This is a genomic window from Sphaerisporangium fuscum (assembly GCF_018531465.1).
Taxonomy (GTDB): Bacteria; Actinomycetota; Actinomycetes; order Streptosporangiales; family Streptosporangiaceae; genus Sphaerisporangium; species Sphaerisporangium fuscum.
In genome coordinates, this window is record NZ_JAHDTF010000033.1 from 1 (window position 1) to 56,136 (window position 56,136).

At 68.3% G+C, this 56,136-nt stretch carries 55 protein-coding genes (1 of these 55 only partly in view); 31 read left to right on the forward strand and 24 right to left on the reverse strand.

Annotated features, from left to right (window positions below; genetic code table 11):
- The 7 genes from KIK05_RS35615 to KIK05_RS47495 form a co-directional block, all read left to right on the forward strand.
- Positions 1–245 (forward strand): alpha/beta fold hydrolase (locus KIK05_RS35615; protein WP_214415256.1); only part of this gene is annotated, 245 nt, incomplete at its 5' end.
- A 10-nt stretch (positions 246–255) separates the two neighbouring features.
- Complete coding sequence (locus KIK05_RS35620; protein WP_214415257.1) at positions 256–774, forward strand: cupin domain-containing protein; 519 nt, start codon at positions 256–258, stop codon at positions 772–774.
- Positions 775–1,026: 252 nt separating this feature from the next.
- Entirely contained in the window at positions 1,027–2,379 is a 1,353-nt protein-coding gene (locus tag KIK05_RS35625) for a flavin monoamine oxidase family protein (RefSeq protein WP_214415258.1), read from the forward strand.
- Positions 2,376–3,188, forward strand: a complete 813-nt coding sequence (locus tag KIK05_RS35630) for an SDR family oxidoreductase (protein WP_214415259.1) — start codon at positions 2,376–2,378, stop codon at positions 3,186–3,188. The genes KIK05_RS35625 and KIK05_RS35630 overlap by 4 nt, the downstream gene beginning before the upstream one ends.
- Positions 3,185–3,682 (forward strand): flavin reductase family protein, encoded by a 498-nt coding sequence (locus KIK05_RS35635; RefSeq protein WP_214415260.1) that lies wholly within the window; start codon positions 3,185–3,187, stop codon positions 3,680–3,682. The genes KIK05_RS35630 and KIK05_RS35635 overlap by 4 nt, the downstream gene beginning before the upstream one ends.
- Positions 3,679–4,884: an acyl-CoA dehydrogenase family protein gene (locus tag KIK05_RS35640; RefSeq protein WP_214415261.1), complete on the forward strand. Its 1,206-nt coding sequence runs from the start codon at positions 3,679–3,681 to the stop codon at positions 4,882–4,884. The genes KIK05_RS35635 and KIK05_RS35640 overlap by 4 nt, the downstream gene beginning before the upstream one ends.
- A gap of 49 nt (positions 4,885–4,933) precedes the next feature.
- Entirely contained in the window at positions 4,934–6,097 is a 1,164-nt protein-coding gene (locus KIK05_RS47495; RefSeq protein ID WP_250564021.1) for an RsbRD N-terminal domain-containing protein, read from the forward strand.
- Positions 6,098–6,101: 4 nt separating this feature from the next.
- On the opposite strand, the gene KIK05_RS35650 is transcribed toward KIK05_RS47495, so the two are convergent.
- Both KIK05_RS35650 and KIK05_RS35655 read right to left on the reverse strand, forming a co-directional pair.
- Positions 6,102–7,517, reverse strand: a complete 1,416-nt coding sequence (locus KIK05_RS35650; RefSeq protein ID WP_214415262.1) for a flavin monoamine oxidase family protein — start codon at positions 7,515–7,517, stop codon at positions 6,102–6,104.
- Entirely contained in the window at positions 7,514–8,623 is a 1,110-nt protein-coding gene (locus KIK05_RS35655; RefSeq protein WP_214415263.1) for a histone deacetylase-like amidohydrolase, read from the reverse strand. The genes KIK05_RS35650 and KIK05_RS35655 overlap by 4 nt, the downstream gene beginning before the upstream one ends.
- A 421-nt stretch (positions 8,624–9,044) precedes the next feature.
- Between KIK05_RS35655 and KIK05_RS35660 the strand changes: the two genes are divergently transcribed.
- Positions 9,045–10,178 (forward strand): threonine aldolase family protein, encoded by a 1,134-nt coding sequence (locus tag KIK05_RS35660; protein ID WP_214415264.1) that lies wholly within the window; start codon positions 9,045–9,047, stop codon positions 10,176–10,178.
- A gap of 246 nt (positions 10,179–10,424) precedes the next feature.
- On the forward strand, positions 10,425–11,468 hold the full coding sequence (locus KIK05_RS35665) for an NAD(P)-dependent alcohol dehydrogenase (RefSeq protein ID WP_214415265.1): 1,044 nt from the start codon (positions 10,425–10,427) through the stop codon (positions 11,466–11,468).
- Positions 11,469–11,475: 7 nt separating this feature from the next.
- On the opposite strand, the gene KIK05_RS35670 is transcribed toward KIK05_RS35665, so the two are convergent.
- On the reverse strand, positions 11,476–12,456 hold the full coding sequence (locus KIK05_RS35670; protein WP_308250242.1) for an SDR family NAD(P)-dependent oxidoreductase: 981 nt from the start codon (positions 12,454–12,456) through the stop codon (positions 11,476–11,478).
- On the reverse strand, positions 12,453–12,683 hold the full coding sequence (locus KIK05_RS35675) for a putative antibiotic biosynthesis monooxygenase (protein WP_214415267.1): 231 nt from the start codon (positions 12,681–12,683) through the stop codon (positions 12,453–12,455). Before KIK05_RS35675 ends, KIK05_RS35670 begins: the two co-directional genes overlap by 4 nt.
- 313 nt (positions 12,684–12,996) lie before the next feature.
- On the opposite strand from KIK05_RS35675, the gene KIK05_RS35680 reads away from it, so the two are divergent.
- Both KIK05_RS35680 and KIK05_RS35685 read left to right on the forward strand, forming a co-directional pair.
- Positions 12,997–13,878 (forward strand): NAD(P)H-binding protein, encoded by an 882-nt coding sequence (locus KIK05_RS35680; protein ID WP_214415268.1) that lies wholly within the window; start codon positions 12,997–12,999, stop codon positions 13,876–13,878.
- Between the two features lie 183 nt (positions 13,879–14,061).
- Positions 14,062–14,943 carry a helix-turn-helix transcriptional regulator gene (locus tag KIK05_RS35685; protein WP_214415269.1) on the forward strand — a complete coding sequence of 294 codons (882 nt, stop codon included), beginning with the start codon at positions 14,062–14,064 and terminating at the stop codon, positions 14,941–14,943.
- A gap of 112 nt (positions 14,944–15,055) precedes the next feature.
- On the opposite strand, the gene KIK05_RS35690 is transcribed toward KIK05_RS35685, so the two are convergent.
- Entirely contained in the window at positions 15,056–15,769 is a 714-nt protein-coding gene (locus KIK05_RS35690) for an NPP1 family protein (protein WP_308250243.1), read from the reverse strand.
- 582 nt (positions 15,770–16,351) lie between these two features.
- Here KIK05_RS35690 and KIK05_RS35695 point away from each other — a divergent pair.
- Positions 16,352–16,912 (forward strand): DUF4240 domain-containing protein, encoded by a 561-nt coding sequence (locus KIK05_RS35695; protein WP_214415271.1) that lies wholly within the window; start codon positions 16,352–16,354, stop codon positions 16,910–16,912.
- A gap of 202 nt (positions 16,913–17,114) precedes the next feature.
- Here the strand turns inward: KIK05_RS35695 and KIK05_RS35700 are convergent, their stop codons facing one another.
- Positions 17,115–17,753, reverse strand: a complete 639-nt coding sequence (locus KIK05_RS35700) for a hypothetical protein (protein ID WP_214415272.1) — start codon at positions 17,751–17,753, stop codon at positions 17,115–17,117.
- A 147-nt stretch (positions 17,754–17,900) separates the two neighbouring features.
- Positions 17,901–18,590: a KpnI family restriction enzyme N-terminal domain-containing protein gene (locus tag KIK05_RS35705; RefSeq protein WP_250564012.1), complete on the reverse strand. Its 690-nt coding sequence runs from the start codon at positions 18,588–18,590 to the stop codon at positions 17,901–17,903.
- Positions 18,591–18,765: 175 nt separating this feature from the next.
- Here KIK05_RS35705 and KIK05_RS35710 point away from each other — a divergent pair, with 175 nt between their 5' ends.
- The 3 genes from KIK05_RS35710 (at position 18,766) to KIK05_RS35720 (ending at position 22,788) form a co-directional block, all read left to right on the forward strand.
- Entirely contained in the window at positions 18,766–20,127 is a 1,362-nt protein-coding gene (locus KIK05_RS35710) for a ParB N-terminal domain-containing protein (RefSeq protein ID WP_214415273.1), read from the forward strand.
- Positions 20,127–21,959, forward strand: a complete 1,833-nt coding sequence (locus tag KIK05_RS35715) for a DEAD/DEAH box helicase (RefSeq protein WP_250564013.1) — start codon at positions 20,127–20,129, stop codon at positions 21,957–21,959. Before KIK05_RS35710 ends, KIK05_RS35715 begins: the two co-directional genes overlap by 1 nt.
- 211 nt (positions 21,960–22,170) lie before the next feature.
- On the forward strand, positions 22,171–22,788 hold the full coding sequence (locus tag KIK05_RS35720) for a protein NO VEIN domain-containing protein (RefSeq protein ID WP_214415274.1): 618 nt from the start codon (positions 22,171–22,173) through the stop codon (positions 22,786–22,788).
- Positions 22,789–22,857: 69 nt separating this feature from the next.
- Here KIK05_RS35720 and KIK05_RS35725 read toward each other — a convergent pair whose 3' ends face one another.
- A complete protein-coding gene (locus KIK05_RS35725) occupies positions 22,858–24,129 on the reverse strand; it encodes a DNA cytosine methyltransferase (protein ID WP_308250244.1) in 1,272 nt (423 codons plus the stop codon).
- Between the two features lie 95 nt (positions 24,130–24,224).
- Between KIK05_RS35725 and KIK05_RS35730 the strand changes: the two genes are divergently transcribed.
- Positions 24,225–24,713: a very short patch repair endonuclease gene (locus KIK05_RS35730; RefSeq protein WP_308250245.1), complete on the forward strand. Its 489-nt coding sequence runs from the start codon at positions 24,225–24,227 to the stop codon at positions 24,711–24,713.
- A 111-nt stretch (positions 24,714–24,824) separates the two neighbouring features.
- Here KIK05_RS35730 and KIK05_RS35735 read toward each other — a convergent pair whose 3' ends face one another.
- The 3 genes from KIK05_RS35735 to KIK05_RS35745 all read right to left on the reverse strand — a co-directional run bounded on the left by KIK05_RS35735 (position 24,825) and on the right by KIK05_RS35745 (position 27,006).
- Positions 24,825–25,760, reverse strand: a complete 936-nt coding sequence (locus tag KIK05_RS35735; RefSeq protein ID WP_308250246.1) for a NaeI family type II restriction endonuclease — start codon at positions 25,758–25,760, stop codon at positions 24,825–24,827.
- Positions 25,761–25,906: 146 nt separating this feature from the next.
- Positions 25,907–26,140 (reverse strand): DUF397 domain-containing protein, encoded by a 234-nt coding sequence (locus KIK05_RS35740; RefSeq protein WP_308250247.1) that lies wholly within the window; start codon positions 26,138–26,140, stop codon positions 25,907–25,909.
- Positions 26,137–27,006, reverse strand: a complete 870-nt coding sequence (locus KIK05_RS35745) for a helix-turn-helix domain-containing protein (protein WP_214415275.1) — start codon at positions 27,004–27,006, stop codon at positions 26,137–26,139. The genes KIK05_RS35740 and KIK05_RS35745 overlap by 4 nt, the downstream gene beginning before the upstream one ends.
- 198 nt (positions 27,007–27,204) lie before the next feature.
- Here KIK05_RS35745 and KIK05_RS35750 point away from each other — a divergent pair, with 198 nt between their 5' ends.
- From KIK05_RS35750 to KIK05_RS35760, 3 genes are all read left to right on the forward strand, one after another.
- Positions 27,205–27,669, forward strand: coding sequence for an ATP-binding protein (locus KIK05_RS35750; RefSeq protein ID WP_214415276.1), 465 nt, complete (start codon positions 27,205–27,207; stop codon positions 27,667–27,669).
- A gap of 283 nt (positions 27,670–27,952) precedes the next feature.
- The gene (locus tag KIK05_RS35755; protein WP_214415277.1) at positions 27,953–28,222 is read left to right on the forward strand and encodes a hypothetical protein; all 270 of its coding nucleotides are present in this window, start codon (positions 27,953–27,955) and stop codon (positions 28,220–28,222) included.
- Positions 28,215–28,835: a DUF6879 family protein gene (locus KIK05_RS35760; RefSeq protein ID WP_214415278.1), complete on the forward strand. Its 621-nt coding sequence runs from the start codon at positions 28,215–28,217 to the stop codon at positions 28,833–28,835. The genes KIK05_RS35755 and KIK05_RS35760 overlap by 8 nt, the downstream gene beginning before the upstream one ends.
- Before the next feature lie 251 nt (positions 28,836–29,086).
- On the opposite strand, the gene KIK05_RS35765 is transcribed toward KIK05_RS35760, so the two are convergent.
- From KIK05_RS35765 to KIK05_RS35770, 3 genes are read right to left on the reverse strand one after another with little or no spacing between them, the layout of a single operon-like run.
- Complete coding sequence (locus KIK05_RS35765) at positions 29,087–29,461, reverse strand: ASCH domain-containing protein (RefSeq protein WP_214415279.1); 375 nt, start codon at positions 29,459–29,461, stop codon at positions 29,087–29,089.
- Entirely contained in the window at positions 29,458–29,592 is a 135-nt protein-coding gene (locus KIK05_RS48420) for a hypothetical protein (protein WP_284681530.1), read from the reverse strand. The genes KIK05_RS35765 and KIK05_RS48420 overlap by 4 nt, the downstream gene beginning before the upstream one ends.
- 24 nt (positions 29,593–29,616) lie before the next feature.
- On the reverse strand, positions 29,617–30,087 hold the full coding sequence (locus KIK05_RS35770) for an Lrp/AsnC family transcriptional regulator (RefSeq protein ID WP_214415280.1): 471 nt from the start codon (positions 30,085–30,087) through the stop codon (positions 29,617–29,619).
- A gap of 97 nt (positions 30,088–30,184) precedes the next feature.
- Between KIK05_RS35770 and KIK05_RS35775 the strand changes: the two genes are divergently transcribed.
- Positions 30,185–31,114, forward strand: coding sequence for an SMP-30/gluconolactonase/LRE family protein (locus KIK05_RS35775; protein WP_214415281.1), 930 nt, complete (start codon positions 30,185–30,187; stop codon positions 31,112–31,114).
- A 209-nt stretch (positions 31,115–31,323) separates the two neighbouring features.
- Entirely contained in the window at positions 31,324–33,561 is a 2,238-nt protein-coding gene (locus KIK05_RS35780; RefSeq protein WP_250564014.1) for an Orn/Lys/Arg family decarboxylase, read from the forward strand.
- A 107-nt stretch (positions 33,562–33,668) separates the two neighbouring features.
- Here the strand turns inward: KIK05_RS35780 and KIK05_RS35785 are convergent, their stop codons facing one another.
- The gene (locus KIK05_RS35785) at positions 33,669–36,836 is read right to left on the reverse strand and encodes an NACHT and WD40 repeat domain-containing protein (protein ID WP_214415282.1); all 3,168 of its coding nucleotides are present in this window, start codon (positions 36,834–36,836) and stop codon (positions 33,669–33,671) included.
- Positions 36,837–37,036: 200 nt separating this feature from the next.
- On the opposite strand from KIK05_RS35785, the gene KIK05_RS35790 reads away from it, so the two are divergent.
- Positions 37,037–37,948, forward strand: coding sequence for a TAXI family TRAP transporter solute-binding subunit (locus KIK05_RS35790; protein ID WP_250564015.1), 912 nt, complete (start codon positions 37,037–37,039; stop codon positions 37,946–37,948).
- Here KIK05_RS35790 and KIK05_RS35795 read toward each other — a convergent pair.
- The 4 genes from KIK05_RS35795 to KIK05_RS35810 all read right to left on the reverse strand — a co-directional run bounded on the left by KIK05_RS35795 (position 37,927) and on the right by KIK05_RS35810 (position 44,080).
- Positions 37,927–39,288: a sensor histidine kinase gene (locus tag KIK05_RS35795; RefSeq protein ID WP_214415283.1), complete on the reverse strand. Its 1,362-nt coding sequence runs from the start codon at positions 39,286–39,288 to the stop codon at positions 37,927–37,929. The two genes, KIK05_RS35790 and KIK05_RS35795, sit on opposite strands and share 22 nt — an antisense overlap.
- Positions 39,289–39,313: 25 nt before the next feature.
- The gene (locus KIK05_RS35800) at positions 39,314–39,976 is read right to left on the reverse strand and encodes a response regulator transcription factor (RefSeq protein WP_214415284.1); all 663 of its coding nucleotides are present in this window, start codon (positions 39,974–39,976) and stop codon (positions 39,314–39,316) included.
- A gap of 93 nt (positions 39,977–40,069) precedes the next feature.
- On the reverse strand, positions 40,070–41,383 hold the full coding sequence (locus KIK05_RS35805; protein WP_308250248.1) for an MFS transporter: 1,314 nt from the start codon (positions 41,381–41,383) through the stop codon (positions 40,070–40,072).
- A gap of 90 nt (positions 41,384–41,473) precedes the next feature.
- The gene (locus KIK05_RS35810; protein ID WP_214415286.1) at positions 41,474–44,080 is read right to left on the reverse strand and encodes a YfhO family protein; all 2,607 of its coding nucleotides are present in this window, start codon (positions 44,078–44,080) and stop codon (positions 41,474–41,476) included.
- Between the two features lie 136 nt (positions 44,081–44,216).
- Here KIK05_RS35810 and KIK05_RS35815 point away from each other — a divergent pair, with 136 nt between their 5' ends.
- The 6 genes from KIK05_RS35815 (at position 44,217) to KIK05_RS35840 (ending at position 49,234) form a co-directional block, all read left to right on the forward strand.
- A complete protein-coding gene (locus tag KIK05_RS35815) occupies positions 44,217–45,068 on the forward strand; it encodes a polysaccharide deacetylase family protein (protein WP_214415287.1) in 852 nt (283 codons plus the stop codon).
- A 183-nt stretch (positions 45,069–45,251) separates the two neighbouring features.
- Positions 45,252–45,854: a DUF6230 family protein gene (locus KIK05_RS35820; RefSeq protein WP_214415288.1), complete on the forward strand. Its 603-nt coding sequence runs from the start codon at positions 45,252–45,254 to the stop codon at positions 45,852–45,854.
- On the forward strand, positions 45,841–46,227 hold the full coding sequence (locus KIK05_RS35825) for a DUF6114 domain-containing protein (protein ID WP_214415289.1): 387 nt from the start codon (positions 45,841–45,843) through the stop codon (positions 46,225–46,227). Before KIK05_RS35820 ends, KIK05_RS35825 begins: the two co-directional genes overlap by 14 nt.
- Before the next feature lie 41 nt (positions 46,228–46,268).
- A complete protein-coding gene (locus KIK05_RS35830) occupies positions 46,269–47,273 on the forward strand; it encodes a DNA polymerase ligase N-terminal domain-containing protein (protein ID WP_214415290.1) in 1,005 nt (334 codons plus the stop codon).
- A 233-nt stretch (positions 47,274–47,506) separates the two neighbouring features.
- Entirely contained in the window at positions 47,507–48,466 is a 960-nt protein-coding gene (locus KIK05_RS35835) for an ATP-binding cassette domain-containing protein (protein WP_214415291.1), read from the forward strand.
- A 12-nt stretch (positions 48,467–48,478) separates the two neighbouring features.
- A complete protein-coding gene (locus KIK05_RS35840; RefSeq protein ID WP_214415292.1) occupies positions 48,479–49,234 on the forward strand; it encodes an ABC transporter permease in 756 nt (251 codons plus the stop codon).
- Between the two features lie 9 nt (positions 49,235–49,243).
- Here the strand turns inward: KIK05_RS35840 and KIK05_RS35845 are convergent, their stop codons facing one another.
- A complete protein-coding gene (locus tag KIK05_RS35845; RefSeq protein ID WP_214415293.1) occupies positions 49,244–50,080 on the reverse strand; it encodes an NAD(P)H-binding protein in 837 nt (278 codons plus the stop codon).
- 282 nt (positions 50,081–50,362) lie between these two features.
- On the opposite strand from KIK05_RS35845, the gene glnII reads away from it, so the two are divergent.
- Entirely contained in the window at positions 50,363–51,376 is a 1,014-nt protein-coding gene (gene glnII / locus KIK05_RS35850; protein WP_214415294.1) for a glutamine synthetase, read from the forward strand.
- Positions 51,377–51,427: 51 nt separating this feature from the next.
- Here glnII and KIK05_RS35855 read toward each other — a convergent pair whose 3' ends face one another.
- From KIK05_RS35855 to KIK05_RS35870, 4 genes are all read right to left on the reverse strand, one after another.
- Complete coding sequence (locus tag KIK05_RS35855; protein WP_214415369.1) at positions 51,428–52,078, reverse strand: ATP-dependent Clp protease proteolytic subunit; 651 nt, start codon at positions 52,076–52,078, stop codon at positions 51,428–51,430.
- 37 nt (positions 52,079–52,115) lie between these two features.
- Entirely contained in the window at positions 52,116–52,658 is a 543-nt protein-coding gene (locus KIK05_RS35860) for an ATP-dependent Clp protease proteolytic subunit (protein WP_250564024.1), read from the reverse strand.
- Positions 52,659–52,982: 324 nt separating this feature from the next.
- A complete protein-coding gene (locus tag KIK05_RS35865; protein ID WP_214415296.1) occupies positions 52,983–53,639 on the reverse strand; it encodes a response regulator transcription factor in 657 nt (218 codons plus the stop codon).
- A gap of 34 nt (positions 53,640–53,673) precedes the next feature.
- Complete coding sequence (locus KIK05_RS35870) at positions 53,674–54,798, reverse strand: sensor histidine kinase (RefSeq protein WP_214415297.1); 1,125 nt, start codon at positions 54,796–54,798, stop codon at positions 53,674–53,676.
- Positions 54,799–54,941: 143 nt separating this feature from the next.
- Here KIK05_RS35870 and KIK05_RS35875 point away from each other — a divergent pair, with 143 nt between their 5' ends.
- Together KIK05_RS35875 and KIK05_RS35880 are read left to right on the forward strand one after the other, a co-directional pair.
- Complete coding sequence (locus KIK05_RS35875) at positions 54,942–55,508, forward strand: RNA polymerase sigma factor (RefSeq protein ID WP_214415298.1); 567 nt, start codon at positions 54,942–54,944, stop codon at positions 55,506–55,508.
- Positions 55,501–56,136 carry the 5' portion of a CU044_5270 family protein gene (locus KIK05_RS35880; protein WP_214415299.1) on the forward strand. 432 nt of this gene lie beyond the right edge of the window, so 636 of the gene's 1,068 nt are visible here — the first part of the coding sequence; it begins with the start codon at positions 55,501–55,503; the stop codon falls past the right edge of the window. Before KIK05_RS35875 ends, KIK05_RS35880 begins: the two co-directional genes overlap by 8 nt.

A 56,136-nucleotide genomic window follows, 5' to 3' on the forward strand; every position in this document is an offset into this window, starting at 1 on the left:
GCGTGGACAAGCAGATCGAGGTCTGCCTGCAGATGGACCTGCGCGACCAGCTGCACCGCATCACCGCCCCCACCCTGGTGGTGGGCTTCACCGCCGACGAGATGGTGCCCATCGACGGCTCCCGCCAACTGCACGCCGGCATCAAGGACAGCCACCTGATCGAGATCCCCGATGAGGGGCACATGGACTGGTTCGTCGACCCCAGCCAGATCATCCGGCTCACCACCGACTTCATCACCGCCTAGGAGCCTCCCCATGACCTACCCCAGCCCCCGCTACTTCGGCGAGACCGGCGAAATCAACGCGACCTTCCGGCCCGCGAACTCCACGCCCGAACTGATCACCGGCGGCGGCGCCTACCACTACCTGGCCACCAACACCTCCACCGACGGAGAGTTCGGCCTGTACCGGGTGGACATGAACGGCGCCCCCGGCGGGCCGAGCCTCCACTTCCACAAAACGATCTCCGAGTCGTTCTTCATACTGTCGGGCCGGATGAACCTGTTCGACGGCGAACGCTGGATCGAGGCCACCGAAGGAGACTTCCTCTACGTTCCCGTCGGCGGCCTGCACGCCTTCCGCAACGACTCCGGCGAACCGGCCTCCATGCTCATGCTGTTCGCCCCCGGCGCATCGCGGGAGGGCTACTTCGAGGGCATCACCGAACTGGCCGGCCTCAGCGACGAGGAGCGCACCAGGTTCTTCATCGAGCACGACAGCTACTTCACCGACATGCGCAAAGGCCCACAGGGAGGCTTCATCCGCAGAGCCTGACCAGTAGCAAGCGCCTCGGGGGCGTGGATCTCACGATCCACGCCCCCGAGGCGCTTCGCGGGCCAGGTCCCCCGCGGCTGGAACGCTCGCCCAGCGCCGACCGCACTTCGGGGGTCATGACACCGGCGGTGCCCGCATGACCTCCAGCGCCAGTTTCGTTACCTGGAGGGTTCTCGAAGCCGCAATGTTCGCTGCGCGTATGCGCGAGGTTCGTACAGCGCGAACGCGCGGCGTCAGGCGATCGTGGCAGGCATGGACGCGGACGTCGTTGTGGTGGGCGCCGGATTCGCCGGGTTGGCGGCAGCGCAAAAGCTGCGCGAGGCAGGCGTGTCGGTATGCGTGGTCGAGGCCAGGGACCGGGTGGGTGGGCGAGTCTTCGACGAGGTCATCGAGGGTGATCTGCTGATCGAGCGCGGCGGGCAATGGCTCGGCGGCGGGCAGCATCGGATGCACGCGCTCGCCAGGAGATACGGGGTCCGCCAGTACCCGACGTACGGCGAGGGCAGCAACGTCTGCGAACTCGGGGACGGGCCACCCAGCCGGTACCGGGGGCTGGTGCCGAAGGCGAGCCCGGTCGTGCTGGCAGACTTCCGCCAGTCGCAGGCTCGGCTGGAACGGATGATCTCCAAGGTGCCGCTGGAGGCGCCGTGGGCCGCCGCCCGCGCGATGCTGTGGGATGGCGAGACCGTCGCCTCGTGGGCCCGGCGGGCCTGCCTCACCCTCGGCGCACGCCGCTTATGGCAGCTGTACTGCGAGGCGGTCTTCTCGGTGCAGGCGAGCGACCTGTCGCTGCTGCACCTGTTGTTCTACGCCCGCTCCGGCGGAGGTCTGGAAGCGCTCGTGACCACCGAGAACGGTGTGAACGAGACCCGCTCGGTGGGAGGGTTGCAGCAGATCGCGAAGGCCATGGCGACGGAGCTGGGCGACGACGTCATGCTGTCCGCCCCGGTACGCGAGATCCGCCACAGCGGCTCGGGCGTGGTGGTCGGCGGCGACTCGGGCAGGGTCGTGAGCGCGGCGCATTGCGTCATATCGCTGCCGCCGACGCTCGCCGGGCGGCTGGTCTTCCGGCCGGCGCTGCCGGGGTTCCGTGACCAGCTCACCCAGCGGGTACCAATGGGCACGGTGATCAAATGTTTCGCCGTTTACGACGAGCCGTTCTGGCGCCGTGATGGCCTGACCGGGCAGGCGACCAGCGCGATCGGACCGGTCAAGGTCACCTTCGACAACTCCCCGCCCACGGGAAGCCCCGGCGTTCTGCTCGCCTTCTTGGAGGGCGGCCAAGGGCGCGCGCTCGGGCGGGCCGACGTGGCCAGGCGCCGCCACCAGGTCCTTCGCTGCCTGGTGCGGTTCTTCGGGCCGCGGGCGGCCAAACCAGAACGGTACATCGAGCAGAGCTGGGCCGAGGAGGAGTACAGCCGTGGTTGCTACTCCGGGCACTTCCCGCCGGGGGTGTGGACCGCCTACGGCCCCGCGCTGCGCGCGCCGATCGGCAGACTGCACTGGGCCGGCACGGAGACGGCGACCGAGTACACGGGATTCATCGAAGGCGCCGTCCGCTCAGGAGAGCGAGCGGCGGCAGAGGTGCTGGAGGCACGTGGATGAGATCAGTGCTGGTGACCGGGAGCTCCCGTGGATTCGGTCGGCTGATCGCGGTCGCACTAGCGTGCCGTGGCCGGCGGGTGTTCGCCACGATGCGCGACCCGGCGGCGGGGCGGGACCTGCTTCAGCAGGGAGTCCGCGTGCTGCGTCTGGACGTCGACGACCCGGACTCGGTGACGGAGGCCGTCGGCGAGGTGCTCGCCGAGACGGACGGGCGGCTGTCCGCGGCGGTGCTCAACGCGGGCATCGCTTCCGGAGGTGCCTTCGAGGACGTGCCCGACGACGAGTTCGAACGCGTGCTGCGCACCAACTTCTTCGGCACGCTGCGGGTCGCCCGGGCGGTGCTGCCGGCGCTGCGGGCGCACGGCGACGGGCGCCTTCTGGTCATGTCGAGCGACTCCGGCATGTACGGCACGCCCGGCCTGTCGGCGTACACGGCGTCGAAGTTCGCGGTCGAGGGCTGGGCCGAGTCGATCGCGCTGGAGGTTGCCGGCTTCGGGGTGCACGTCACGATCCTGGAACCAGGCAACTTCAAGACCGACATCTGGGATACCCAGCCGATTCGCGTCGAGGGCAGCCCTTACGCCCGGCTCACCGGCAGGCTGACCACCATGGCCGGCAAGATCGCTGAGAGTGCGGGCGATCCGGCGCTGGTGGCCCAGGTCACCGTGAAGGCACTCGAAGCCGATCGGCCACGGCTGCGCTACCGGATCGGCGCTGACGCCAGGCTGATGCACGCGGCCAGGAGACTGCTGCCCGACCGCGCCCGCCTCGGCCTGATCCGCCGTTACGCGAAGCTGGACGCCCGATGAGCGCCATCGACTCCCGCCGCTTCCGCGACGTCCTCGGCCACTTTCCGACCGGGATCGTGGTCGTGACCGCCTCACGGAACGGACGGCCGGTCGGCATGGCCGTCAACTCGTTCACCTCGGTCTCGCTCGACCCGCCCCTCGTGCTGTTCTGCCCGGCCCGTAGCTCTTCGACCTGGCCGGACATCGCCGCCGCCGGCCGGTTCTGCGTCAACCTGCTGCGCCGCGAGCAGGCCTGGGTGGCGCGCCGCTTCGCCGCCCGCGACATCGACCGGTTCGACGGCATTGTCTGGGGGCCGTCACCGGGCGGCGCACCACTGTTGGCCGGCACGGTCGGCTGGCTCGACTGCCGCATCGAACTGCGGATGGAGGCCGGTGACCACATCATCGTGCTCGGACACGTCGAGGCCCTCGACGTGTCCGAGGGCGCGGCGCCGCTGCTGTTCTTCCGCGGCGGTCACGAACTCCCGCAAAGAGAACCAGGAGGATGTACATGACAGTTGCCGAGTCCGTACCGGTGGTGCCGAGCCGGGACGAGCTGGTCAACCGCGCCGCCGAGTTGATGACGAAGCTGGCCGGACGGCAGGCCGAGGTGGACGCCACCCGGCGCATCCCACAGGAGTCCCTCGACGAACTCCGGGAGGCCGGCATGTTCCGGCTGTCGGTGCCCCGCGACTACGGCGGGTACGCGCTGGATCTGCCAGCGTACGTCGACGTGATGGCGGAACTGTCGAAGGGCTGTCCGTCGACGGCATGGGTCGTCTCGATCCACAACTCGGCGGCCGGCGAGGCCGGGATCTTCTCCCGGCAAGCACAGGACGAGGTTTTCGGCGCGAACCCGGACGCCCGGCTGGCCAGCGTTCCGCAGGCCAAGGTCGCCTCGGCGCGGCCGGTCGAGGGCGGCCTGCACATCGAGCACGCCAAGTGGTTCTTCAACTCCGGCGTGACGATCGCCGACTGGGCGGTCAACGGCGTACCGGTGACCGACGACGACGGCAATCTCCTTGACCTGGTGATGTGCCTCATCCCGGCGGCGGAGCTGACGCTCAACGACGACTGGCACACCATCGGCATGCGCGGCACCCAGAGCGTCAGCAGCGAGGCGCGCGACCTGTTCGTACCCGCGCACCGCACCGTGTCGTCGCTGGCGGTGCTGACGCGCGAGCACTGCTCGCCGCACGGCCTCGACCAGCGGCTGTACCACGGCGCACAGGTGCCCACACTCGCGCTGTTCGTGGCGCCGAACGGCATCGGCATGGCGGAGGCCGCCCTGGCACGGTTCACCCAGAAAGCGCAGGGCCGGCCGGTCGTCTACACCACGATCGAGAACCAGGCCGCGGACGCGCTGGTGCAGAGTAGCGTCGGCGAGGCGCGGATGAAGATCGACGCGGCGCGGGAGCTGACGAAGCGGGCCGCCGCCGAGGTCGATCGCTACGCCGCCACCGGTTCGGAGATGCCCGTCGCCGAGCGGATCCGGGCCCGGGTGCAGTGTTCGTACGCGCTGAAGCTCTCCTGGGAGGCGGTGGACCTGCTGTACAGCCTCAGCGGAGGCTCGGCGATCGCCGAGTTCGAGCCGATGCAGCGGTACTGGCGGGACGTGAAGACCGCCACTCTGCATGGGCTGTTCGCCCCGAGTACCACCCTTGAGCTCCAAGGTAGAGTCGAGCTCGGGTTCGAGGCGAACACGTTGTTCGTCTGAGCGGGTTCGTCCGAGTGGTACGACCGGCGCCGATGATCGGCAGGTGAGCATGCGGGCGTTGCGCCTCGAGGAGGCCATCGCGGAACTCGCCGACCGTGTTGAGGACGTGGTCGGCGAGCTAGCCGATGAGATCATGGAAAAGGTCTATGACCTGGTGCCGAACCTTGACGAACGGGCCCGGCTGCAGATGGACGAGTCGATGCGGCAAAGTGCCTACGGCAACGTCCGCGCGTCTCTGCAGGCGTTCCGGCATCGCCGGTACGGCCCGATCGAGGCGCCGACCGACGCCCTGGAGGAGGCGCGGGCCGCGGCGCGCGCCGGGTTGCAGCTGTCAGACCTGCTGGCCATGTACCGCGTCGGCCAGCAAGTCTGCTTCGACAGGTGCCTGCGGATCGCGCCGTCGGTCTACCCCGACGCGAAGACGTGCGCGGAGGCGCTGCGGATCGTCTCACGGTTCATGTTCGGCTACACCGACGGTGTCATGACCGACGTGGCGCAGGTGTTCGAGCGCGAGCGCGACCAGTACCTGCGAAGCCGCACGCAGCGCAAGGTGCAGATGATTCGCGACATCCTCGACGGCAGCTTCTTCGACGCCGGCGAACTCGGCTACGACCTGCTCCGTACCCACGTCGGGGTGGTCGCGGGGGGTCCAGGGGCGCACTCCGCGCTGCAGGGGCTGATCCGGGATCTCGGTGTACGGTCCCTGTCGGTGGCTGCCAGCGGCGACACCGTGTGGGCGTGGCTGGCCACGGAGCGGCTGACGGTGCCCGCCGACGTCGGCGGCGACCTGCGCATCGGCATCGGTGACGCGCAAACCGGCGTCGGCGGCTTCCGCGCCACGCACGGCCAAGCGCTCGCCGCCGCCGCTGTCGCCTCCCGTCTCGACAGGACGGTCTGCCGGTACGACGAGGTGTGCGTCGAGGCCGCGGCGCTCGGCGACGAGCGGGCCGCGCGGCGGTTCACCGAACGCGAACTCGGCCCGCTGGCGGCCGACGGGGTCCGCAACCGCACCCTGCGGGCCACGATCCTCGCCTATCTGCGTAGCGCCCACAACGCGTCCTCGGCGGCGGCACGGCTCGGCATCAGCGACCGCACGGTCGCCTACCGGCTACGTACCTGCGAGGAGCTACTCGGCCGCCCGGTGAGCGCCCGCGCAGCCGAACTGGAGACGGCCCTGCGCTGGGGCCGCCTCCTCGGCATGTTCGAGGCGTAGACGCTCAACTGCTCAGCGCCGCCGCGACCTCCCCGGCCGCACGCTCGCCGGCCTCGATCGCCCCGCTGATCCACCCGGCCCACCGCACGGCGGTCTCGCTGCCCGCCCAGTGGATGGGCCCGACCGGACGGCGCAGCGTCTCCCCATGCGCGGTGAGCATTCCCGGGGCGCACGCCCCGAGCACACCGGTGATGTACGGCTCGACGGCCCAGTTGCGGGTGAGGAACTCGAGGGGCCGCCCGGCCTGTGGACCGAAGTAGGAGATGAGCGCGTTCAACGCGGCGGCGCGCAACCGCTCCGGGTCGTCGAGGACATCGGGGTCGACGCCGCCGAGCAGCCGAGGCCCGTGCAGGGCGACGAAGCCCACCAGCACACCCCGCGAGCAGCCCTCCGGCGTGCCGTCGACGACCAGCGGCGCGCCCGGCAGGTCGCCGATGACCGATCCGCTCAGGCTCTCGTCCCGCCAGAACGGCCGCTCGTAGATGGCGTGGAACTTGATCAGGGAGAACTGCTGCCAGTTGACCTGCAGCATCTGCCGCGAGGTGGGTAGTTGCGGCCGGAACTCGATATTCCGGGCGTCGGCTGGGCTCATCGCCACGATCACCCGCCTGGCCGCGATCTCCTCGCCGCCGGGACCTATCACTCGTACGCCGTCGCCGGAATGCGCGATGGCGCGCACCGGCCAACCGCAACGCACCCGCTCGCCGAGCTCAGCGGCGAGCGCGACGGCGACCGACCCCGCTCCCCCCTCCACGGCGAGGTCCAAGTCGGAGGTGAGGGCCTCGAATCCGCCGACCGCGCCGAGGTACCACGCGGCGTACAGCAGTGACAGTTGCGCGGGCGACGCCACGCAGGCCAGCGAGTAGATCGCCGTCATCAGGTAGACCGTGTCCTTCTCCGACACCCGCTCCCGCAGCCAGGCGCCGAGGGTGGTCGCGTCGAGTTCGGCGGCACCGGGGGCGTCCCACGGCCGGTCCACCGGGATCGTCGCGGCGATCTTCTCCAGCTCGGCGACGGCCTCCAGCAACTCGATGGTCGCCCGCTCGGAGATCGGTGGCAGCTCGCCCTGGTAGACCTCACGCCTGCCCTCGCGGTACCACACGTGGTACGCCTCCGGATCGGCGAGCGTCGGGTTGCGATAGGTGTCGATTCCGAGCTCGGCGAGTAACGAGACGAGCGGTCGCATGCTCGTGCCCAGCCACTGGCCGCCTTGGTCGAGGGTCAAACCTGCCGCGTGAGCCAGCAGAGTACGGCCGCCCACCTGGGGCCGGGCCTCGATGACGGCGACCCGCGCGCCGACGGCGACGAGCCGCCGGGCGGCGACCAGTCCGGAGACCCCGCCTCCGACGACGACCACGTCCAACGTGCCGTGTCCCTTGTTCCGCATCGTGCGATCCACCCCGTCGTCCGTCGTGTTCATGCGATCAACTGCCGGGCGGCCTCGATCACGGCCTCCTGGTGCGGCTGCAGCTCCTGGCCCCCGATTTCGTCCAGCAGGAGCGTCATGGGATCGGCGACGCCGGTACGCACACCGGACATCTCCTCGATCGTCGCCAGGCCGCAGAACGGCACGTACATCGACGAGTACCCGCCCTCCTGGCAGGCCACCAGCCGGCCCTCGCACAGCTCGTCGACGGTGTCCACCAGCAGCCGGGCGAGGGCGCGGTAGCTCTCGGAGCCGAGCAGCATCCGGCCGATCGGGTCGTAGGCCGAGGCGTCGAAGCCGGCCGCGAGGAAAACCATCTCCGGCTGGAACGCGCGCAGCAGGGGCAGCACGACGCGGTCCATCGCGGCGAGGTAGGCGCCGGTCCCCGAACCGGGCGGCAGCGGGATGTTCAGGTTGGCGCCCAGGCCCTCACCCTCGCCCCGGTCCGTCATCGCACCGCTGAACAGCGGATACAGGTTGTCCTGGTGAATCGACACGGTGAGCACGTCCGGGTCCCCGTAGAACGCGTGCTCGGTGCCATTGCCGTGGTGCACGTCCCAGTCGACCACGGCGACCCGCCGTATGCCTCGGGTCGCGCGGACGTGCAGGACCGCGAGCACGATGTTGCCGAACACGCAGAATCCCCTGCCCTGGTCGCGTTCGGCATGATGTCCGGGCGGGCGGACCAGCGCGAAGGCGTTGCGCACCACGCCGTCGAGCACCGCCTCGACCGCCACCAGGCAGCTCCCGGCCGACACCAGGGCGAAGTCGTAGCTGCCGGGGCCGACCGGGGTCAGCTCGCCCACCTCGCCACCGCGCCCCGCGCTGGCCTCCCGGACCAGCTTCACGTAATCGGGGTCGTGCCAGCGCAGCACCTCCCCCTCTGTCGCCGGCCGTGACGGGATCGCGCGCAGGTGGGCGGCGAGTCCGCTCACCTGCAGCAAGTTGTGGAATCGCCGCTTGGGCTCGGGACCGTCGATGAACGGCTCAGGTTGCACGACACCTATCCCGAGACCGCCCGGAATGGCCGCCGTGCTGGTGCCGGAGTCGTGCCACATGCAGCGTTCGTCCCACACCAGGCCGGTTCTCGTACTGCTCATTCAGCTCTCCTGGTAGACGGTGTGACCATGCCGCCGACGTTAGGATCAAGAACCTCTCGGATTCTTCGACAAAAGTGCTATAAACCAGGGCGCATTCCGCAAACGTCGTAGAACGCGTACCTCCGACCCGTGCTGGGCTCGCACCCCGTCGGCATTGCCGATCCACTCGCACGGTACGCAGCAGGGCGATGGTGGAGGCGGCACTGACGGTTGCGGCGAGGTCGTCCGCGAGAGCCGCAGGTTCTTCAGCGGCCGCACCGCCGGGGTCCACCTCGAATCGTCCATGCATACCCGCGGTATGCATGGACCCAGCACACCGCGAGCTTCTTCGTAGGCGGCCTGCTGGACCTCGATGTCGACATCAACTGTATGGTTGGGCACGTTAGTTGCAAATGTATTGCAATAGCAAGGAAGTCCTAGAATGGTGCACACTACCCCGCTTGTGCGGCGGTCGTTGTTCCTGCACGCGCCGATCCGGCGCAAGCCACGCCTGGTGTTGGCGCAGATGCTGGAACTGGTGGACGACGACACGCCGCCGGACGGCCCGGACGGTCCTGTCGCCGTTCTGGAGCGGCGACTGGCCGACCTGCTCGGCAAGGAGGCTGCGCTGTTCTTCCCGAGCGGGACGATGGCCCAGCAGGTCGCGCTGCGCGTCCACGCCGACCGGCGCGGACGCCGCGCATTCGCCGCCCATCCACAATCGCATCTGGACATTTGGGAGGAACAGGGCTACAACGCCGTTCACGGTCTGTGGCTGCGTCGCACCGGCGACCCGCACGAGCTGATGACGGCCGCGGATCTGGCGGCCGCGGTCAGCGAGCCGCTCGCGGCGGCCGTCTGGGAACTACCGCAGCGCGACCTCGGCGGTCTGCTTCCGGAATGGGAGGATCTGCGCGAGCAGGTCGAGCTCGTACGAGCCGCCGGCGCCGCCGCGCACCTGGACGGCGCCCGGCTGTGGGAGGCCCAGACCTACTACCGGCGGCCGTTCGACCAGATCGCCGCCCTGTTCGACACCGTGTACGTCTCCCTCTACAAGAGTCTGCAGGGGGTACGCGGCGCCGTACTCGCCGCGGACGCCGCCACGATTCGTACCGCCCAGGTGTGGCGGCAGCGCCTCGGCGGCGGCATTCGCGACGCCTGGCCTCTCGCCCTGGCCGCCCTGGTCCACCTCGATGATCTGACCGCACGCATGCCCGCCTACCGCGAGCACGCGATCGCCATCGCGGCGGCCATCAACGCCGACGGAGCCGCCCGCGCCCACCCCACCCCGCCGCAGACCCCGCTGTTCCACATCCACCTGCCCGTCCCCAAGCGGGCGGTAGAGCAGGCCGGTGCCGAGATCCTCGCGGAACACGGCATCCAGCTGTGGGGCCGGGTACGCTCCGCCCCCGATCCCGGCCGGTGCAGCTTCGAGGTCAGCGTCGGCGAGAACGCCATGGAGTTCACCCCCGACGAGGTCGTCGCCCTCATCCGCGACCTGCTGGCCCGGGCGGAGACAGCCCGCCACCGAACGCTGAGACCAGACCGACAGAGTGAACCACCAAACATGCGATGAGGACAGCGCTGTGGTGCGTAGTGTCCGGCAAAGACCCTGTTGACCGCTCTGCCGCTCATATGCCCTACGCTCGATGTCGCAGTGTGACCTGTGTGGCAGCAGCGTGAGAGGCCGGTCACCCCCCAGCGCGGCTACCCGGCATCCGTCCGGTACGGCGAAGGTGTACCACACCTGCGGCCGGCTCGACGGCGCCCTGGTCCGACTTGCTGTTCGCTGAGGTATGAATACACGCATCATTGGAGAATCGTGCTCACCGTCAATGCGTACGCCGCCACGTCCGCGACCGAACCGCTCGCCCCGACCACGATCGAGCGTCGTGACGTCGGCCCGCACGATGTTCTCATCGAGATCAAGTACACCGGCATCTGTCACTCCGACATCCACCACGTCCGTGGCGAGTGGGGTCCGGCGGACTACCCGGTGGCCCCCGGCCACGAGATCGCCGGAATCGTCGTCGAGGTCGGCTCCGAGGTCACCAAGCACGCCGTCGGCGACCGCGTCGGCGTGGGCTGCATGGTCGACTCCTGCGGCGAGTGCGTCAACTGCCGCAAGGGCGAGGAGCAGTACTGCCTCGCGGGGAACACCGGCACCTACGGCTCCGTCGACGCGGACGGCAACCCCACCCAGGGCGGCTACTCCACCCACATCGTCGTCACCGAGGACTTCGTCCTCAAGATTCCCCAGGGCATCGAGCTCGACGCCGCCGCGCCGCTGCTGTGCGCCGGCATCACGACGTACTCGCCGCTGAGCCACTGGGGCGCCGGCCCCGGCAAGAAGGTCGCCGTCGTCGGCCTCGGCGGGCTCGGCCACATGGCCGTCAAGCTCGCGCACGCGATGGGCGCCGAGGTCACCGTGCTGTCGCAGTCGCTGAAGAAGCAGGACGACGGTCTGCGCCTGGGCGCCGACCACTACTACGCCACCAGCGACCCGGAGACGTTCGACAAGCTGGCCGGCTCCTTCGACCTCATCGTGAACACGGTCAGCGCGAAGATCGACCTGGACGCCTACCTGTCGCTGCTGGCGGTGGACGGCGCCCTGGTGAACGTCGGCGCTCCCCCGGAGCCGCTGTCGGTCAACGCGTTCTCCCTCATCGGAGGCCGCCGGTCGTTCGCCGGTTCCCTGATCGGCGGCATCCGCGAGACCCAGGAGATGCTCGACTTCTGCGCCGAACACCACCTCGGCGCCGAGATCGAGGTCATCCCGGCCGACAAGATCAACGAGGCGTACGAGCGCGTGCTGGCCTCCGACGTGCGCTACCGCTTCGTGATCGACATCTCGACCCTGAGCTGACCCACTCTCAGTCTCCCCAGGGCTGACCGCCGACTCCGCGTCGTCCGTGTACGGGTTCGCCTGCCGTCTGGAGCAGGCCTTCGGAAAGGGCCCACAGGCGGGCGGCGCGGGCGGGGTCCAGCGCGTACGGGAGGTAGTGGCCGCGCGGCGGTGGGCCGTCGCCGTGCCATGGCCGGGCGACCGCGCAGTCCTCCAGATAGCGGCCGCCGACACCGGACAGCTCGGGCGCCGTCGCGGCCCACACCGAGGTCGCCGCCCCCTGTTCCGCCGTCTTCCACTCGGCGTTCGGCCAGCCGCGGGCCGTACGTTCCTCCTGGCTCATGTGCCGCTGCAAGCCGGTGGCGATCGCGCCGGGCATGACCGCGTTGGCGGTGATGCCCGAGGGCGCGTACCTGTCGTGGAAAGCCACTGCGAACAGCGCGTTGGCCGTCTTGGACTGTCCGTACGCCTCCCACGGGTCGTATGGGCGGGCCGTGTAGTTGGGGTCGTCGAAGTCCACGTCGGATCGGCGGTGCGCACTGGAGGACAGAACGACCACCCGGGCGCCGTCCGCCCTCAGCATGCTCGGCAGCAGGCCCACGGCGAACGCGAAGTGGCCGAGGTGGTTCGTGCCGAACTGCAGCTCGAAGCCGTCCTCGGTCCGGGTCAGCGGCGGGGCCATGACCGCGGCGTTGGCGACGAGGATATGGCAGGGCTTGCCGGTCGCGTTGTGCCGGTCGGCCCAGCCCGTGACCGACGCCAGTGAGGCCAGGTCGAGGTGGCGGAACACCACCGGGCCGCCGTTCGCGTCGGCCGTCAGCTTCGCGGCCGCCGCTTCGCCCCGCGCCCGGTCCCGGCCGGCGATGACCACGCGCGCCCCGGCGGCGGCGAGCGCCCGCGCCGTCTCGTACCCGATCCCGCCGCTGCCGCCGGTGACGATGGCCTCCCGTCCCGTCAGGTCGACGCCGGCGACGGCCTCCAGCGCCGTCCGGCTCCGCCCGCCGCTCACCGGGCCAACCATGCGCCGAAGATCCGATGCAGCAGTGGGACGACGATCCACAGCATCACCGCGACCATGACCGGGACGATGATCGCGAACCGTCCGTACAGCGGCAGGCGTGCCAGCACGGGTTCGGCGATCGAGACGCTGACGGTGATCACCGGGTACAGCGTCAGGACGATCAGCAACCACAACTTCCACCGGACCGGACCCACCGGCCTCGAAGATTCCGTCATGCGGCTCAGCCTTCTCGGTGTGGCCGGGCCGGACCAGGCCGGTCGATACCTAGCAATACGACTGCCAGGCTCGGCCTCCTCACCGCGGCACAAGGCCCTTTCCCCACCGACCAGGCAGCTCAGGGGCAAGCAGCCCTGGAACGGCCGCGCACACGCACGGCTTCCAGCGGATCGCATCGGGCTGGTCGGTGTGGAAGGACAGGCGCACGGCGCCGTGACGGGAACCGCCATCGAACGGCTTCCAAGTGACGGTAACGCTTGAAATCGCCCATCTGGCTGGTTGAGCCGCCGGGTCGCCCCCGACAGTCGAGCCATGACGAATACGACACAGCACGACACGATCCTGGTCACCGGTGCGACGGGAAACGTCGGGCGTCAGGTCACCATCCAGCTCGCGGAGGCCGGCCTGCCGGTCCGAGCGATGACACGCAGGCCCGAGAGTGCGAGCATGCCCGAGGGCGTCGAGGTGGTGCGCGGCGATCTCGCGGACGTCGCGGGCCTGGATGCGGTGCTCACCGGCGCCGCGGCGGTCTTCCTCATGTGGCCCTTCCACGACGCGGACCTCGCCTCCGAGATCATCGGCGCGATCGCCCGTCACGCCCGCCGCGTCGTCCTGCTGTCCTCGGGTGCCGTCCACGACCACCTGACGCCCGAACAGCACGAGAACGCCGTGGGCCGATCGCACGCCGTCGTGGAACGGCTCGTTGAGGCGTCGGCGTCGGAATGGACCATCCTCCGGCCGAGCACGTTCGCCGCCAACACCCTGTGGTGGGCTCCCCAGATCCGTGCCGGAGACGTGGTCCGGGGCGCGTTCGGTGCCGTGCCCATGGTTCCCGTTCACGAGAAGGACATGGCGGAGGTCGCCGTGCGCGCGCTGACCGAGGACGGCCACCACGGCGAGAAGTATCCGCTCACCGGGCCGCAGGTGCTGACCCAGGCCGAACAGGTCTCCGTCATCGGACAGGCTCTCGGCCGGCCGGTGCGCTGGCTCGAACTGTCCCGCGAGCAGGAGAGGGAGCGCCTGCTGTCCGACGCAAGCTTCCCCAGCTCGTTCGTGGACGTTCTCCTGGACGGCTACGCCGGGATGCTGGACCGGCCACGCCCCGTCGTGACCGCCACAGTCGAGAAACTGACCGGCCACCCCGCCCGCACCCTGCTCGACTGGGCGACCGACCACGCGTCGGATTTCCGCTGACGCATCCACGGCAGGGCCGCGAATCGGCCAACATCGTCTCATGCAGCGGAATCGTCCGGCTCGGGTCGGCACGTTCGGTCAGGTACTGAGCTGACCACGCGCGTAAGAGCCGGGCGATCCGTGGACGAACACTAGCAATGCGACAGCCAGGCTCGGCCGCTCGACGGCTGGCAGAATGGCGGCATGGCGCAGTCGAACGAGCTGGGCGATTTCCTGCGCGCTCGCCGGGGGCGGCTCCGCCCCGAACAGGTCGGCCTGCCCGGCACCGTCGGCCGTCGCCGGACCCCCGGCCTGCGGCGCGAGGAGCTCGCCGCGCTGGCCGGCCTCAGCGTCGACTACTACATCCGCCTCGAACAGGGCCGCGAACGCAACCCGAGCCCCGCGGTCGTCCGGGCACTCGCCACCGCCCTGCGCCTCGACCGCGACGAGACCGCCCACCTGCACGCGCTCACCCACCACGCGGCCGGTCGCCGCCCGAGCCCTCCGCAGGCGTCCCCGACCGCGCCACCCACCGCCATAGCCCTGCTCGACCGGCTCCGCCCCTGGCCCGCGCTCGTGCTCGCCCGCAACGGCGACGTACTGGCCGCCAACCCCGAAGGCCTCGCCCTGTACGCCGGCCTCGACCAGTGGCCCGCGGGCGAACGCAACACCCTGCGCTACGTCTTCACCCATCCCGCCGCCCGCTCGGTCCTCGGCGACTGGTCCGGCACCGCCGCGACCAGTGTGGCCAACCTGCGTCACAGAACGGCCATCGACCCGGACGCACCGGACCTGTGCGCCATCCGCGACGAGCTCACCGCGGCGAGCGAGGAGTTCCGCCTGCTCTGGAACCGCCACGACGTACGCCCCCGGCGAAGCGGCGCCAAGACCTTCCACCACCCCGCGGTCGGCGACCTCGTGCTGTCCCACCAGAGCTGGCACCTGGACGACTCCTCCGTGCGCCTGAGCCTCTACCAACCGGAACCGGAGCACCAGGACCAACTGCGCCTGCTGGCACTGAGCCTCGCCCCATCCCGATCACCCGACGACGGCGGGCACCGGACCCTCGGCCCGATCACCCCCTAGGCGTACGGGCCGCTGCTCGACAGGCACGAGCAGCGACCGCGCGCGTGAAGGGAACGGGACGACCGACAGTGTGCAGATCGGCATCCACGATGGACGAAGTGGACCGGGGTGGTCAGGCCCAGGGATCGAAGGGGATGCCGCTCGGCTTCGCTCGCGAGAGCAGGTCCCCGAACCTCCCATCATTGATCTTGATGGTCGCGGCACCGAAGTCCGCGCTCATCAACCTGTCGCGCAGCGAGGTGCTGGGCCAGCCGTTCCAGTCCACGAGCGGCGGATAGCGCCAGTCGTGGTAGTGGTTCTCCGGCGGTTCGTCGTTACCGTTGGCCAACCGGAAGAAGTGCGTGGACGCCCCGTCCTTGTGGTAGACGACCTTCGGATGCGACCCGTCGAAACGCACCTGGGAGCGCGTGTACGTCACGACACCGCTGTGCTGCGTGGTCGACACGTACTCCACCTGGTTGGACGCCTGGTCGATCCAGGAGATGACGTGCTCCCAGTCGTGCCGGTGACCGCCGAGGCTGATGCCGGGCAGCGCCTGGTCCTTCTCGAAGTAACTCGCGTACACGACGGCACACCAACCGTTGTTGCACTTGGACCGGGCGTAGGTCTGCGAGTTGTCCAGGTCGGACTGGTCGCGACAGTTCCCGTTGACCGCACCGGTCGGCTTCAGCCCCGGAGCAAGGGTCCCGTCGGGCCCGATGGCCGGGGTGGCATAGCAGCCGTCACCGTCATAGTCATAGGCCGGCGAGAACGACGCCTCGTACCCGCCAGCGGATTGGGGAAGGTTATGCGGCGGCTCAGCGTAGGCCACCGCCGCGGGAACCACGACTCCGAGAGCAGCGACACCGAGCACGATCGCGAGCCGGGAACGCTCGCGCCTTGTCGTGCGTCTTGTTGGGGAAGATGTCCTCCTCTCTCGCCTGGTCACTGACTTCGATGCCCTCGCGGATAACGACAGTCTTCGCATTCGTCCGCTTTCTCGAAGGACCAACTCCATGACCTGCGTCGCGTCGGCGTGGTAGGGGATGACGTGTTCTCCACACCAATGTGAGCACGCCTCGCAGTTTCACGGCACCACGAAACCAACGCTTGATCAAGGTCCTACGACGAGAGGACACCGACATGTAGCGCCTACGACCGAAAGGCCACCCACGAGTGAATCTCGTGATCCGCCTGCAGAGAAGCCGGCCTCCGGACCGATCCGGGAAGATGGGCGATCGAAGAAAGACCAGGCCGGAGGCGACCGGAGCGCCACCATCGTGTCGGCCGTGTCCCGCACGCCCGGCTATTGGCCCGACGCACGCATGACGACGCTCCCCCACGCGAGACACAAGCAGGCCGCCGCCATGATGCCTGCAAGCCCATCCAACTCACGAAAATGTCGGTCCGGACTGCCAAACTCCCCGGCGTGGACACCAGCGAGTACTGGGACTTGATCGAGCGCTCCAGGCTGCACGCCACCGACCTGGACGACCGGGCCGAGTGGCTCGTGAACGAGCTCGCACGCTTGCCGCTCACCGAGATCGTGGCCTTCCGTCTCCGCCACGCAGAGATCAAAAAGGCAGCCGACACCTGGACGATGTGGGGCGCCGCCTACCTCATATGCGATGGCTGGTGCTCCGACGACACCTTCTGGTATTTCCAATCCTGGCTGATCAGCCTGGGCCGAGAGACCTACGAAAGAGCCACGGCCAACCCCGACACCCTGGCCAACGCACCGGAGGTGCAACGCTTCACAACCGATGCCGAAGACCTGGAGCCCCCGGAATGGGAACTCCTCGACTACGTGGCCGACGAAGCATACGAACGGGCGACCGGCGAGGAAGACGGCTTGGCGCGCACCCTCGAAGAACAAGGCATCGAACTCCCCATCAACCCCGAACCCCCTGACGACGACCCCGACGCAGGCCAATCCATTAGCGCCCGCAAGCTTCCACTACTCGCCGCACTGCTGCAGAAGGGCACCTGACCTCGCATCGGCCAGAACTGCTCTCGCCAGAGGCAGGGCCGGTGAGCACGACGGCCACACCTGCCGCGGCTCACCCGGGCAAGGTCACGCAGCTTTCACGGGCCCTCGGGTGCGTCCACCGAGAGCTTGACCGCATCGATGCATCCCTGTTCCAGGCTTTCATACGGCCCCCATGTAACGGCCCTTGATTGCCGATCACACATCAAACACGGCTGCCGTTCGCCCATACTGTGGAGGTTGCCGTCGCCCAGCTCGGCCACGGAGCTGCGCACGCGCCGTCCGACCTACGGCTCGCCTCGCCCGCCGCGGCCTCGCCGCATAGCTTGACCACCCACCACAACACGCCCACCCGCGCGGCAAGGATGAACAGGCCCGGCACTGAATGACCGTCCACCACGTAGCCGCGAATGTGCAGGAACGACGCCACATGGTCACCGCCAACATCCATCAGCCCACTCAAAATCTTTTGGCTTACTCCGAACGCCAGAAGGGCCACGAGGCCCAACAGGCAACCGGCCGCGTCCTTGCCCCTGAACCTTCCCTCCTCCTCGGTGACCTTGCGCTCGGTTGATCCCGGACTCCTGCGGTGAAGGAGCAGGTCGTGGATAGTGCCTCGGAGATCGGCATAGGAGGTGACCGGCCCGAGGTCATCGGCGGCGCCCAGGGCCATACGACAGGCGTCCACGTCCCCCTCGTAGGCATGGATCAACGCCCGGAGCAGCAGAGGAAGCGGATCGTACGGCTGGTCGACGGCCAGCCGGTCCGTGTACGCACGTGCCCACGGGAAGCGGCCTTCCTCGCACCGTTTCAGCACATGGGCGACGGCTTCTACCGCAGTCACCGACGGTGACCCCTGCCCGTCCACAGCCATCGTGACGGTAGATGCAACATGTCTTGGCCGATCTGGCCGTAGCCCTAGCAAGGGTGCGAGCCACCGGCCGGTTGTCGAGACTTATCGCCCCTCGGCCAGACGCCCGCCTTCCTGAGATCATCTTTCGAGGGCGTCAAGCACCGCCCTCTTGGCTTCTTCGGGCAGACGCCGGTATGCCGTCCAAGCACGTTCCAGTGGAGTCGAGCCCCGGCGACCCCGTTCTATCCAGCGATTGAGACGGTGCAGTTCCTGGGGGTCAAGGGCCTTGATATCTGCCAGCACCTCATCAGCGCGGACAGGACCGCCGAGATGGCCGGCACGGCAGCGCTTACACTGCGTGACCAGCATCACTTCTTCGCTACCGTCCGGAAGAACAGTCTCCACGCGCGTAACTGATAGCACTGCGGTCTGGTTGGAATCATCAGGGTACGGCTCACCGCCCGAGATTCCACACACCGTGCACATGTAGTCGTCGCGCTGCAGGACAGCCTGCTTCTCTTTGGCCGAGATAGCCTTATTTGGAGCGGCGGCACGCCGAGCAGCAGGATCCCAGACCGGCGCCCCCGCCCTGACGAATCGTTGGTCCTCCGCTGTGAGCGTCGCGTCCTCGGTATTGGTAAGGATTACCCAGCCATAGTCACGAAGATCACGTACGCGCCGGTCGATCTGCGAGATGCCGGGAAATGCTTCACGAAGCTGGCCCTTCGTGAATACGTTCCCCTCACCAACCACCTGTGTGAGCCAGAGCGCAGCCTTGACCATCGTTCCCGCCTTGTACTCGCTGTCGTCCCAGGCTGGGTGCGCCATATGTCGTACTCCGTCTTCTTCATCCGGATCGCGGACACAACTTCTGGATCGTGCCATTGACGTTTGTCAGTGGTCTATATCATGATGCCTGGATTCCTACACGTTCGACCGCCCTGGAGGCAACGTCATGGCTGTACGATTCGGTGTTCCTCCTGAGGGCGAGAGGATCCGCAGCTTGGTCGAGGAGCGCCTCAAGCAGGCCATGTCTGAGGATGGCGCCAAGATCACGGTCGACTGGCGCGGCGAGCCAAGGCATCTCTATGTAATTTCAATGCCCGTCGATACCCTCTACTACAACCCCGACACGCACAGGATTCGAGCTCAGAAGACCCTGGACCCGGAACGTAATCGCATCCTGGAAGAGGAGCCTTGGGGGGAGCGTGCTCAGGCATACCTACATGATCTTCTCAGGCAGAAGCCATCAGACCCGCAGCAAAGAGATCCCGACTACACCACGCTACTGGAAGAGCTCGAAGACTTCGGGCAGAAGGAGCCGGGAATCATCAGCCGCGACGGCATCATCGTCGACGGGAACACCCGCTGCGCTGCCTTGAGAGACCTCGGGGTCAAAGACATCCGTGTCGGCGTACTACCTCAGGACACATCCCGACGGGACATCAACAGCGTTGAACTCGCGTTGCAGCTGCGAAAGGACAAGCGCCGAGACTACTCCTACATCAACCGCCTCATCGCTATTGAGGAAGAGCTCGCCAGCGGACGACGGGAGGAAGATGTAGCCCGCGATTTCAATATCAAGGTTCCGACCCTACGGCTTGACCGGCGCGTATATCAGATGATCAATGAGGCGATCGAGCGCAGCCGAACCAGTAGTGGAGCATGCCTCCGTCTTGTCGATTTCGAGGAGCAGCAGGAGAAACTCAGAGAACTACAGCGAGACTTCGCGAAGAAGGCAACTACTGACCCCGAAGCCGCTGAGCAGCTCAAAGAGTCGAGACTAGCGATGGTCGTGCTGAACTACCCCAAGACTTCCCTCCGCTTGGCTGAGGAAGACTTTCATAATCGTTACCTCGACGAGCGACTCCCCCCGGACCTTCGTCCGGCCATTCAAGAGTCGAGTGCAGTTACGATACCCGGGCTCCCGGGCGTTACCGTCCCGGACGCTACGGTCGCTGTCAAAACAACTCGCGCGCTCACTGACAGGCTGCTCCAAGCTAAAGCAGCCAGTCTGTCAGCGAACAAGGTACAGCCGCAGGCACTTGATGAAGCCAACCGGGTGATCATTTCGGCACGTAGAGCTTTCGACGCTGCGGTAAAGCTGGCCGGCCAGAACGCCCAACTAGAGAAGCGCAAGATTGCTGTCCAAGAACGGTTGAGCGATGCTGCTGACTACGTGAAGCAGTGTGCTGCGGAGTTCGCCGAAGCCAAGGCCAAACGTGCTCTGGACGAGGACGCTTTCGACGATGCGCTGCTGGAATTGCGTGACAGTTTGGCCCGGCTGGCCAGACTTGCGGGCCGGACGTTCACCTCACCGGGTGACGGCATTGAGTGGCTGCTCGCCGCGACACGGGAAGAGTGATGTTGCACACCCCCCAGAACATCAGCCTTGAGATTGGCTTCGGTGACGGTGTCGTCAAGGCGCGCCTACGGGCCAGGAGCGATCGAGAAGATGATCTCAGACGGCTAGCGCTCAAGTTCCGCACAGGCATCCAACGAATGTCAGGCGTGCTTGAAGTCGACGTCGATGACCTCCTTGTGAACCTCGTCGCCCTCGCAACTTGGCCTGAACCAGCCACAGTCGCTTGGGATCCGCAGCTTGCCGCCCTAGCAGCCGACGCCGCAGCCGATGCCCAAGCCATGGGCGAAAGGATCGACAGCGGCAGCGTCCCGACCGAGGTGACCGCCGATGAAGTGTGTCAACTCTTGCAGTCTTCTTGGACGGGAAACCTGACTGGCTTTCAACTAAGAGACATCGCACGATTGCTGTCACTCAGGCACGGGGCTAACTTCTCCGTACCAGGAGCCGGCAAGACCCGTGTCGGACTCGCGGTCTTTCACGCGCTACGCAACAAGGGGATCGAACGCCTCCTAGTTGTTGGCCCAAAGTCCTGCTACGAGTCGTGGAGGTTCGAGAACCAGCAATGCCTCGCCGATCCCCTACGTATGGAGATCTACGGGAAGGAAAACGATCCCTCCGCGGATGCGCTGATCGTGAACTATGAGCGGCTTCGGTTCGATGGCGTAGTCAACCACCTCGGACAGTGGCTGACAGCGCGGCCGTCGATGCTTCTGCTTGACGAGGCGCATCGGATGAAATTGGGAGCAGATGGGGCATACGGTACAGCTTGTCTCGCACTCAGCCCGAGAGCCAGGCATCGGCTCATCCTCACCGGCACGCCAGCGCCTAACGGACCCAAAGACTTAGAGAACCTCTTCGGATTTGTGTGGCCCGGCCATGGACGCCAAAAGGTCATCCAGGCAATTGGAGATGGAGACCTCGCCAAGGCGAGTCAGGTACTCCGTCCTCTGTTCACCAGAACGACTAAGGAAGAACTCGGCCTCCCACCAGTGACGACGAGTTTGCGCATCGTGGCGATGCCGCCGCTGCACAAGGAGATCTACGAGGCGCTGCTAGGCCGATTCTCAGCGCGGGCCGCCGGGTCCGAGAACGACTTCCTTGCTCTTGGCAAAATTGCCATATATATGCTCATGGCTGCAACCAGCCCTGCCCTCCTCACGGTCGGTGCGACCCGTTATGAGCCGCTCGCCTACCGAGTGCCTCCGCTAACGGTTCCTGAGGGCTCGCCGCTGGCGGCTCTCATGCGTGATTTGCCCAGTTATGAGTTATCCCCGAAATACCAAGAAGTACTTGCAATTGTCGCCGAGAATGCCACAAAAGGACGCAAGACACTGGTCTGGTCGACATTTGTCCGCAGTCTGAACACCTTGAGCCGCATCCTCGGTGAGTTCCGGCCGACGGTAGTCCACGGCGGCACTGAAGATCGGGAAGCGGAGATATCCCGGTTCAGGAAAGATCCCGACTGCATGGTTCTCCTCTCCAACCCTGCCACGCTCGGCGAGGGTATTAGCCTTCACCACGAATGCCATGACGCCGTCTATGTCGATCGCGACTTCGCAGCAGGCCGCTTTCTGCAAAGCCTCGACCGCATCCACCGGCTAGGCCTTACACCGGGTACCGAGACCCGAATCACCGTTTTGGCATCCGAAGGCACTATTGACGAGGTAGTCGAAGACCGCTTGGCAAAAAAGCTTCTATTTATGGGTAGCATCCTCGACGACCCTGCCGTCAGGGAACTTGCAGACCTCTATGAGGAACCCGCCATTGGCGGCGGGCTTGACCAGCGCGACCTTCAGGCACTAATGGGCCATCTCCGTGCCGCTGCCACCTGAACCTGTACTACGTGCAGCCGTCCGCTGGTTGGAGAGGCTTCCAGCCAGCGGATATAGACGGTGTCGCGCAATCTTCACGACACATCCAGATTTTAGCGATGTCACACCCACCCAGTACGACGCTGCCTATTCATGGCTTGGCGAGTCAGGGTTGCTTAGTGGGGGACGAGGACAGGCACCGATCCCGCTGCAAGTCTTCGAAGCCGCACTCTTGCATCTGCCCTGGTTCCCCGACACGGACGCCCTCGTTCAGAGTCCCGATGAACTGCCGGAGGACGCCATCAAAGCAGCAGACGCTCTCGGCCTCGACAACATTCGGGCTTTCCAACACCTTCGCTCCTTATGGGGAAAGGTCGACGTCGAGCAACGGGAGAGGATTGGTGCAGCCGGCGAAGCCGCTCTGATCGAACTGTTGAAGAATTCGGTAGCAGCATGTATCGAACAGGTCTCGCAGCACTCGGATAGTTACGGATACGACATCGGGGTGAAGAGCGGAACTTACAGGTTGCACATCGAAGTGAAAACGACACTCCGCCGGCACCGTCTGGCCGTGTTCCTGTCCCGGCACGAGTATGAGACCATGGTTCACGACCCTGAATGGCAACTTGTCGCCGTCCGCCTTTCCGATGACCTTAAAGCTGAGGCGGTATGTTCGGTAAGTAGAGAGTGGTTCAGGCAGCACGCGCCTCGAGACCATGCAGTAAGCGGACGATGGGAGTCATGCCGTTTTGAGATCCCGCCAAACGAGGCCGTGAGCGGAATCTCGAGGCTCGCTCCTCTCTTCATTGAGAGTAGATCGCCGATAATCGACGGTAGCGTCGACTGGTGACCCTAAGCCTCCATCAAGTCAATTCAGCTCCCGCATTGTAGTCTTCATAGTCGATTTCGACCCCTGAAACTAACTAATCTTTGCGCGGAGCTGATGAAATTGATCATGACGTACATGGTCATCCTGACCCAGAAATGCCTTAAATTCCCCCAGCTTGTACGCTGTGGCCGCCTTTCCATTTCGGATCTCGATTTGGAAGTCACGGCTCAACAAACTGATGCGGCGCTCCAGCTCGTGCGGCTCCAGCTCGAGCTTGGTAGCCTGTGCAATTTGTGCGGCAGTCATGAAGTCGCCCTTGCTGCGGAGGGCTCGATAGATCTTGTCAACGCCTGCAACGTCACCACGTTCGCAGATCTCACTTGTGCCGTTGAGCGCAGCTGCGATGGCAACTCCAAGCGCCTTAGCTACGGGAGGCGGGAACGCATTGCCGATTTGCCGGTAAGTGGAAGTCTTCTTGCCAGTGAACTCCCATTTGAACTCGTTGTGATCCCAGCCCTGAAGTAGCGCGACCATTTCGCAGGTAAGTTTAGGACCGACGGCAAATACGTCATCTGGGTTTGGAGCATGATTTGCGATGCCAAGAGCGTCGACCCCCATCTCAGCCCAGGCACGCTTAGCGCGGGTAGGTCCAAGGTCAGCACCGCCATGCTTCTTGGAACCGCCAACGATTGTTGGAGCGATATCGTTAGCCTTCTCCGCCCATTCTTCCGCCCCCTTCCAACCGTTGGCGGACATCAGCGGGAAAAGCGTCTCTCCAACCGAAGGAGGATCACCTATCTCGGTAGGCCAGTGGAATCGCGCGAAGTCGTCTGGCTCCATTGCGACAAGCACAAAGCGTGGGCGTAGCTGCGGAACTCCGTACTTAGAGGCGTGTAGCAAGCGCCACTCGGCGCTGTAGCCGAACTCCTGGAGCCGATCTAGGACGTGCTGGCGATACCCCGAGAATCGGGGCATGCTCAAGCCGCGAACGTTCTCAAGTAGGAGTGCTCGGGGCCTGACAACCTTGACCTGCTCCACTGCCCAAGCGAAAAGATCGCGTTCGTCGGTCGCCCCCAGTTGCTTACCCGCGATCGTGAAGGGCGGGCAAGGTACTCCGCCGGCCAAGAGGTCTAGTCTCCAGCCTTCACGGGGAGCGAAGTGCTCTGGGTTCCACACTTCCCGATCAGCGACGTCGCCCTGGACTACCTTCCACTCAGGTCGGTTGTGACGCAGCGTGTTCACAGCGTTCTCGTCCAGCTCGACCGCAAGCTCGTGTTCGAATCCAGCCTTCTCTAGACCAAGGGCCTGGCCGCCTGCGCCAGCGCAGATCTCAATGACTCGCAGTGCACCTCGCTCGGTCACAAGATCTCCTTTCGTTGTTCTCAGTGCTACGCAGACAAGCCAGCAGCTGTATCTTGGCGGATAAGATAGCGAGTCGTGTGGTCAGGGGAACGGGTGTGTCTGACCTTAAGAGAGCCCAAGCTCGCGAGCAGGCCTACGAGCGAGGTCTTTACCCTCGGCCGCTGAACGAGGGCCGCTCGCGGAACATGCAAGCTAACCGGCGTACCAACACCAAGCCCGAGGTCGCTCTCCGCAGTGCCCTGCACCGGCTGGGGTACCGCTACCGTAAGGACCTTCGCCTGGACCTCAACGGAGTGAAAGTCCGTCCGGACATCGTCTTCACGGCTCGCAAAATTGCGATCTTCGTCGATGGATGCTTCTGGCACGTGTGTCCACAGCATGGGCGGCAGCCAACCACCAACGAGTGGTACTGGTCTCCGAAGCTGCAGCGGAACATGGACCGCGATCAAAGAGTCAACGCGGTGCTTAGCGAGGCGGGCTGGCAAGTCGTTCGGCTTTGGGAGCACGAACCGCTGGCCTCCGCGGTGGAGACAGTTGTAGCGGTGCTGAACCGTGGATCCGAACATGTGAGCGATGTTATCTGATGTGGCCCATGGTCCGAGCCATGAACGCTGATGAAGCAGTGATCAATTTATGCCTACGAGCTTAGTGACCGAGATGCCTGTCTCGATAGCACTCTCCACTAAAGAGGCTATCTAGCTAATATTTGGCAATTTCGGCCCTGGCTCGATTGGATCTCCTTGCGTGGCTACCACCCACTGCTGACCATCAAGCTCCACCCAGGCTGCTGCCCCATGGTGCGTCCGTCGGCGCGCCAGCCGAATGCTCACAAATTCACCATAACTAGGCCTAGGTAGCCCCAAATTAGCAGCGGTCTGTACATGGTTCCCGTACTGCCCAAAGATGACGATCCCCTCAGGCCGCAGCGCTGTTCGTGCACCGCCATTGCCGCGGACGCGCTTCATATAGTCCTCTTGCATGGCGACAGTGGCCACCACGGTCCTACTGATCACGCGCCCCTGAGCCCGCCGGAATAACTCGTTAATACGCTTCTGCCCACTAGTGGAACGGAAAATCGCGTCGATGTCATCGTTCGGCAACCGCAGTAGCACGTTCTCCTTTAACGGGGCTTCCTTGAACAGCCAGAGGATCTCCTGACGTCCATGCCGACTCAATGTTCGTTTGGCATCGCGATTACCAGCAGGATTTAGGCGTTCCTCGCTCGCCCTGACCAGCCCGGCACTCCATCGTCCCTTGATGTCGCTTGCCCAAAGCCCCAGGAGAATGCGCCCCGCTGCTTCCGGCGGGATCATCCAATCTGCCAGCTTCTGCGAGTACTTACAGTCGACTTCAATCCCATTGATTGAGTAGTCCAAAATCTTTCCGTCAGCGAACCTAAACTCGCGCTGCAGATTGATTTCAATCAGCGTGCCACAGTGAGTTTTCTCGGTCTTGTGCAGCTGCTCCCAGCGGAAGCGTCCGGTATGTTGCCCGTCAAGGAGCATGTCGAAGGTCCGGCGGATCGCTCCCGCGATTCTTTCTCCTCCCGGGTCGACGACTGTCAAGTATGTATGGACCGCTTCGAGCTCCGGGTCGGGCGCCGTCATGCCAGGCAGGGGGGCGTTGATCACTCGGAAACTATATCGTCTGCGGCCCCTCAGCTCATGCAATCTATTAAATTGCTGCCATCGTGGCCTAAACTACTTGGCCACTACCCGCTCCAAACGCCGGGCTCTTCCTGAGCGCTGGCTGCTGATCTCGTTGACAGATGAGCTGCTTACACTACTGGTCTCAGCGCACCGGTCTGGATTCCGACGCGCAACGCCTTCCACTCCGAGGCAGTCGTCCTTAAGACTCCGCCAGAGGGGTTCTTGGAGTCACGTATAGCCCTTGCTCCGCCGGGAAGATCTGCTATCTCAACGCAGTCGTTCTCGGCAGCGCTGGCAGAGGATTTGCGCCACCTGGCTTCGAACAGGTCGTAGGCGTAGATGTCTATCTTCGGCTCGTTCACGGCTTGCCGCCTTCCTCCAGGCGCGCGATCAGGGCCGTGGAGTCGTCCACCGGCAACGCGGCAGCGACGATTCGGTTGAACGCGTCGGCAAAGGTACTTACTTCCGAGACGCCTTCAACATAAGTCGCACCGATGAGGTTCTCCAACAAGACCACGTCAGGCATGGTGCCGGGGAAGCCGACGAGGCTGAAGCCGCCTGCGCTGCCAGGATGTGGCGTGGCGTCCAAGGGCATGATCTGAATGGTGATGTTGGGCAGCTCAGCGCAATCGCGGAGCCTTCGGAGTTGGTCTCGCATGGTCTCGGGTCGTACGGCGAACCGCTGGTGCAGGACGGCCTCGGAGATGACTGCCCATACCTTCAAAGGGCGCTTGGGACGGGTGAGCACGGCTTGTCGCGCCAGCCGTACCTCCGCAAGGGCGGCTATCTCTTCAGGGGTACGCGTCATGGTGATGCCGGCGATGGTCTCGCGGGCGTAGGCCGCCGTCTGGAGCAGGCCTGGGACGAGTAGCGGGGCGAAGATCCGGATACTGTCGGCGTCAGACTCCAGGGAGATGTAGTCGGCATAGGCCGGGGCCACGATGCCGCCGTAGGTCTGCCACCAGCCCTTCTTTCCGGCATCCTTGGCCAGGTTCTCCAGAGCGCCGAACACCTCAGGATCACTCACGCCGTACGCCTGGAGGAGGGCGGTTACGTCAGCAGGGCGGATGTGGGCGTTCGCGTTCTCGATCCGCGACAGCTTGGGCGCCTTCCAGCCTACCGCCGCGGCGGCGTCGTCGAGGTTCAGGCCGGCGGCGTTGCGGTACCGGCGGAGGGACTCTCCCAGCCGTCGGCGGCGGACGGTAGGGACTGGGCGTGCGTTCGGCATACGCCGCAGTGTTCCATCACGAACAGTAGCGAGCCCTGTACTCCCGAAAATCATGAACGAGTTTAGGTGACAAGGTTGCAAGTCGCGGTGCTACAGCAGCATGCTTCGCCTAGGTGTTGTCACCTAGCGTCACCGAAACGATCCGAATCGTGACATAGGTGCTGCGCCTCAATGGTTCTCGGCGGAGAGGCGAACACGATGCAGGAACAGCTGACGGAAGCGGCCTTGGGGTTCTATCTCGCGAACAGGCCAGGTGGGTTCGTCGTGCACATGAACGTGTGCGAGGAGAACCTGCGGGCCGTGCGGGAGGTGACGCTGAAGAGCCTGGTGGCGGTGGGGGTGGACATTGAGGCTGCGGAGTCGGCGCGGCTGGTGGCGTCTGAGCTGATCGGGAACGCCGTTCGGGCCTGTGGGAACTGGGCGCCGGTCGTCGTTGAGGTGGAGGTGGACTCCGGCGGGATCTGGGTCAAGGTTCACGATCCGAATCCGCACCGCCTTCCCGTCCGATCAGCCACCGCTCCGGACGACCAGGCCGAATCTGGGCGTGGGCTGTGGCTGCTCGACGCGCTCGCTCCCGGTTGGGACGTCGCCGTGACGCCGATCGGCAAGCAGGTCCGCTGCCTTCTTCCGGGTCCGCAGGCTGTCGCGAGCGGGACCGTCTGACTGAATCACCATGATTTCACGGACGGTTGCACGGTGACACCAAGACGGTTCCTGGCCGACACAGCACCGGCGGATGTTCACAATTGGTATGTCCACTACAGAGGGAAGCGCCCCGGCTCGGGTGCCGATCAAGGATCGGCATAATATTGCTGTTTTAATGGCAATCGTCGCCACCTTTACGGCCCCGCATGAATGGGTAGAACACACCGATTTATTGACGTGCACACAGAGATGGTGTGACCCTGATCAGGTCAGGTGTTTCTGGTTCCGAAAGGTGCGAAAAATGGACACACTCTGGGAAGCCGAGACAGAGACCGGTTTCCTACGTAGACTCGGCAAGTCGATGCGCGAGCTCGGGGGCACAGCCCTTACTGATGGCTGTCCCGATATCTGGGAGATGGAGAATGGAGACATCGCCGTGGTCGTGCGTGACGTGACCGCTGACTATAGAAACCGGCTGCCCATCGGGTTGACCATACGTGCGGACGAGCGTCTTGTCATGATTCCACGCCGCCTTCTTATCGCGGCCAAGCCGGGCATCCCAGATGCTTGACCAGCTCAGCCGCCTGCCTGCGCAGGCCCTTGACCTTCCCTCGTACAAGAGCGACTTCCAGGAAAACTTCTGGAAGACCGACATGTCGTGGAAGCTCGAAAGGCAGCTCACCTTCAAGGAGCCCTCCTCTCCTAGCTGGGTGGCGATGGCCGAGGGCGATTGGGAGAAGTCCCTGCTACTCGCGCGTGAGATGCGTGCCGGCAGGGCGGAGCACCAGCGTGACCTCGATCGATTCGGCATCGTCCAACGGCGCATCCGCTTCGTATGCGATCCGCCCACTTCATATCTGCAGTGGGAACTCCATCTGCTAATGATCTGGGCTGAGCTGGGCGAACAGATCCAGGTGCTTCCCACCGAGGCAATCGCGCATCTGGAGACCGAGGCCATCCTTCCCGAGGTTCTCGTGCTCGGTGAGCGCTCGCCGAGCCCTGTCATGTACGAGATCCTGTACACAGACGGCGTTCTATCCGGCGCTCGCAAGTTCACCGATCCGGAGCTGATCGACGTCTGCCGCAGCGAAATCACCGGGCTGTGGCAACGGGGAGAGGACCTTCTCTCCTACTTTCCAAGAAAGGTCACACACCTTCCCCCGCCTGCTTCACAGCGGGTATGAAAGGCGGCATGACCGCCGAGACCCCGCGTTGATATCTGTCTTCGCGCTGGCCGCCATCACGGTTTCCCTCGTACTGCAGGCTCGCGAGGCCAATGGCGGGGGTGTAGGCCACCTTCCTGCCCATGTCCTGGCCGTCGGCCACCCGCCGATAGGCGATCTGTATGCGCTTACCGGTTCCCGCGACGCTCAATTGAGCTGATCATGAGGGCCCGCCCAGTGGGTGGGCCCTCATGATCAGATATGGCTCCGGTTCATGCGGTGGCGGGTTCGATCAGCTCGATCTCGATGGCCAGTACGCCGAGGGCTTCTTTCTCCGGGCCGTAAATACGGCGGATGTCGGCGAGTTGCTGGTCACGGGGGCTGGTCGGGTTCACCCGCTCAGGCCCTTCGGCGTCCAGCATCTCCTCGAACGAGGCGTAGCGGGCGACACGCTTGATCTTGGTGAGGGCCTCATCGCGACCGCACACGAACCGAATGTGATCACCTGCGGCGAGGGTGCGCAGGTTGGGGTACTGCACTCGCACCTCGATCGTCTTGGTCCCGTTGGCGACCAGATCGAAGTAGCAGCGGTAGAGGTTCATCTCGCGGGCGGACGAAGCTGCGGTGGTGGCTCGTTGTGCGGTCATGATCCGTCCAGTTCGGCGGTGGCGTAGGAGCGGTAGAAGTGCTTGGGGTCGGCGAGCGTCCTCGTGACGAGCCAGACCATGGCCTCGACGAAGGAGTTGACATCGCCCTGCCACTCGGTGACATCGAGCATCCATGGGCAGGTGCCGGGCACCCCTCACCCGGGTATGGGGCCATCTGCCCCAGGTGGAGTAGGGATGTGGACTGGCCGTTCGAAGAAGGTTTCCAAGGCGACGATGGTTTGGGTTTTGGCTACTCCGTGGATGTCGAAGAGCTTGCGCAGGATCAGTTGGAGGTCCTGGGTGGTGGTGGCTCTGACCTTCACTAGGAGGGAGGCCGGGCCGGCGATGACGTGGGCTTCCTCGATCTCGGGGATGGCGGCTAGGGCCTGCTGGGTGTCGCCCATCCAGGTGGTGCCGTCGATCATCACGTACGCCAGCACGCCTCTGCCCACGGCCACCGGGTCGACGTCGACGGTCGTGCGCCGGATCACTCCGCGCTCGCGCAGCTTCCGGACGCGCTCGTGGGCGGCGCCGCTCGACAGGCCCACGGCGGTGCCGAGCGTCGCGTACGACTGGGTGGCGTCCTGCTGGAGGAGGCCGATCAGCGTCCTGTCGATGTCGTCCATGGCCAGATCGTATCAGGGCATACCCGATCCACATTGAACGAAATCAGGCTCAGCCAGCATTTGACGAGATGACGTTCGGTAGGCTTGGCTTCGCTTCATGACGGAGACGATTCCTGCCGAGTTCGAGGTGCTCGACGAGCGGTTCGCGCTGGTCGGCGGTGACGAGCGGGTGGAGCGCATCTACCAGGGGTGCCGGTGGGCCGAGGGGCCGGTGTACGTGCCCGCGGGGCGGTACCTCGCCTGGAGCGACATCCCCAACGACCGCATGCTGCGCTGGGACGAGCTGACCGGGAACGTCGGCCCGTTCCGCGTACCGGCCGGGTACACCAACGGGCACACGCTGGACGTTCAGGGCCGGCTGGTCTCGTGCGAGCAGGGCAACCGCCGGGTGACCCGCACCGAGCACGACGGCTCGATCACCACGATCGCCGACCGGTGGCAGGGCAAGCGGCTCAACAGCCCCAACGACGTGGTGGTGAAGTCGGACGGCTCCATCTGGTTCACCGACCCGTCCTACGGCATCACCAGCGACTACGAGGGCCACCGGGCGGAGAGCGAGATCGGCGCCGACCAGGTCTACCGGGCGGACCCGGTCACCGGGGAGGTGCGCGTCGTCGCGGATGACTTCGTGCGCCCCAACGGCTTGGCGTTCTCGCTGGACGAGCGACTGCTGTACGTCGTGGACACCCGGCGCCGGCACCTGAGGGCTTTTGACGTCCGGGACGACGGCACGCTGACCGGCGGCGAGGTGCTCGCCGAGTGCACGGCGGGGTCGTTCGACGGCATCCGGCTCGACGACACCGGCCGCATCTGGGCGGCCACGCACGAGGGTGTGCACTGCTTCGCGCCCGACGGCACGCTGATCGGCAAGCTCCGGCTGCCGGAGAAGACCTCCAACCTGGTCTTCGGCGGCCTCAAGCGCAACTGGCTCTTCATGACCGCCTCGACGTCAGTGTACGCGATCATGCTGAACGTCCGCGGCGCCCGGCCCGCCTATGTTCCACAGGATGCCGGCATCACGGCGTAGCGGCCGTTCACGGGAGGAAATCCTTGGCGTTCCCCGCGGCACGGGAGACAGCGAGCGAGCGTATTTCCTCGCCGGGCTCGGCGACAACGGCACGGCGCCCCTTGGGCGGGTGACGCTCATACCGATTAGGTAACTGAGCGGCTACTCAAAGTGTCGAGCAGGGAAGCTGGCCGGGAGAGTTCCCCGATCCCCCGACCATGGAGTGCCGCATGGAGCGAACGGTCCTTGCCGCCGTAACCGAGCGTCCCGATGCCGACACGGCGCTCGCCGAGCAGTTGCGCCGCGTGTGCGCGGCGATGGACGAGCTCGATCTTCAGGTCCGGTGGACGCACCGGACCGACGACGCGCTGGCGGTGATCGGCTCGGACGCCTCCCTGTCGGCGGTGCTGGCGGCGTGGGACGCGCCGGGGGCCGAGGAGTTGCTGGGCGCGCTGGCCAAGCGCTTCCGCGGCCTGCCGGTCTTCCTGATGACGTCCGAGCAGGAGCTCCCTCTGTGGGTGTACGAGGTGATCCACGGCTACGTCTTCCCGCTGGAGGACACCCCGCGCTTCATCGCCGGGCGGATCGCCCACGCGGCCGAGCAGTACGCGGAGAAGATCCTCCCGCCGTTCTTCGGGGCGCTGCGGCGCCTGGAGGACCACCATCGGTACTCCTGGCACACCCCGGCGCACGCCGGCGGCGTGGCCTTCCTGAAATCACCTGTGGGCCGGGCGTTCTTCGATTTCTACGGGGAGCGGCTGCTGCGTACCGACCTGTCGATCTCGGTCACCGAGCTCGGCTCGCCGCTCGACCACACCGGTCCCATCGGGGACGCCGAGCGGAACGCCGCGCGGGTCTTCGGCGCGGACCGGACGTTCTTCGTCTGCAACGGCAACTCCACCGCCAACCGCATCGTCGGCCACCACGCCATCGCCCGCGACGACACCGTCCTGGTGGACCGCAACTGCCACAAATCCATCCAGCACGCGCTGGCCATCAGCGGCGCCCGGCCGGTCTACCTGGTGCCCGAACGCAACGGGCTCGGTCTGGCCGGGCCGATCCCGCCCGCCGCCCTGGAGGCCGGCGCGGTGCACGACCGGGTGATCGGCCATCCTCTCGCCATCGGCGAGCCGGCGTACGGGGTGATCACCAACTCGACGTACGACGGGCTGTGCTACGACGCGATCCGCGTCGGTGAGCTGCTGGGCGCCGCAGTCCCCCGGCTGCACTTCGACGAGGCGTGGTTCGCCTACGCCCGCTTCCACCCGCTGTACGCCCGCAGGTACGGCATGGCGATCGACGAGCGCACGCTTCCCGGCCCGGGCCGGCCCACCGTGTTCACCACCCAGTCCACGCACAAGTTGCTGGCCGCGTTGTCGCAGGCGGCGATGGTGCACGTCCGTGCCTCCGAGCGGGCGCCGGTGCACTACGACCGGTTCAACGAGACGTACCTGATGCACGCCTCCACCTCGCCGCTCTACCCGATGATCGCCTCGCTCGACGTGGCGGCGGCGATGATGGACGGCCCGTCCGGGCTGCATCTGACCGAGGAGGCGATCGTCGAGGCGGTCCGCTTCCGGCAGGCGATGGTACGGCTGGCGGCGCGCATCCGTGAGGACGGCCGGCGGCCGGACTGGTTCTTCGGCGTCTGGCAACCTCAATCGGTCACCGACCCACGAACCGGGGAAAAGGTGTCGTTCGCGGAGGCCGACCCGGCCCTGCTGTCGGGAGAGCCCGCGTGCTGGACGCTGGAGCCGGGCGCGGCCTGGCACGGGTTCGACGGGCTCACCGACGGCTACTGCCTGCTCGACCCGGTGAAGGTGACGATCACCTGTCCCGGCGCGGACGCCGCCACCGGCACCCTCGACTGGGGCATCCCGGCCCGCATCGTGGCCGCGTACCTGGAGCGGCGCGGCATCGTGGTCGAGAAGACGGGCGACCACACGCTCCTGGTGCTGTTCTCGATGGGCATCACCAAGGGCAAGTGGGGCACGCTGATCGACGCGCTCACCGACTTCAAGAGCGCCTACGACGACGACCTGCCGCTCGCCGAGGTACTGCCGGGCTTCGGCCCGCCCGCGATCACGCTGCGACGGTTCTGCACGCGGGTGCACGAGAGGCTTCGCGACCTATGTGTCGGCAAGCTGCTCGACGAGGTCTTCACCTTCCTCCCCGAGCCCGTGCTCACCCCGTCCGACTGCTACCAGGCGATGATCCGGTCCCGTACGGAGCGGGTCCCGCTGGTCGACCTGCCGGGCCGGGTGGCCGCCACCACGGTCGTGGTGACACCGCCCGGGATCCCGATGCTGATGCCCGGCGAGGCGACCGGCCCGGCCGACGGCCCCCTGATGACGTACCTGCGGGCGCTGGAGGACTTCGACCGGACGTTCCCCGACCTCGCCACCGACATCCACGGTGCCCATCGCGACCACACCGGCCGCTACTGGATCGAGGTCGTGTCCGGCTGAGGGGAGTGACGGCGATCATGATTCACTGCAAATGATTCTGCCGCAGGACACTCTCCGGAATGCCGGTTTCGTGCTACGCCACCCGGACCGGATCAGGGCTCCAAGTACTACAGCTCCCACAAGCGGATGATCTTGTCCTCGCCGGCGGTGGCGAGGAGGGACCCGTCGGGGCTGAACGCCGCGGCGGTGGCCCGCATGCCGTGGGAGACACGCAGAACCTCTCGGGCGTCGTCGCCGAGGTCCCACAGCCTGACGTCGGGGCCGGGACCGGCAGCGGCGAGCAAGGTCCCGTCGGGGCTGAACGCGACGTGGCGCGCCTCCTGTGACAGCGTCACAAGGGCGTCCCCGGACTCGGCGTCCCAGACGCGGGTGACGTCGTCACCTGCGGTGGCCAGGCGGGTCCCGTCCGGGCTGAAGGCCACACCGTACGTCACCGTGAAGGTCTGCCAGAGCGGCATAGCGAACGGCCCCAGGGCCTCGGGGGCCGGTCGGTACAGCCTGAGCAGCGCCACCCCGCTGCTCCCGTCCCAGACCTCCGCTTCCCAGCGCCGGGGTTGTGACCATCCTCCGGCGGTCGCGGTGGCCAGGCGGGTGCCGTCGGGGCTGAACGCGACGCAATGCGAGGTGGCCTGGTGGGCGATACGCAGGAGTTCGGCGCCGTTCGCCGCGTCCCAGACCCGGGTGGTGCCTCCGGTGCCGCTCGTCGCCAAGCGGGCACCGTCGGGGCTGAACGTCACCGCCCACACCCCACCCTCGTGGGTGATCTCCCGCAGTCCGTCGCCGGTCTCGACGTCGACGAGCCAGATCTTCCCGGCGGTGAGCTCGTCGGTCCTGAGGTCGAGGCGCTCTCCGGTCAGGGCGAGCCGCCGGCCGTCGGGGCTGAGTGCGGCCCTCCAGCCCATGCTGGTCAGGCGGCCGAGGACGGCCGTCAGGCCGCCGCCGTGGCGGTAGACGCGCCGGGGCCGGCCGGTCAGGTCCGCCAGCGTGGTCCTGCCCTCGCCCGTCCACACGAGCCGTTCGCCGTCCGCGCTGAACATGACGCCGGCGACCTTCACGGCGGTCTTCATTTCGCGCAGGAACACCGGAGTGAGCTCCGGGACCGCCCGGCGGGGTACGGGCTGACGCCCGGAAGTGATGGTTCGGGGGACGGCGTGGACCGCCCGGGCCCTGCCGGGAGGCGCCTGCCCGTGGCGGGCGGCCAGGTGGTCGTGGAACTCGGCGTGCCGGAACTGGTACAGCGGCCCGACCGCGCGCAACAGCCCGAGACGGTGAGCGTCGTCCAGGAACGCCATCAGCCGCAGTGGCAGCCGCCGCTGTCGTGCCAGGCGTACCGCGGCCAGGACGTAGACCGGCCAGGCGTGGTGCCTGCCGGACACGAACCCGTACGCCGCGCCGGCCGCGGCCGTGACCAGGACTCCGAACATCGCCGGGCGTGGGGACGCGCCGGCCGCGCCGACCACGGTGGCGCCGATGAGCGCGCCGAGGAACGCACCGGTGACCAGCCGCACGAGGGTGAGACGGCGGTCCGCGCGCCAGCTGCCGAGTGGTGTGCTCGCCTGCCCGTCGACGGCCGGTGCCTCGGCCCACTCCAGCACGGCGTCCGTGAGCTGGGTGAGGACGATCGCGGGACCGAACACCAGCGCCACGGCGAACGCGGCGACCAGGGCGTCCGCGAGCGGCTTCCCCGTGACGAGGCCGACCGCCGCGTACCCGACGCCCATCACCAGCCCGATCACGAGCGTTATCCCAAGCGCGAGGGAGAACGCGGACATCAGCCCGTTGAGCAGCGAGAACGCCCGCCGCCAGAGACGGAGGTTGGCGTAACCCGGCTGATGGTACGCCCACGACCCGCGGTCGCTGTGGCTCGGTCCCTCCCGGTAGCCGAGCACGATCCCCATGCCGGCGACGACGAACCACCAGGAGAACGCCCCGGACATGAAGGTGGACAAGGTCAGCCCCCACACCGCACTCGCCAGTAGGATCATGAGTGAGACCCCCCGCCCTGGAGGCGGCCGGTCGAGGGTGGTCGCCGCGAGCCGCCACCAGGCGAAGTCCCGGACGCCGATGCTCTTGCTGCCCAGTTCCACACTTTCGGCTTCAACGGGGGTGCGGTCGAGGAGGGCGGCCAGATGGCGGAGCCACCGGGTCACCTGCTCCGGCTGGTAGAGGCGGCGTGGCCGGAACATGTCGGCGTCGGACCCCTGAGCGGGCGGCCGGGCCTCGATGAGCGCGGGGATGAGGCGGTCGAACAGGTGGGCGCGCAGCGTGGCCGCGTCGCCGAAGCGGGCGGGATCGAGGAGGGGTGACGGGTCGAGGGCCGGGGTGGCGGCATAGACACTGCGGAGCAGCCACAAGCCGAGGGGGCTGGACACCGTCTCCGCCAGCGGCGTCGGCTCACCATCGCGTAATCGCCGCAGGAGGTGCTGCCAACCGGGGTGCGGGATGCTTCGCGAGAGGATCCCGTCCAGATGATCGGCGGCGGCCGCGGCCGACAGGGGCTGGGCCTCGACCACGGCCGCGTGGGCCAGTGCCTGTGCGGCGCCGGCGTACTCGGCGGTGCGGCTGGTGATGACGAGTTGCGTCTGCGCGGACAGCGCCGCGTTGAGCTCGGTCAGCGCGGCGGGCAGCGATGCGGTGGGCATTTCGTCCAGACCATCCAGGACCGGGATGATCCTGCCATCCCGGAAGAGCAGGCGCGCGATGTCAGGGCCGAACGCCCCCAGCGCCGGATACGCCTGTTCCAGCCGTCCGGCCAGCCAGTCCTCGAAGAGGGGGAACCGCGCGACGTCCCAGCCGTTCATCGCCAGCAGCACCGGCACCGGCTCGTCGCCACGCGAGTTCCGCACCAGTTCCCGGACGAGCTGGATCGCCAGCGTCGTCTTGCCCGCCCCTGCGCCGCCCAGCACCATCAACGAGCGGCCCGACTCCCGGAACCGGTCGGCCACTCCGGCGATCTGGTCGCCCGATCCCGACCAGGTCACCTCCCCGCCGATCGCCACGCCATCGGCGCGGCGGACGAAACGCGGATTGTCGATCATGTGCCAGGGCACGGACATCGCGTCCCTGTCCAGCCCCAGCACCCGGACGGCCTCCGTGTGCCACTGGACCTTCACCATCATCCTCAGCGCCGCGAGCGCGGGCTCCAGCTGCGAGGCGGGGCCGGCGTCACGCTCGCGCCGCACGGACATCACGATGACCATGCCGAACAGGCCGGTCAGCACCCAGTTGAGCGGACCCCACCACCACGCGTCCACGGTCACGGTGCTGGTCGCCATGTTCCCCACCAGGCCGATCGCGACCGAGGCCGCCGCGACCGTGACCGGTGACGTGATCCGACGACCTCTGCCAGCACCGCCCATACAGACAGCATCATGGTCGTCACAGCCCGGGTGCAACGGCCGTGAGCGAAAAAGGTGTACGGCGGTCACCTTCCCGTTACGCCGAGGAGGATCGGGGGTGCGTATAACGTGAGGCCATGCCCCTGTCGCGCCGTGGACTGCTCGCGTTCGCCCTGCTCACGGCCGCCGGGTGCTCCGGCCGGTCGGACGCGGCGCTGCGGCTGCGGCTCGCGACGGGGGCCGTGGGCGGGGCGTACGAGGCGCTGGGACGGCGGTTCGCGGTGGAGCTGCGGCGCGGCGGCTTCACCGTGGAGGTGCTGGCGACGGCGGCGAGCGTGGAGAACCTCGAGATGCTCGCCGACGGCCGGGCCGACCTGGCGTTCGCGCTCGCCGACAGCGCCGATGTCGCCGTCCGCGTACGCCGCACGCCCGTCGCGGCGCTGGCCCGGTTGTACCTGAACTACATCCATCTGGTGGTCCTGGCCGACTCTCCGATACGGACGCCGGCCGACCTCGCCGGCAGGCCGGTGTCCGTCGGCGCGGAGGGGTCGGGGACGGCGTTCACCGCCGAGCGGGTGCTGGCCCATGCCGGGCTGTCGAAACCGGTGCGGATCTCCCGGCTCGGGCTGTACGAGTCGCTCGGCGCGCTGGCGGAGGGGCGGGTCGAGGCGTTCTTCTGGTCGGGAGGAGTGCCGACTCCCGCGCTGGCCGAGGCCACGACCCGGATCCGCCTGCTGCCCCTCGACGGGCCGGCGGCGGCGCTGCGCCGGACGTACGGGCCGATGTACGAGAGCGTCGCCGTCCCCGCCGGGGAGTACGGCGCGGCCGGGCCCGTGCCGACCGTCGGAACCCCCAGCTACCTGGTGTGCCGGGCGAACCTGCCGGAGGACGTGGCCTTCACCGTCACCGAGACGCTCTTCTCCAGCCGCGACCGCCTGCAGGCCCCGGAGGCCGCCGGCGGCCGCCTCGACAAGCGGTACGCCATCGGCACCGGCGCCGTCCCTCTGCATCCCGGAGCGGCGCGTTACTACCGTTCGGTGTACGGATAGTACGGCTGGGCCAGGGTGAAGCGGACGGTCAGGCCGTGAGGGTTGGTGGGGAGCAGGTCGAGGTGTCCGCCGCAGGCTTTGGCCAGTTCGGCGGCTATGGCCAGGCCGAGGCCGCTGCCGGGGACGTTGGCGTGGGCGCCGGAGCGCCAGAACCTCGCCAGCGCCTCGGATCGCTCCTGTTCCGGCAGTCCCGGGCCGTCGTCGGCGACGCACAGCGCCGTCGCGTCGAGGGTGACGGTGACGGTTCCGCCCGGCGGGACGAACTTCTGCGCGTTGTCGAGGGCGATGTCGGCGATCCGGGCGGTCGCGTCGGGCACGGCGACCGTGCGCAGGGTGGCGGGGAGGACGGCCTCCAGGGCCAGCCCCTTCGCGGCGTACACCTCGCGCCAGCCGTCCAGCCGGGGGCGCAGCTCGGCCGCCACGTCGACCTCCTCGACCGCCGCTCCCGCCTCGACCCGGGCGAGGGTGAGCAGGTCCGCGACCAGCGCGGCCAGGCGGTCGACCTCGGCGAGGGCCGAATCGTACTCGGCCTTGCCGTCGCCCGACAGATGCGGTTCGAGGTTCTCAAGACGCAGGGACAGGACGGTGAGCGGGGTGCGCAGCTCGTGGGAAGCGTCGGCGGCGAACGCCCGCTGCCGTTCCAGGGCGCCGGAGACGGCGTCGGCCATGGCGTTGAAGCGTTCCTCGAGCCGCCGCAGCTCGGTGGGGCCGACGCCGGGGCGGGTGCGGGCGTCGAGGTGGCCCTCGGCGATGGCCCGGGTGGTGCGGTCCAGCTCGGTGACCGGGAGCAGGATCCACCGGGCCAGTCGCCGCGCGGCCAGCAGCGAGTAGCCGACGGCGACGAACGCGCCCAGGGCGAGGCCGAGCCAGATCATCAGTACGTCGTGCCGGGCGGCGTCGGTCGGGGCGAGGAGCAGGACGGCGCCGCTGAGCTGGGCGTCACGGCCGGCGGGTTCGGCGACCAGGACGGCAGGCGGGCCGAACGGGCCGATGGTGGGGAGGTCCTCGGTCGTCCGTCCCGAGAGCGCGAGGCGGGTGGCGTCCCGGTCGTCGGCGTCCATGTGGCCGGCCGAGGCGACGACCCGGCCTTCCCGGTCGCGGATGCGCAGCGCGGCGCCGTACAGCTCGGCGTACCGGGTGATCTCGACGTTCAGGGCCGAGCGGTCGCCCTCGCGTACGGCCTGGTCGGCGAGCTCGGCGAAGCGGGTGGCGTCGGCGCGCCGGTCGAGCAGCAGCCGGTTGGTGCGGTGGGAGGCGTACGCCAGGCCGAGCGGGACGGCCAGGGCCGCGATCAGGAACACGATCAGCGTGACGAACGTGACGACGAGCCGCGAGTTCATGGGCCGGCCGTCCCGGACCGCCGGTTCACTGGACGGCCAGGCGGTAGCCGGTGCCGCGCAGGGTCTCGACCAGCCCGGGGCGGCCGAGTTTGGCGCGCAGGTTCGCGACGTGGACGTCGAGGGAGCGCGACGCGGACAGCAGCGGGTCGCCCCAGACCTCGTCGAGGATCTCGTCGCGGCTGCGGACGACGCCGGGCTCGCGGGCGAGCAGCGCGAGCACGTCGAACTCGCGCCTGGTCAGCGTCACCGGCCTGTCCCCCACGGTCACCTGGCGGGTCTCCAGGTCGATGCACACGTCCCCGACCCGTACGAGGTGGTCGCGGGCCGGGAGGGGGCGGGTGCCGCGGCGGGCCACGGCCTGCATGCGGGCCATCAGCTCGGCGGTGCGGAACGGCTTGACCAGGTAGTCGTCGGCGCCGGACCTGAGCCCGCGCAGCACCTCGCGCTCCTCGGTACGGGCGGTCACCACGATGATCGGCACCGCGGACACCCGGCGTACGCGCCGCAGCGCCTCCAGCCCGTCCATGTCGGGGAGCCCGAGGTCGAGGAGCACGAAGTCGGCTCCTCCCGCGAGGCGGACAGCGTCGACGGCGAGCCCGGCGCGCACCACTTGGTGGCCGTGCCGCGCCAGGGCGGTGGTCAGGGCGTCCGCGAGCCTGTCATCGTCCTCGACCAGCAGAACCCGCATGTCAGCAAGGGTAGACCGACCTCGGAGAGCACCCGTCCGTGTGAATCATCGGTACGCGGGCCGGCGCCGGCCCGCGTACCGTCAGGAACCGTCCTAGACGCCGGTGGGGACCGTGGTGGAGGCGCCCTCGGAGCGGGACAGGGGGACGTCGCGGGTCTCGCGCATGGTCAGGTAGACGACCAGGGACACGGCCGCGCACCCGGCGACGTACCAGTAGAAGCCGGACTCCACGCCCATGCTCTTGAACCACAGGGCGATGTACTCGGCGGTGCCGCCGAACAGGGCGTTGGCGATGGCGTACGGGAGGGCGACGCCGAGGGCTCTGACGTGGGTGGGGAACAGTTCGGCCTTCACCACGGCGTTGATCGAGGTGTAGCCGGTGACGATCACCAGCCCGATGAGGGAGAGCACCAGAGCGCCGGCGAACCCCGTCACCCCGGCGAGAGCGGACATCAGCGGCACGGTGCCGAGCATCGACCCCACGCCGAAGGTGATCAGCAGGGGCCTGCGGCCGATGCGGTCCGACAGGGATCCGGCGAGCGGCTGCAGGAGCATGAAGATGAACAGCGCGCAGAAGCTCACCAGCGTCGCGGTGGTCTTCGGCAGGTGCGCGGTGTTGGACAGGTACTTGGTGAGGTAGGTCGTGTAGGTGTAGTACGCCACCGTGCCGCCCATGGTCAGGGCGATGACCAGCACGAACTCCCTCTTGTGCAGGAGGAGCTGCCTGATCGTGCCGCGCTCGGCGCCCGAGTCGCTCTCCTCGTCGTAGGCCTCGGTCTCCAGCAGGTTGCGCCGCAGGTAGAACACGGTGGCGGCGGCGAGCGCGCCGACGATGAACGGGATGCGCCAGCCGTAGGAGTGCAGGGCCTGCTCGGACATCGTGCGCTGCAGGATGATCTGCAGGCCGAGGCCGACCAGCTGGCCGAGGGTCATCGAGACGTACTGGAAGCTGGAGCCGAAGCCGCGCCGGCCGGGCGGGGTGGCCTCGGTGAGGTAGGTGGCGCTGGCGGCGTACTCACCGCCCACCGACAGTCCCTGGAGCAGCCGGGCGATCAGCAGCACGACCGCGCCGAAGTAGCCGACGCTGTCGTAGGTCGGGGCGATGGCGATCAGCAGGGCGCTGCCCGACATGAGGGTCACGGTGAGGGTGAGCGCGGCCTTGCGTCCGCGCCGGTCGCCGTACCGGCCGAGCAGCCAGCCGCCGATCGGGCGCATGAAGAAGCCGACCGCGAAGATGCCCGCGGTGTTGAGCAGCTGCGCTGTGGCGTCCCCTTCGGGGAAGAACGAGGAGGCGAAGTAGGTCGCGAAGCTGGCGTAGACGAACCAGTCGTACCACTCGACCAGGTTGCCGGCGGAGCCGCCGAGCAGGGCCTTCCACGGCGTGCGTGGAGCTGCGTGAGTCGTCACGGGAACCTCCATGGGGGGTGTCGTCGCGCTCGCAGCCTCTCCGTAGAAGGTTGTTCCAACAAGGGGAAGCTCCCCAGATCTAACGTGCGCTTAACATCGGCGAAACGGCGGCCGCCCTCGGCGGCGGGAGAGCAGGAGCGACGCGAGTCCCGCGAGCAGCGACGCCCCGGCGACCGCCAGGCCGGCCCCCAGCCCCGGCGGGGTGAACGAGCAGGTCAGCGAGGTCGCCCTGCCGTCCAGGGGGACGGCGAGCAGGCCCAGGAACCGCTCGGGCGGGCGCCGGTCCCCGCCTCCGAGGGAGCACGTCCAGCCCCGGATGGCGGGAATGGCGAGGACGGCCGTGCCGGTGCCGCCGGCGGGCAGCGTGGCGCTGACGGTGTGCCCGGACACGTGGACGGCGGTGGCACCCGCGGCGCGCAGGCTCCGGACGGCGGCGTCCAGGCGGGTGGTGTCGAGGCAGCCGATCGCGTGGCCGGGCACGCGGCCCGGCAGGTGAGGCCGCAGTTTCACCTTCAGCCGGCCGGTCGCGGGCACCGTGCCGAGCCGTTCGACCGGCGCGCGGTTGTGCCGGGTCCGGAGCTCGAAGGACACCGGGTCGTTCCCGGCGAGGGTGACCATGCCGGAGAACTCGGGGGCGTTGAAGTACACCTGCTCGCCGGGACGGCAGTCGGCGCGGAGCACGTACGGGTAGGAGGGGCTGGGGATCGCGTCGGGCACGGTCCACAGGCCGCCGTGGCGGTCCCCTTGGAGCTCGGCGCCGGTGTCCCGCTCGTACCGGATCTCCGGGAGGTCGTACACCTGGGCGCCCAGCAGCAGTTCCTGGTTGCGGAACGGCGACGGGCCGTACGCCGGCGGCGCCGGGGAGGGCGGCCGTACGGTGACCAACGGCGCGGCCAGGGCCCGCGAGAGGGTCACGAGCGGGGTGTCCCCGGTGAAGCCGAGAGGGACCACGGTGCGGGCCCGCGCGCCGATCGCGAGGACGGCGTCGGTGACCGGGTTGTCCAGGCTTCTCGGCGCGCGGCCGCGCGAGGTCCAGCCGAAGCCGAGGTGGTACAGCATGTCGACCAGCACCGTGGAGGTCATGCTGCTGTAGTAGGCCGCGCCCTCCCCGCCGACGAGCTGGGGGTCGTTGGCGCTCACCCGTCTCTCGCCGGGATCGGTGCGGTAGGACGGCCAGCCGTCCGCGGAGGTCACCACCGTCCTGAGCCGCTGGTGCCACGGCCCCCAGGCGGGGTAGTCGTCCAGGTGTGCCAGCCGCTTGACGTCGACCTGCGCCACGTTGGCCGCCGCCTCGGCGGTCTGCACGGCGGCCAGCGCCGCCAGCAGGGCGACGCTCAGGCCGTACCTCAGCCGGCGGCCGCGCAGGCGGCGGGCCAGCGTGAGCAACCCGTACAGGACGGCTCCGGCGACGGCGCAGATCGCCACCCAGCGGGTCATCTCGGGCGTGGCGAACCGCCAGCGGGAGGCCGCCCACACCGTGCCGCCGAGCAGCACCCCGGCGGCGGCCAGGGCGGGCGGGCGGGGGACGCCGCGCGAGAACGACGTCCAGCCCGCGGCCACCAGCAGGCCGCACAGGACGAACGCCTCGCGGTAGGCGCTGCCATTCGGGCTGGTGAAGGCGTACCAGACCCGCACGGCCGGCGCCCACAGCATCGAGGCGAGCACGGCGGCGACCACCGCCGTCCACGCCACGCGGACGCGGACCGGCAGGGCGCGGTTGAACGGCAGCGTGAGCGCGGCGAACAGCGCGAAGGTGCCCACGAACAGGGCCGGCGAGTTGAACTGGTAGCTGCCGGGGAGCAGCCGTCCCGCCAGGGGGACCGCGTGGAGCGGGTGGAAGGGCCGCGGGGCGACCGGCCAGGCGTCCTGGGCGGCGAAGTAGACCACCAGGAAGGCCGGGGCCGCCAGGCCCGTGCCGACGGCCGTCCGCAGCGCCACGCGCCCGCAGGCGCCGAGCCTGTCGCGCCAGGACGAAGGCTCGGCCGCCAGGCGGATGACCAGCAGGGCCGCGGCGCCGATCACCGCGAAGTAGGCGGTGTAGAAGTCGCAGGCCCAGGCGAAGGCGACGCACAGCGTGCCGAGCACCGGCCGGCGCCGCGCCAGCGCCCACTCCACCGACAGGCACAGCAGGGGGAACGCGATCAGCCCGTCGAGCCACATCGGGTTGTAGGTCGCGTCGGTCACGGCCCACCCGCACAGGCCGTACGCGGCGCCGAAGACGGCGGCGAGGCCGGAGCGCGGGCGCGTGCGGGACGGGAGGGAGCGCAGGTACCAGGCCATGGCGCCCGCCCCGCAGGCGATCTTGGCGACCGTGATGACGTAGACGGCCAGGTCGACCTGGTCCCGCCGGAACGCTCCTACCAGCAGCGAGAAGGGGCCGGCCAGGTAGTAGAAGAGGTCCGGGAGGTAGCTGGAGCCCAGGCCGGAGGCCCAGTTGACGAACAGGTCACCGCGGGCCTGGCCGTGCAGGACGTCCCACAGGTAGGCGTAGAAGGGGACGTACTGGTTGCCGAGGTCGCTGACGCCGCGCGTGGCGGCGCCGAAGGGGAAGAACCCGGCGCGGGCGTCCCCCGCGCACATCCCGGCCACGACCAGCGCCATGGCGACGACGGCCGCCCCGGCTCGGGCGCCGATCCTCTTGCCTGGGACCCTTTGTCGGAAGGTGGAGAGCGGCTGCTGGACTTCCTGCGCGGTCAAGGGTCCTCACGGGGTCGGGAGGGTCGGAGGTGGCCGTGGGAACGTACCTGATCATGAAGTCCGGCAGGTGAACCCCAGCTGACCGGACGGCGGCCGCTCCCCCACACGGCGAGCGAGAGAGGTTGGTATGCCTGACATGCCGGAGTCCACTGTCTGTCTCACGTTCGACTTCGACGCGATCTCGTCGTGGCTGGCGCGGGGGCAGGCCTCACCCGGGCCGATCTCGCGGGGGGAGTTCGGGGCGCACGCCGTGCCGCGCATCCTGAAGATGCTGCGCGAGCGCGGCATCACCTCGACGTTCTTCATCCCCGGACACACCGTGGAGACCTATCCCGAGCAGTGCGCGGCGATCGCCGAGGCGGGGCACGAGATCGCGCTGCACGGGTACCTCCACGAGCCGGTCTCCACACTCGACCCGGCGGCCGAGCTGGCGACCGTGCTGCGGGCACGCGGGGCGATCCGGAAGGTCACCGGCTACGAGGCCCGCGGGAACCGCACGCCCGGCTGGGACTTCACCACCTCCACCGTCGAGGTGCTGCTGGAGGTCGGGTGCGAGTACGACTCGAGCCTGATGGCCACCGACTACACCCCGTACTACGCCCGGCAGGGCGACGAGGCCGACCCGGACGGGCCCTACCGGTTCGGGCGGCCGACGCCGCTGGTCGAACTTCCGGTGTCGTGGTCGCTCGACGACTACCCCTACTTCGAGTTCCGGCAGACCGCGAGCGGGGTGCTGCCCGGGCTGCGCAACCCGGACGGCGTGTTCGGCAACTGGCTCGGCGACATCGACTACATGCTGCGCGAGGAGCCCGGCGGGGTGTGCGTGCTCACCTGCCATCCGCAGGTGATCGGCCGCGGCCACCGGATGCTGGGCCTGGAACGCCTGCTGGACGCCTGCCTGGAGCGGCCGCTGGCGTTCCGCACGTGCCTGGACACCGCCCGCGCCTTCAGGTCCGCCTCGGGAGGTCCGGAGCCGGCCGGCTCCTGATCCGGCTCCGGCCGTCCGATCGGGCGGGGCTCTCGGGGTTCTCAAGACCCGGCCGCCCGCGTCCGGTTTTCGCGTGGTTCGCGCCAAACCTCAGCCAAGCGGCCGCGTGCCCCGTTGATCACTTCTGTGAAGATCAGCATGCTCGGCGGGAGCCGGAATTCGCAGGTGACATGGATGGTGACCATGCCCCGACAGGGACGCGTGCGCTGGAAGCGCTTCACGCTGATCTTCCTACCCTCGGCGGCTGTCGCGTCGGCCATGCTCTACGCCTCGGTCGAGAACGCCATCGCCACCTCCTTGGTGGTCTCCGGGGAGACGCTCAAGGTGTCGGCCGACGAGGTGCGGCTGTGGGGGGTCTCCCAGTTCGACCTCACCCTCAAGACCAAGGAGGGCGAGCCGATCCCCGTCCACGTCATCGCGGCCCAGCGCTCGGAGTCGTTCAACGTGTGCCAGAGCTATATCGTGCACACCCCCTTCGGGACGGCGACCTTCAAGACCTTCCTCGGGACGCCGGACAGACCGGTCATCGCCCGGAACCAGGCCGCGTACGCGAGGCGGGTCGACAACGGCGGAGGCCCGCACGTCAAGAACCAGCGATTCGGGGTGGACGCGAGCACCGCGGAGACCGTCCCCGGACTGGCCGGCCTGCCCGGCAACCCCGGCGAACTCGACGACATGCTCGTCGTCCGGAACACCCGGCAGCAGCTCGTCCTGACGACCGCGGAGGACCTGGACGTCCCGACCTCCACACTGCGCATCGACTTCGGCGTCCATGAGTGCTTCTGACGGCGTCCGTCGCGTCCTGCGCGTGGTGCGAGGCTGGCGGCGCTCCCGGCCGTTCTGGGGTGGGCTGCTGACCCTCCTCTCCGGGCTGGAGCTGCTCAGCATCCCTTTCAGCCTCAGAGCGCTCCCGCTGCTCCTCCACTCGCCGCAGGCCGGGCTGACCGTTCTCATCTCGACCGTGATGATCATCGTGGGAGTCCTCCTGTGGCTGCAGCCGGCCCAGCGGGTGTTCCTCGGCGTCACCGCCGTCCTGCTGTCGATCGCGTCGGTGCCGTACGCGAACGCGGGCGGTTTCCTGGTCGGGATGGTCCTCGGCCTGGTCGGCGGCTCGCTCGCCGCCGCCTGGACCCCAGACGTGGAACCCGCCACCCCCTGAAACCGGTGTGCGGCAGGCCGCCACGCGGGTACTAAAGGGCAATGTCGGCTGACAAGCTGGACACCTACCGCCGCAAGCGTGACGCCGCCCGCACGCCGGAGCCCGTCCCCGAGCCCGGCCCGCTGCCCCGGGGCGGCGACGACACCTTCGTGATCCAGGAGCACCACGCCCGCCGCCTGCACTGGGATCTCCGCCTCGAACGCGGCGGCGTGCTGGTCTCCTGGGCCATCCCCAAGGGCCTGCCGGCGGACCCGAGGACCAACCACCTCGCCGTCCACACCGAGGACCATCCCCTGGAGTACGCGACGTTCGAGGGGGAGATCGCCAAGGGCGAGTACGGCGGCGGGCTGATGCTCATCTGGGACCGCGGCACGTACGAGACCGAGAAGTGGACCGGCCGCGAGGTCAAGGTCGTGCTGCACGGCTCGCGGGCGTCGGGCCGGTTCGTGCTGTTCCCCATCGAGGGCAAGAACTGGATGATCCACCGGATGGACCCGCCGCCGGAGCCGGCCTTCCCTCCCGTGGAGGATCTGCGCCCCATGCGGCCGGAGGAGCGCAAGCGGCTGCCCCGCGACGAGGAGGCGTACGGCTTCGAGTTCGACTTCGGGGGGCGGCGCGCCCTGGCCGCCCTCGGCGACGGGCGGGTACGGCTGTTCGGCGAGGACGGCACGGAGCTCTCCCTGGACGACCACCCCGGGCTCGATGGGCTGGGCCGCACGCTCGGCGAGCTTCCGGCCGTGCTGGACGGCCAGATCACCGTGCTGGAGGGCAGGCCGGTGTACATGATCTCGGACGTGCTGCGCCTGAACGGCGGGGACCTGTCCGACCGCGTCTACCGCGACCGCCGCCGCACCCTCGACCATCTCGGCCTGCGCGCCCCGCAGTGGCAGACGACGCCGTGGTTCCCCGGTGACGGGAGGTCGGTCATGAAGGTGGCCCGGAAACAGGGCCTCGCCGCCGTGCTCGCCAAGCGTCTGGACAGCCCTTATCTGCCCGGGGCGCGCACCCCGTACTGGCTCCGGGTGCCCGTGCCCGCCGAGCACTGAGAAATTCCTTTCCCGCGCCCCCGGAAAGCCCAGGTCGGCGGGGCTGAAATCGCGTCCGGGCAGAGACCGCCGGAAACGCGTTTCCGCACGTCAGCGCCGTATATGAAAGCGACGTTCGCGTTTGCCAAAGCGCCTTTCGCCGTCCGAAGATGAACCATCGCCGCCGACAGCCCCTGACCAGGGCTTATTCGGCATGCCTTCGAACTTCCACACCTATCCCCAGGGAGGGGACGATGATCCATGCCCGAGGACTGACCCGGAGCTTCCGGGTCCGGCGCGAGACGGTCGAGGCGGTGCGGGGCGTCGACCTCGACGTCGAGGCCGGCGGGCTCGTCGCCTTCCTCGGCCCGAACGGCGCCGGGAAGTCCACCTGCCTGCGCATCCTGACCACACTGCTCCCACCCACGTCGGGGACGGCCACCGTCGCCGGCCACGACGTGACGGCGGACCCGGCCGGCGTGCGCGCCCGCATCGGGTACGTCGGGCAGAAGAACAGCGCGGGTGAGAGCTACCGCGTCCTGGACGAACTGGTGACCCAGGGCCGCTGCTACGGCCTGAGCCGGGCGCAGGCGCGGCTGCGGGCCGAGGAGGTCATGCGCATGCTCGACCTGGAACCCCTGGCCCGGCGCACGCCCGGCACGCTGTCGGGCGGCCAGCGCCGCCGCCTGGACATCGCGCTGGGGCTGGTCCACCGCCCCGACCTGCTGTTCCTGGACGAACCGACGACCGGCCTCGACCCGCAGAGCCGGGCCGACATCTGGGATCACATCCTGCGGCTGCGCGCCGAGCACGGCACCACCGTCTTCATGACGACCCACTACCTGGAGGAGGCCGACAACATGGCCGAACGGGTGGTGATCATCGACCACGGCCGCGTCATCGCCGACGGCACGGCCGAGCGGCTGAAGAGCGATCTGGCCGGGGACCACGTCACGGTCACCACCCGGGACGAGCAGGAGGCCGCCACGGCGGCCCTGGTCGCCGAGCGGGTCGCCGGGCCGGAGGGCGTGACCGCGGAGGGGACGGTCGTACGGCTGCGGGTGGCGCACGCGGGCGCGTCGCTGCCGGAGTACCTGCGGGCACTCGAGGCGGCCGGGGTGAAGGCCGTCACGGCCGAGACCGCGCGGCCGACCCTCGACGACGTGTTCCTCGCCCTGACCGGCCGCAGCCTCCGCGAGTCCGATTTCGAATGAAGGGGAGAATCAATGAAATTCGTCCGTGATGTCGCCACCGTCTTCTCGCGGGAGATGATCCCCGCCCTGCGGCGCCCCGCCGCGCTCGTCTTCACCATGGCGCAGCCGCTGCTGTTCCTGTTCCTGTTCGGGTCGATGCTGAGCGGGGCCGGCGGCCACGGGACCGGCGGCTCGCCGTGGCAGTGGTTCGTGCCCGGGATCCTGATCATGATGTGCCTGTCCGGGCCGATGATGTCGGGCTATTCCCTGCTCCTCGACCTGCTGGGCGGGTCGATGGAGCGTCTGCTGGTCACGCCGCTCGACCGTACGGCGATGCTGGTCGGCCGCACCTTGAAGGAGTTCGTGGTCCTGCTGGCCCAGGCCGTGCTGATCATCGCCCTCGCGGCGCCGCTCGGCTTCCGGATCGACCCCGCAGGGGTACTCGCCGGGCTGGCGCTGCTGGTGGTCTTCGGGATCGGGCTCGGCGCGCTGTCGACGGTGCTGGCCATCGCCTCGCGGCCGAGCGGCAACCTGTTCTACGGCGTCACCCAGCTGGTGCTGTTCCCGCTCATGCTCCTGTCGGGGCTGCTGCTGCCGGTGGACGCCGGCCCGGCCTGGCTGCGGGCCGCCGCCGCGCTGAACCCCGCCTACTACGTCGTCGAGGCGGAGCGGGCGCTGTTCTCGGCACGGTTCGCCGAGATGACGGTGCTGTACGGCGTGCTCGCTGCCGCCGCCGTGGCCGCGGCGGGTCTGGCGCTGGGCACCCGGGCCATGCGCCGCGGCCTGTAGCGGCGCACGTCAGCGGAAGTCGGAGGCGTGGTCGGCGGCCCACTGGGCGTAGGTGCGGGCGGGGCGGCCGGTGACCTTCTCGACGGTGTCGGTGACCAGGGCCGGGCGGCCGACCGAGGCGGCCTGCAGGTGGAGCATGGTGTCGACGATCTGCTCGGGGACGTGCCGGAGCATCGCCTGTCGGGCGACGTCCACGGGGATCTCCTCCGCGCGCAGCGGCCGGCCGATCGCCTCACCCAGGACGCGCACCTGGTCGCCGTTGGTGAGACTCTCGGGGCCGGTGAGCAGGTGGCGGGCGCCGGCGTGCCCCTCCGACGTCAGCGCCTGGACCGCCACCGCCGCGATGTCGGCCTCGTGGATCGGCGCCGAGACCGCCTCGGGGTACGGGAGGCGGACAACGTCTCCCGCCTCGATCTGCGGGCGCCACTGGAAGGAGTTGGTGGCGAAGGCGCCGGGGCGCACGAAGGTCCACTCCAGGCCCGACGCCTCGATGGCGTCCTCGATGTCCGCGTGGTAGGCCCCGATGGCGTTCGGCTGGACCTCGGCGGCGTCGTCCACCGCCAGCGACGACAGCAGCACGATCCTGCCGACGTCCGCCTTCAGCGCCGCGTCGAGGAACGCCGACGCCGTACCCGGCACCGCGAAGAGGAAGACGGCCTCGGCTCCCTCGAGCGCGGGCGGCAGCGTCTCCGGCTCCGAGAGGTCGCCCCGCAGCACCTCCGCCCCGGCGGGCAGTCCCGCCCTGCCGGGATCACGGGTGAGCGCCCGGACCGGGCGACCCGCCCCGAGCAGCCCTCCGACCACGTGCCTGCCGACGTTGCCGGTGGCTCCCGTTACCAAGATCATGGTTTCGTCCTCCGAACCGGCGTGACCGCCGCCCAAGATCGAGAATCGTCTGCTGTCACCATACGCACGTCTCACACGTGGCCCGACAGCGGCCTCGTGATCTCGTCGGACGTACCCGGCTCAGGTATCTGACCAGCGCGAACACGTGACGGACAACACCCCTGGACGCGACGGATTTCACATGGCGTTCATAAACGGGCAACAGCTCCGAAACGCCCCATTGACAGTCTCGGCGTTGCGAGCACAAGTACGGGGTCCGCCACGCTGAAGGGATCGTTCGAAGTGAGCTACAAGGCCGAGTACATCTGGATCGACGGCACCCAGCCCACCGCGCGGCTCCGATCCAAGACCAAGATCCTCGCCGACGGGGCCGAGCTTCCGCTCTGGGGCTTCGACGGGTCCAGCACCAACCAGGCACCGGGCAAGTCGTCCGACTGCGTGCTCAAGCCGGTCTTCACCTGTCCCGACCCGATCCGCGGCGGCAACGACGTACTCGTGCTGTGCGAGGTCCTCGACACCGACATGACCCCGCACCCGAGCAACACCCGCGCCCGGCTCCGCGAGGTCGCCGAGCGCTTCGCCGACCAGGACTCCTGGTTCGGCATCGAGCAGGAGTACACCTTCTTCAAGGACGGCCGCCCGCTCGGCTTCCCGGTCGGCGGCTTCCCCGCCCCGCAGGGCTTCTACTACTGCGGCGTCGGCGCCGACGAGGTGTTCGGCCGCGACATCGTGGAGGCGCACCTCGAGGCCTGCCTCGAGGCCGGTCTCGCCATCTCCGGCATCAACGCCGAGGTCATGCCCGGCCAGTGGGAGTTCCAGGTCGGCCCCGCCGGCCCGCTCGAGGTGTCCGACCAGCTGTGGGTCGCCCGCTGGCTGCTGTACCGCATCGCCGAGGAATTCGACGTGTCCGCCACCCTCGACCCCAAGCCGGTCAAGGGTGACTGGAACGGCGCCGGCGCGCACACGAACTTCTCGACCAAGGCCATGCGCGCCGGGTACGACGCCATCATCACCGCCTGCGAGGCCCTCGGCGAGAAGTCCCAGGAGCACATCGCCGGCTACGGCGCCGAGATCGAGCACCGTCTCACCGGCATGCACGAGACCGCCCCGTGGAGCGAGTACAGCTACGGCGTCTCCAACCGCGGCGCGTCGGTCCGCATCCCCTGGCAGGTCGAGGTCGAGAAGCAGGGCTACATCGAGGACCGCCGTCCCAACGCCAACTGCGACCCGTACGTCGTCACCCGCCTGATCGTCGGCACCTGCTGCGAGGCCCTCGAGAAGGCCGGCCTGGCCTGATCCTGAGCTGGAAGGGCTCCGGTGCCGCCCGGCACCGGGGCCTTCGCATGCTCAGCGCACGAGGGCCGGCGGGGCCGAGGTGCGCTTACGGGTCACGAAGATCTCGTCCACCAGGCCGTAGGCCTTCGCCTCCTCGGCGGTGAGGATCTTGTCGCGCTCGATGTCGGCCCGCACCGTCCCGACGGGCCGGCCCGAGTGCTCGGCGAGCAGGTCCTCCAGGAGCGTACGCGTGCGCAGGATCTCCCGGGCCTGGATCTCCATGTCACTGGAGGGGCCGAAGGCGCCCTCCATGGACGGCTGGTGGAGCAGCACCCGCGACTGCGGCAGCGCCGAACGCTTGCCCGGCGTACCCGCCGCCAGCAGGACGGCCGCCGCCGAGGCCGCCTGCCCGATGCACACCGTCTGGATCTCCGGACGGACGAACCGCATGGTGTCGTAGATCGCCGTCATGGCCGTGAACGACCCGCCCGGCGAGTTGATGTAGATGCTGATGTCCCGGTCGGGGTCGATGGACTCCAGGGTGAGGAGCTGCGCCATCACGTCGTTGGCGGACGTGTCGTCGATCGGCACCCCGAGGAAGATGATGCGGTCCTCGAAGAGCTTGTTGTACGGGCTCATCTCCTTAATGCCGTAGCTCGTCCGCTCGGTGAAGGACGGCACGACGTACCGGCTGTGGACGGGGGCCACCCCGTGCCCGCTCATGTCACTCACGATGCCTCCGTTCGCGCGTCGAGGCCGGTCAGGAGACCGGGCCCGCGGAAGGGACCAGACGGGCGCTGGGCACCACCTGGTCGACGAAGCCGTACTCCTTGGCCTCCTCGGCGGTGAACCACCGGTCGCGGTCGGAGTCCGCCTGGATCCGCTCCACCGGCTGGCCGGTGTGGAAGGCGGTGCGTTCGGCCATCAACCTCTTGGTGTAGAGCATCTGCTCGGCCTGGATCTTGATGTCGGACGCCGTGCCGCCGATGCCGCCCAAAGGCTGGTGCATCATGACGCGGGAATGCGGCAGCGCGTAACGCTTGCCCGCCGTCCCGGCGCAGAGCAGAAACTGCCCCATCGAGGCGGCCATGCCCATCGCGACCGTCGCGACATCGTTCGGGATGTACTGCATGATGTCGTAAATGGCCATACCGGCCGACACCGACCCGCCGGGCGAGTTGACGTAAAGGAAAATGTCGCGCTCGGAGTCCTCGGCCGAGAGAAGCAGCAACTCGCCGCAGATCCGGTTGGCGATCTCGTCGTTGACCTCCTGGCCGAGGAAGATGATGCGCTCGCGCAGCAGCCGCTGCGATACCGAGTCGAAGAACGAGGACTGAGGGGTCTCGACGGAACGCGAGCGGGCCTCGAAGGTCGTCGCGAACGGGTCACCGGAAGGACGCCACGCGGTCACCGTTTGTCACCTGCTCCCTTATTGGTCACTTTGACGGTTCGCGGCTTTCGGTAGCCACGAATCACACCCTTCAAGCTGCCAGAAAGCCCGCCCCGCAACACCTTTTTTCACCGTCGGCGCATTTTCACTGAAGGCGAATTACGCTATAAACGTATTCCGCTGTCAACGAATTCACTTGACAATATGAATTCGTCAGAAGGAGCGACTCGGGCGGGGTCAGGTTTCGGCGAGGCCGTGGCGGTAGGCGTAGGTGACGGCCTGGGCGCGGTCGCGGACGCCGATCTTGGCGAACAGGTTGTTGATGTGGGTCTTGACGGTGGCCTCGCTGACCACCAGGTCGGCGGCGATCTGGGCGTTGGAACGGCCCTGCGCGATCAGGTGCAGCACCTGGGCCTCCCGCCGGGTGAGGCCGTCCGGAAGGTCGTTCTTCGAGCGCCCCGCCTCACCCCTGGGGCCGCTGATGGTGTCGAGGAGGCGGCGCTGCACCGCCGGGTCGAGCTGGGCGTCGCCTCGCATCACCGTCGCGATGGCCCGGGCGATCTCGTCCGCGTCGGCGCTCTTGGTGAGGAAGCCGCGCGCCCCCGCCTGGAGGGCGGCGAACACCGACTCGTCGTCGGAGTACGTCGTCAGGACGACCACCTGTGTGTCCGGGTGGGCCGCACGGATGCGCCTGGTCGCCTCCACGCCGTCCATCCTCGGCATCCTCAGGTCCATCAGCACGACGTCGGGCCGTTCGGCCTCCACCAGCCGCAGCGCCGCCTCGCCGTCGCCGGCCGAGCCGGCCACCTCTATGCCGGGCAGCAGGCCGAGCAGCAGGATCAGCCCTTCACGCACGACCGTCTGGTCGTCGACCACGAGCACGCGGGCGGTCATGCGCGCGAGCCTCCCATCAGGCCGTTCATTCCCCTCACCCTTCCCCTCGACCGGCGGCCGGAAGCCGCAGGCCGACCCGGAACCCTCCGTCCACGGGCTCGGCGGACAGGCTCCCGCCGAGCAGCTCCGCCCGTTCCCGCATCCCGACCAGGCCGTATCCTCCACCGGCCGTCCCCTGCCCGTCCCCGGGCGGGTTGGTCACCTCCAGCTCGCACGCGTCCCCCGTGAACCCGAGCCGTACGGCCGCCGCGGCCCCCGGCGCGTGCCGGCGCACGTTCGTGAGCGCCTCCTGCGCGGTACGGATCACCGCCAGCTCCACCTCGGGGCTGAGGCGGCGGGGGGCGCCGGTGACGGTCAGAGCGCACGCCAGGCCCGTGGCGGCCAGGAAGTCGTCGGCCAGGGCCTTGAGGGCGACCGGCAGCGGCGGGCTGTCCTCGCGCAGCGCCGCCACGGCCCTGCGGGCCTCCTCGAGGCCGGTCTTGGCGAGATCCCTGGCACGCTCGACGCGGTCCAGCGCCTCGTCCGGCCGGTCGGCGCGCAGCAGCAGGCGCGCTCCTTCCAGGTGGACGATCTGCGCGGACAGGGAGTGGGCCAGGATGTCGTGGATCTCCCTGGCGATCCGGGCGCGTTCGGCGAGCACCTCCTCCCGGGCCTCGGCGCTGCGCACGGCCCTGCGCTGGCGGATGGAGTAGCCGAAGAGGAGGACCACGCCCGTGCTGACGCCGAGGCCGAGCTCCTGGTCCCAGTGACCGCCTGCCAGGCCCACCACCAGCAGACCGGCGAAGGTGATCACGGTGACCGGCAGGGCACGCGGGAGCGGATATCTGAGAGCGGAGGCCCCGACGGCGAAGAGCAGGGAGGCTGTGGCGGGTCCGCTGCCCGGGGACAGCGCGAGGAGCGTGAGCGAGGCCACGGCGGCGAGGCCGAGCCGTACGGGGATCCCGAGCACGACGAGAGGAGGATTCGCGGTGGCCCGCGGCAGGGGCGCGGTGGCCAGCATCGCCGCGATGGTCAGGCTGAGCGCGGCGACGAGCAGCCCGTGGCAGGTCAGCGGCAGATGCTCCGCCCCCTGGAACTGAGCCGCCACGAAGACCGCCAGAACCAGCAGCCGCGCGGTGATCGCGACACCCGTCGGAGTCCGTCCGCCACCTGCTGTCACGTCGTGAAACATACCTGGTGTCCTGCGCGAGGAATTCGCCGGCGATATCGGTCCGGCGTGAACTCTTTCGCGGAGCAGCGGTATGTACAGGCGAATCCGCCCGCTTGCCGTACCTGGGCGCTGTGAAGGGAGCTGACCAGTTCATGGCCGAACCGGCGACAGCCGAGGCCGCCGACACCGACCTCATCCGCCGATCATTGCACGAGCCGGAGGCGTTCGCCGTGCTGTTCGACCGGCATGCCGCCGCCCTGCACCGTTACGCGGCGCGCAGGCTCGGCCCGGACGCGGCCGAGGACGTGGTATCCGAGACGTTCCTGGCCGCGTTCGAGTACCGGGACCGCTACCAGCCCCTCCAGGCCGACGCCCGGCCCTGGTTGTACGGCATCGCCTCGAACGTGATCAGCAAGCGGTGGCGGCGTGAGGTGGCCCGCTACCGCGCGTACGTGCGCGGCGGCGTGGACCCGGCGGAGATCAACGGCGGCGCGGTGGAGGACGGCGTGAACACGCTGGCGGTCAACAGGCCGCTGGTGGCGGCCCTGGCCGGGTTACGCACCGCCGACCGGGACGCGTTGCTGCTGGTGGCGTGGGCGGGGCTGACGTACGAGGAGGTGGCCGGGGCGCTGGAGGTCCCGGTCGGGACGATTCGCTCCCGGCTCAACCGGGCGCGCAAGAAGGTCCGACAGGCTCTGGAAGGGACAGACCATGGATGAGATGGAGGAGCTCGGACGTCTGTGGGCCGGCATGCCCGAACCGACCGAGCGCGAGCTGGCCGGCTCCCGCGCCGCCCTGACGTCCAGAATCGCCCGTCCCGGCAGGCGTACCCTGCTCCCGTCCGTGCTCGCCCGTCCGGGCGGGAGCGCCTTCCTGCCGCTCAGGCGGGTCGCCCTGCTCAGCGCCGTGGCGGCGGCGCTCACCGTCGGCATCCTCGTCGCTCAGGTCGGCCTGGGCGGTTCCGATCCGCGTACCCCCGGCTACCTGCTGGCCGCGCCTCCCGCCGACGCTCAGGCGCTGCTCAAGCTGGCCGCGCGGGCCGCCGCCGACCAGCCTGACCCGGTGCCCGCCCGCGGCCAGTACATCCACACCAAGAGACTGGCCCAGCGCAGCCTGTACACCAAGGGCGAATCGGGCAAGATCCAGTACACCAAGGTGCTGGCCGACGAAGAGCGCTGGGAGGCGGCCGGCGTTGGCAAGCCCTGGCTGAGCCGCGAGCAGGCGCTGTCGGCCGAGGGCCCCGCGCCCGAGAGGTTGTGGAACCGGGGCATCGAGGACATCGTCTACGAGTCGTCCTGCCCCGGCGAGCCGGCCTACGCGCGGCTGAGCGCCTGGCCGACCGACCCC

Coding starts and splice junctions, on each gene's coding strand:
- KIK05_RS35620 (WP_214415257.1), top strand. CDS start 256: ATGACCTACCCCAGCCCCCGCTACTTCGGCGAGACCGGCGAAATCAAC.
- KIK05_RS35625 (WP_214415258.1), top strand. CDS start 1,027: ATGGACGCGGACGTCGTTGTGGTGGGCGCCGGATTCGCCGGGTTGGCG.
- KIK05_RS35630 (WP_214415259.1), top strand. CDS start 2,376: ATGAGATCAGTGCTGGTGACCGGGAGCTCCCGTGGATTCGGTCGGCTG.
- KIK05_RS35635 (WP_214415260.1), top strand. CDS start 3,185: ATGAGCGCCATCGACTCCCGCCGCTTCCGCGACGTCCTCGGCCACTTT.
- KIK05_RS35640 (WP_214415261.1), top strand. CDS start 3,679: ATGACAGTTGCCGAGTCCGTACCGGTGGTGCCGAGCCGGGACGAGCTG.
- KIK05_RS47495 (WP_250564021.1), top strand. CDS start 4,934: ATGCGGGCGTTGCGCCTCGAGGAGGCCATCGCGGAACTCGCCGACCGT.
- KIK05_RS35650 (WP_214415262.1), bottom strand. CDS start 7,517: ATGAACACGACGGACGACGGGGTGGATCGCACGATGCGGAACAAGGGA.
- KIK05_RS35655 (WP_214415263.1), bottom strand. CDS start 8,623: ATGAGCAGTACGAGAACCGGCCTGGTGTGGGACGAACGCTGCATGTGG.
- KIK05_RS35660 (WP_214415264.1), top strand. CDS start 9,045: ATGGTGCACACTACCCCGCTTGTGCGGCGGTCGTTGTTCCTGCACGCG.
- KIK05_RS35675 (WP_214415267.1), bottom strand. CDS start 12,683: ATGACGGAATCTTCGAGGCCGGTGGGTCCGGTCCGGTGGAAGTTGTGG.
- KIK05_RS35680 (WP_214415268.1), top strand. CDS start 12,997: ATGACGAATACGACACAGCACGACACGATCCTGGTCACCGGTGCGACG.
- KIK05_RS35685 (WP_214415269.1), top strand. CDS start 14,062: ATGGCGCAGTCGAACGAGCTGGGCGATTTCCTGCGCGCTCGCCGGGGG.
- KIK05_RS35705 (WP_250564012.1), bottom strand. CDS start 18,590: ATGGCGCACCCAGCCTGGGACGACAGCGAGTACAAGGCGGGAACGATG.
- KIK05_RS35715 (WP_250564013.1), top strand. CDS start 20,127: ATGTTGCACACCCCCCAGAACATCAGCCTTGAGATTGGCTTCGGTGAC.
- KIK05_RS35745 (WP_214415275.1), bottom strand. CDS start 27,006: ATGCCGAACGCACGCCCAGTCCCTACCGTCCGCCGCCGACGGCTGGGA.
- KIK05_RS35750 (WP_214415276.1), top strand. CDS start 27,205: ATGCAGGAACAGCTGACGGAAGCGGCCTTGGGGTTCTATCTCGCGAAC.
- KIK05_RS35755 (WP_214415277.1), top strand. CDS start 27,953: ATGGACACACTCTGGGAAGCCGAGACAGAGACCGGTTTCCTACGTAGA.
- KIK05_RS35760 (WP_214415278.1), top strand. CDS start 28,215: ATGCTTGACCAGCTCAGCCGCCTGCCTGCGCAGGCCCTTGACCTTCCC.
- KIK05_RS35765 (WP_214415279.1), bottom strand. CDS start 29,461: ATGACCGCACAACGAGCCACCACCGCAGCTTCGTCCGCCCGCGAGATG.
- KIK05_RS48420 (WP_284681530.1), bottom strand. CDS start 29,592: ATGCTCGATGTCACCGAGTGGCAGGGCGATGTCAACTCCTTCGTCGAG.
- KIK05_RS35770 (WP_214415280.1), bottom strand. CDS start 30,087: ATGGACGACATCGACAGGACGCTGATCGGCCTCCTCCAGCAGGACGCC.
- KIK05_RS35775 (WP_214415281.1), top strand. CDS start 30,185: ATGACGGAGACGATTCCTGCCGAGTTCGAGGTGCTCGACGAGCGGTTC.
- KIK05_RS35780 (WP_250564014.1), top strand. CDS start 31,324: ATGGAGCGAACGGTCCTTGCCGCCGTAACCGAGCGTCCCGATGCCGAC.
- KIK05_RS35785 (WP_214415282.1), bottom strand. CDS start 36,836: ATGGCGACCAGCACCGTGACCGTGGACGCGTGGTGGTGGGGTCCGCTC.
- KIK05_RS35790 (WP_250564015.1), top strand. CDS start 37,037: ATGCCCCTGTCGCGCCGTGGACTGCTCGCGTTCGCCCTGCTCACGGCC.
- KIK05_RS35795 (WP_214415283.1), bottom strand. CDS start 39,288: ATGAACTCGCGGCTCGTCGTCACGTTCGTCACGCTGATCGTGTTCCTG.
- KIK05_RS35800 (WP_214415284.1), bottom strand. CDS start 39,976: ATGCGGGTTCTGCTGGTCGAGGACGATGACAGGCTCGCGGACGCCCTG.
- KIK05_RS35815 (WP_214415287.1), top strand. CDS start 44,217: ATGCCGGAGTCCACTGTCTGTCTCACGTTCGACTTCGACGCGATCTCG.
- KIK05_RS35820 (WP_214415288.1), top strand. CDS start 45,252: ATGCCCCGACAGGGACGCGTGCGCTGGAAGCGCTTCACGCTGATCTTC.
- KIK05_RS35825 (WP_214415289.1), top strand. CDS start 45,841: ATGAGTGCTTCTGACGGCGTCCGTCGCGTCCTGCGCGTGGTGCGAGGC.
- KIK05_RS35830 (WP_214415290.1), top strand. CDS start 46,269: ATGTCGGCTGACAAGCTGGACACCTACCGCCGCAAGCGTGACGCCGCC.
- KIK05_RS35835 (WP_214415291.1), top strand. CDS start 47,507: ATGATCCATGCCCGAGGACTGACCCGGAGCTTCCGGGTCCGGCGCGAG.
- KIK05_RS35840 (WP_214415292.1), top strand. CDS start 48,479: ATGAAATTCGTCCGTGATGTCGCCACCGTCTTCTCGCGGGAGATGATC.
- KIK05_RS35845 (WP_214415293.1), bottom strand. CDS start 50,080: ATGATCTTGGTAACGGGAGCCACCGGCAACGTCGGCAGGCACGTGGTC.
- KIK05_RS35855 (WP_214415369.1), bottom strand. CDS start 52,078: ATGAGCGGGCACGGGGTGGCCCCCGTCCACAGCCGGTACGTCGTGCCG.
- KIK05_RS35865 (WP_214415296.1), bottom strand. CDS start 53,639: ATGACCGCCCGCGTGCTCGTGGTCGACGACCAGACGGTCGTGCGTGAA.
- KIK05_RS35875 (WP_214415298.1), top strand. CDS start 54,942: ATGGCCGAACCGGCGACAGCCGAGGCCGCCGACACCGACCTCATCCGC.